The sequence below is a fragment of the Thiohalobacter sp. genome (assembly GCF_027000115.1).
Classification (GTDB): domain Bacteria; phylum Pseudomonadota; class Gammaproteobacteria; order Thiohalobacterales; family Thiohalobacteraceae; genus JALTON01.
On record NZ_JALTON010000061.1, the window covers coordinates 1 to 57,671 of the forward strand.

Annotated in this window: 46 protein-coding genes (1 of these 46 running past the window's edge); 27 read left to right on the forward strand and 19 right to left on the reverse strand. The window is 65.3% G+C overall.

Annotated features, from left to right (window positions below; genetic code table 11):
- Positions 1–6: 6 nt before the first annotated feature.
- From tviB to pepA, 8 genes are all read left to right on the forward strand, one after another.
- Positions 7–1,284, forward strand: a complete 1,278-nt coding sequence (gene tviB, locus MVF76_RS12495) for a Vi polysaccharide biosynthesis UDP-N-acetylglucosamine C-6 dehydrogenase TviB (RefSeq protein WP_297529799.1) — start codon at positions 7–9, stop codon at positions 1,282–1,284.
- A 26-nt stretch (positions 1,285–1,310) separates the two neighbouring features.
- Positions 1,311–2,318 (forward strand): NAD-dependent epimerase, encoded by a 1,008-nt coding sequence (locus tag MVF76_RS12500; RefSeq protein ID WP_297529635.1) that lies wholly within the window; start codon positions 1,311–1,313, stop codon positions 2,316–2,318.
- A gap of 6 nt (positions 2,319–2,324) precedes the next feature.
- The gene (locus tag MVF76_RS12505; protein WP_297529637.1) at positions 2,325–2,819 is read left to right on the forward strand and encodes a cyclic nucleotide-binding domain-containing protein; all 495 of its coding nucleotides are present in this window, start codon (positions 2,325–2,327) and stop codon (positions 2,817–2,819) included.
- Between the two features lie 280 nt (positions 2,820–3,099).
- Entirely contained in the window at positions 3,100–4,500 is a 1,401-nt protein-coding gene (locus tag MVF76_RS12510) for a TIGR03013 family XrtA/PEP-CTERM system glycosyltransferase (RefSeq protein ID WP_297529640.1), read from the forward strand.
- A gap of 47 nt (positions 4,501–4,547) precedes the next feature.
- Complete coding sequence (gene prsK, locus MVF76_RS12515) at positions 4,548–6,644, forward strand: XrtA/PEP-CTERM system histidine kinase PrsK (RefSeq protein ID WP_297529642.1); 2,097 nt, start codon at positions 4,548–4,550, stop codon at positions 6,642–6,644.
- A 5-nt stretch (positions 6,645–6,649) separates the two neighbouring features.
- Positions 6,650–8,017 (forward strand): PEP-CTERM-box response regulator transcription factor, encoded by a 1,368-nt coding sequence (prsR, locus tag MVF76_RS12520; protein ID WP_297529644.1) that lies wholly within the window; start codon positions 6,650–6,652, stop codon positions 8,015–8,017.
- Positions 8,018–8,075: 58 nt separating this feature from the next.
- Positions 8,076–10,856, forward strand: coding sequence for an XrtA/PEP-CTERM system TPR-repeat protein PrsT (gene prsT / locus MVF76_RS12525; RefSeq protein WP_297529646.1), 2,781 nt, complete (start codon positions 8,076–8,078; stop codon positions 10,854–10,856).
- 343 nt (positions 10,857–11,199) lie between these two features.
- Positions 11,200–12,024, forward strand: coding sequence for a flocculation-associated PEP-CTERM protein PepA (gene pepA / locus MVF76_RS12530; protein ID WP_297529648.1), 825 nt, complete (start codon positions 11,200–11,202; stop codon positions 12,022–12,024).
- A gap of 117 nt (positions 12,025–12,141) precedes the next feature.
- On the opposite strand, the gene MVF76_RS12535 is transcribed toward pepA, so the two are convergent.
- Together MVF76_RS12535 and MVF76_RS12540 are read right to left on the reverse strand one after the other, a co-directional pair.
- On the reverse strand, positions 12,142–13,218 hold the full coding sequence (locus MVF76_RS12535) for a molybdopterin biosynthesis protein MoeY (protein ID WP_317622967.1): 1,077 nt from the start codon (positions 13,216–13,218) through the stop codon (positions 12,142–12,144).
- A gap of 5 nt (positions 13,219–13,223) precedes the next feature.
- Complete coding sequence (locus tag MVF76_RS12540) at positions 13,224–14,090, reverse strand: ThiF family adenylyltransferase (protein WP_297529652.1); 867 nt, start codon at positions 14,088–14,090, stop codon at positions 13,224–13,226.
- 289 nt (positions 14,091–14,379) lie between these two features.
- Between MVF76_RS12540 and MVF76_RS12545 the strand changes: the two genes are divergently transcribed.
- The 16 genes from MVF76_RS12545 to MVF76_RS12620 all read left to right on the forward strand — a co-directional run bounded on the left by MVF76_RS12545 (position 14,380) and on the right by MVF76_RS12620 (position 34,391).
- Entirely contained in the window at positions 14,380–15,612 is a 1,233-nt protein-coding gene (locus tag MVF76_RS12545) for an N-acyl amino acid synthase FeeM domain-containing protein (protein ID WP_297529654.1), read from the forward strand.
- 274 nt (positions 15,613–15,886) lie between these two features.
- Positions 15,887–16,465, forward strand: coding sequence for an XrtA/PEP-CTERM system exopolysaccharide export protein (locus MVF76_RS12550; RefSeq protein WP_297529801.1), 579 nt, complete (start codon positions 15,887–15,889; stop codon positions 16,463–16,465).
- A 47-nt stretch (positions 16,466–16,512) separates the two neighbouring features.
- Positions 16,513–18,069: an XrtA system polysaccharide chain length determinant gene (locus MVF76_RS12555; RefSeq protein ID WP_297529656.1), complete on the forward strand. Its 1,557-nt coding sequence runs from the start codon at positions 16,513–16,515 to the stop codon at positions 18,067–18,069.
- 19 nt (positions 18,070–18,088) lie between these two features.
- Entirely contained in the window at positions 18,089–18,985 is an 897-nt protein-coding gene (locus MVF76_RS12560; protein ID WP_297529658.1) for an XrtA-associated tyrosine autokinase, read from the forward strand.
- Complete coding sequence (locus MVF76_RS12565) at positions 18,963–20,513, forward strand: TIGR03016 family PEP-CTERM system-associated outer membrane protein (RefSeq protein WP_297529659.1); 1,551 nt, start codon at positions 18,963–18,965, stop codon at positions 20,511–20,513. Before MVF76_RS12560 ends, MVF76_RS12565 begins: the two co-directional genes overlap by 23 nt.
- Before the next feature lies 1 nt (position 20,514).
- A complete protein-coding gene (locus MVF76_RS12570; protein ID WP_297529661.1) occupies positions 20,515–21,576 on the forward strand; it encodes an XrtA/PEP-CTERM system-associated ATPase in 1,062 nt (353 codons plus the stop codon).
- A 37-nt stretch (positions 21,577–21,613) separates the two neighbouring features.
- On the forward strand, positions 21,614–22,777 hold the full coding sequence (gene wecB / locus MVF76_RS12575; protein WP_297529663.1) for a non-hydrolyzing UDP-N-acetylglucosamine 2-epimerase: 1,164 nt from the start codon (positions 21,614–21,616) through the stop codon (positions 22,775–22,777).
- Positions 22,778–22,782: 5 nt separating this feature from the next.
- Positions 22,783–23,649, forward strand: coding sequence for an XrtA system polysaccharide deacetylase (locus MVF76_RS12580; protein WP_297529665.1), 867 nt, complete (start codon positions 22,783–22,785; stop codon positions 23,647–23,649).
- Positions 23,649–24,701, forward strand: a complete 1,053-nt coding sequence (locus MVF76_RS12585; protein ID WP_297529667.1) for a FemAB family XrtA/PEP-CTERM system-associated protein — start codon at positions 23,649–23,651, stop codon at positions 24,699–24,701. The genes MVF76_RS12580 and MVF76_RS12585 overlap by 1 nt, the downstream gene beginning before the upstream one ends.
- Positions 24,701–25,951: a TIGR03087 family PEP-CTERM/XrtA system glycosyltransferase gene (locus MVF76_RS12590; RefSeq protein WP_297529669.1), complete on the forward strand. Its 1,251-nt coding sequence runs from the start codon at positions 24,701–24,703 to the stop codon at positions 25,949–25,951. The genes MVF76_RS12585 and MVF76_RS12590 overlap by 1 nt, the downstream gene beginning before the upstream one ends.
- Complete coding sequence (xrtA, locus tag MVF76_RS12595; RefSeq protein WP_297529671.1) at positions 25,948–27,504, forward strand: exosortase A; 1,557 nt, start codon at positions 25,948–25,950, stop codon at positions 27,502–27,504. Before MVF76_RS12590 ends, xrtA begins: the two co-directional genes overlap by 4 nt.
- A 35-nt stretch (positions 27,505–27,539) precedes the next feature.
- Positions 27,540–28,670, forward strand: a complete 1,131-nt coding sequence (locus MVF76_RS12600) for a TIGR03088 family PEP-CTERM/XrtA system glycosyltransferase (protein ID WP_297529803.1) — start codon at positions 27,540–27,542, stop codon at positions 28,668–28,670.
- A gap of 3 nt (positions 28,671–28,673) precedes the next feature.
- Complete coding sequence (locus MVF76_RS12605) at positions 28,674–30,575, forward strand: XrtA/PEP-CTERM system amidotransferase (protein WP_297529672.1); 1,902 nt, start codon at positions 28,674–28,676, stop codon at positions 30,573–30,575.
- Positions 30,572–31,798 carry a TIGR04063 family PEP-CTERM/XrtA system glycosyltransferase gene (locus MVF76_RS12610; protein WP_297529674.1) on the forward strand — a complete coding sequence of 409 codons (1,227 nt, stop codon included), beginning with the start codon at positions 30,572–30,574 and terminating at the stop codon, positions 31,796–31,798. The genes MVF76_RS12605 and MVF76_RS12610 overlap by 4 nt, the downstream gene beginning before the upstream one ends.
- Entirely contained in the window at positions 31,795–33,042 is a 1,248-nt protein-coding gene (locus tag MVF76_RS12615) for a glycosyltransferase (protein ID WP_297529675.1), read from the forward strand. The genes MVF76_RS12610 and MVF76_RS12615 overlap by 4 nt, the downstream gene beginning before the upstream one ends.
- The gene (locus tag MVF76_RS12620) at positions 33,039–34,391 is read left to right on the forward strand and encodes a phenylacetate--CoA ligase family protein (protein ID WP_297529677.1); all 1,353 of its coding nucleotides are present in this window, start codon (positions 33,039–33,041) and stop codon (positions 34,389–34,391) included. The genes MVF76_RS12615 and MVF76_RS12620 overlap by 4 nt, the downstream gene beginning before the upstream one ends.
- Positions 34,392–34,406: 15 nt before the next feature.
- Here the strand turns inward: MVF76_RS12620 and MVF76_RS12625 are convergent, their stop codons facing one another.
- From MVF76_RS12625 to MVF76_RS12635, 3 genes are read right to left on the reverse strand one after another with little or no spacing between them, the layout of a single operon-like run.
- Positions 34,407–35,231, reverse strand: coding sequence for a sulfotransferase domain-containing protein (locus tag MVF76_RS12625; protein ID WP_297529679.1), 825 nt, complete (start codon positions 35,229–35,231; stop codon positions 34,407–34,409).
- Between the two features lie 21 nt (positions 35,232–35,252).
- The gene (locus MVF76_RS12630) at positions 35,253–37,064 is read right to left on the reverse strand and encodes an asparagine synthetase B family protein (RefSeq protein WP_297529681.1); all 1,812 of its coding nucleotides are present in this window, start codon (positions 37,062–37,064) and stop codon (positions 35,253–35,255) included.
- A gap of 13 nt (positions 37,065–37,077) precedes the next feature.
- Positions 37,078–38,361, reverse strand: coding sequence for a putative O-glycosylation ligase, exosortase A system-associated (locus MVF76_RS12635; RefSeq protein WP_297529683.1), 1,284 nt, complete (start codon positions 38,359–38,361; stop codon positions 37,078–37,080).
- Between the two features lie 266 nt (positions 38,362–38,627).
- Between MVF76_RS12635 and MVF76_RS12640 the strand changes: the two genes are divergently transcribed.
- Both MVF76_RS12640 and MVF76_RS12645 read left to right on the forward strand, forming a co-directional pair.
- A complete protein-coding gene (locus tag MVF76_RS12640) occupies positions 38,628–39,227 on the forward strand; it encodes a tetratricopeptide repeat protein (RefSeq protein ID WP_297529685.1) in 600 nt (199 codons plus the stop codon).
- An 8-nt stretch (positions 39,228–39,235) separates the two neighbouring features.
- Positions 39,236–40,225: a hypothetical protein gene (locus tag MVF76_RS12645; RefSeq protein WP_297529687.1), complete on the forward strand. Its 990-nt coding sequence runs from the start codon at positions 39,236–39,238 to the stop codon at positions 40,223–40,225.
- Here MVF76_RS12645 and MVF76_RS12650 read toward each other — a convergent pair.
- From MVF76_RS12650 to MVF76_RS12700, 11 genes are read right to left on the reverse strand one after another with little or no spacing between them, the layout of a single operon-like run.
- A complete protein-coding gene (locus MVF76_RS12650) occupies positions 40,183–40,911 on the reverse strand; it encodes a hypothetical protein (RefSeq protein WP_297529689.1) in 729 nt (242 codons plus the stop codon). The genes MVF76_RS12645 and MVF76_RS12650 overlap by 43 nt on opposite strands.
- 3 nt (positions 40,912–40,914) lie before the next feature.
- Positions 40,915–41,838 (reverse strand): sulfotransferase family protein, encoded by a 924-nt coding sequence (locus tag MVF76_RS12655; protein ID WP_297529691.1) that lies wholly within the window; start codon positions 41,836–41,838, stop codon positions 40,915–40,917.
- On the reverse strand, positions 41,808–43,913 hold the full coding sequence (locus MVF76_RS12660) for a sulfatase family protein (RefSeq protein ID WP_297529693.1): 2,106 nt from the start codon (positions 43,911–43,913) through the stop codon (positions 41,808–41,810). The genes MVF76_RS12655 and MVF76_RS12660 overlap by 31 nt, the downstream gene beginning before the upstream one ends.
- Complete coding sequence (locus MVF76_RS12665) at positions 43,910–44,836, reverse strand: glycosyltransferase family 2 protein (protein ID WP_297529695.1); 927 nt, start codon at positions 44,834–44,836, stop codon at positions 43,910–43,912. Before MVF76_RS12665 ends, MVF76_RS12660 begins: the two co-directional genes overlap by 4 nt.
- On the reverse strand, positions 44,833–45,768 hold the full coding sequence (locus tag MVF76_RS12670; RefSeq protein WP_297529697.1) for a glycosyltransferase: 936 nt from the start codon (positions 45,766–45,768) through the stop codon (positions 44,833–44,835). Before MVF76_RS12670 ends, MVF76_RS12665 begins: the two co-directional genes overlap by 4 nt.
- Positions 45,765–46,709 (reverse strand): glycosyltransferase, encoded by a 945-nt coding sequence (locus MVF76_RS12675; RefSeq protein WP_297529699.1) that lies wholly within the window; start codon positions 46,707–46,709, stop codon positions 45,765–45,767. Before MVF76_RS12675 ends, MVF76_RS12670 begins: the two co-directional genes overlap by 4 nt.
- The gene (locus MVF76_RS12680) at positions 46,706–47,479 is read right to left on the reverse strand and encodes a polysaccharide deacetylase family protein (protein ID WP_297529701.1); all 774 of its coding nucleotides are present in this window, start codon (positions 47,477–47,479) and stop codon (positions 46,706–46,708) included. The genes MVF76_RS12675 and MVF76_RS12680 overlap by 4 nt, the downstream gene beginning before the upstream one ends.
- 6 nt (positions 47,480–47,485) lie before the next feature.
- Positions 47,486–48,292, reverse strand: coding sequence for a sulfotransferase family protein (locus tag MVF76_RS12685; RefSeq protein WP_297529703.1), 807 nt, complete (start codon positions 48,290–48,292; stop codon positions 47,486–47,488).
- Positions 48,289–49,605: a sulfotransferase family protein gene (locus tag MVF76_RS12690; protein ID WP_297529705.1), complete on the reverse strand. Its 1,317-nt coding sequence runs from the start codon at positions 49,603–49,605 to the stop codon at positions 48,289–48,291. The genes MVF76_RS12685 and MVF76_RS12690 overlap by 4 nt, the downstream gene beginning before the upstream one ends.
- Positions 49,602–51,116, reverse strand: coding sequence for a lipopolysaccharide biosynthesis protein (locus MVF76_RS12695; protein WP_297529707.1), 1,515 nt, complete (start codon positions 51,114–51,116; stop codon positions 49,602–49,604). Before MVF76_RS12695 ends, MVF76_RS12690 begins: the two co-directional genes overlap by 4 nt.
- Positions 51,117–51,135: 19 nt before the next feature.
- On the reverse strand, positions 51,136–52,107 hold the full coding sequence (locus MVF76_RS12700; RefSeq protein WP_297529709.1) for a sulfotransferase: 972 nt from the start codon (positions 52,105–52,107) through the stop codon (positions 51,136–51,138).
- A gap of 221 nt (positions 52,108–52,328) precedes the next feature.
- On the opposite strand from MVF76_RS12700, the gene MVF76_RS12705 reads away from it, so the two are divergent.
- Positions 52,329–53,309 (forward strand): sulfotransferase family protein, encoded by a 981-nt coding sequence (locus MVF76_RS12705; RefSeq protein ID WP_297529711.1) that lies wholly within the window; start codon positions 52,329–52,331, stop codon positions 53,307–53,309.
- Here the strand turns inward: MVF76_RS12705 and MVF76_RS12710 are convergent.
- The 3 genes in view from MVF76_RS12710 to MVF76_RS12720 are tightly spaced (at most 20 nt apart) and all read right to left on the reverse strand, a layout consistent with a single transcriptional unit that may run on beyond the window.
- Positions 53,299–54,543 (reverse strand): glycosyltransferase family 4 protein, encoded by a 1,245-nt coding sequence (locus MVF76_RS12710; RefSeq protein WP_297529713.1) that lies wholly within the window; start codon positions 54,541–54,543, stop codon positions 53,299–53,301. The two genes, MVF76_RS12705 and MVF76_RS12710, sit on opposite strands and share 11 nt — an antisense overlap.
- Complete coding sequence (locus MVF76_RS12715) at positions 54,540–55,505, reverse strand: glycosyltransferase (protein WP_297529715.1); 966 nt, start codon at positions 55,503–55,505, stop codon at positions 54,540–54,542. The genes MVF76_RS12710 and MVF76_RS12715 overlap by 4 nt, the downstream gene beginning before the upstream one ends.
- A gap of 20 nt (positions 55,506–55,525) precedes the next feature.
- Positions 55,526–57,671, reverse strand: partial view of a hypothetical protein gene (locus MVF76_RS12720; protein WP_297529717.1) — the 3' portion only. The gene runs 1,094 nt beyond the window's last position; the window shows 2,146 of its 3,240 coding nt (coding positions 1,095–3,240); its start codon lies beyond the right edge, outside the window; the stop codon is at positions 55,526–55,528.

The following is a 57,671-nucleotide window of genomic DNA, read 5'->3' on the forward strand; positions in this document are numbered from 1 at the left end:
GGGAGCATGCTGAAAACGGAAGATGCCCGCATCGCAGTGATCGGGCTGGGTTATGTGGGATTGCCGCTGGCAGTGGCGTTCGGCCGGTACTATCCGACGGTCGGCTTCGACGTCAACAGCAGACGCATTGCCGAGCTGAAGGCGGGCCAGGACGAGACGTTGGAGGTGTCGGAAGAGGAGCTCAAGGCGGCCACGCAGCTCAGCTATACGGACCAGGCTGCGGAAGCTGCGGACTGCAATGTGTACATCGCCACCGTGCCCACGCCCATCGACCAGGCGCGCCGCCCGGACCTGCGCCCGCTGGAATCGGCCAGCCGCACCATCGGCCGGCTGATCTCGCCCGGTGATGTCGCCATTTTCGAGTCGACTGTCTATCCGGGCGCAACCGAGGAGGTGTGCGTGCCCATCATCGAGCGCGAATCGGGCCTCCGCTTCAACGAGGACTTCTTCGTCGGTTACAGCCCCGAGCGCATCAACCCCGGCGACAAGGAACACAGGGTAGAGAATATCCTCAAGGTGACCTCCGGTTCCACGCCCGAGGCAGCCGAGTTCGTCGATGCGCTTTATCGCAGCATCATCACCGCGGGTACCCACAAGGCCGGCAGTATCCGGGTCGCCGAGGCGGCCAAGGTCATCGAGAACACCCAGCGTGACGTCAACATCGCCCTGGTCAACGAGCTGGCGCTGATCTTCGAGCGCCTCGGCATCGATACCGAGGCGGTGCTCAAGGCCGCCGGCACCAAGTGGAACTTCCTGCCCTTCCGGCCAGGCCTGGTGGGCGGGCACTGCATCGGTGTCGATCCCTATTACCTGACCCACAAGGCCCAGGAGATCGGCTACCATCCGGAGGTGATTCTCGCCGGACGACGCATCAACGACGGCATGGGCGCGCATGTGGCGGGGCGGGTGGTCAAGCTGATGACCCAGCGCCGGGTGCACGTCGTCAATGCCAACATCCTGGTGCTCGGTCTCACCTTCAAGGAAAACTGTCCGGATCTGCGCAACACCCGGGTGATCGACGTGATCCGGGAATTCGAGGACTATCATGCCCGGGTCGATGTGTTCGATCCCTGGGTGGATCCCGACGAGGCCGAGGCCGAATACGGCATTCGCCCGATCGACGAGCCGGCGCCCGGTACCTATGACGCCATCATTCTTGCCGTCGCCCACCGCCAGTTCAGCGACATGGGCGTCGAGCAGGTGCGGGCGCTGGGCCGGCCGCATGCCGTGCTGTTCGACGTGAAATACCTGTTCCCGGCCGATCAGGTCGATGGCCGCCTCTGACGGGCGGTGCAAATCAAGGAGTCAACATGAAGATACTCATCACGGGCGCTGCCGGCTTCATCGGCTCGGCGCTGGCGCTGCGGTTGCTGGAGCGCGGCGACGAGGTCGTTGGTATCGACAACCTGAACGACTACTACGATGTCAGCCTGAAGCAGGCGCGGCTGGCCCGCACTGCCGAGCACCCGCGCTTCACCGATCTGCGTATCGATCTCGAGGACCGCGCCGCAGTGGCCGAGGCCTTCGCCAGCCACCGGCCCGACCGGGTAGTCAATCTGGCGGCGCAGGCCGGTGTGCGCTACTCGCTGGAGAATCCCCACGCCTACGTCGACACCAACGTGGTCGGCTTCGTCAACGTACTGGAGGGCTGTCGACACAATGGTGTGGAGCACCTGGTCTATGCCTCCAGCAGCTCGGTCTACGGCGCCAACACCCGGATGCCGTTCTCGGTGCACGACAATGTCGATCACCCTGTCAGTCTGTACGCGGCGACCAAGAAGGCCAACGAGCTGATGGCACACACCTACAGCCATCTCTACCGGCTGCCGGTGACCGGACTGCGCTTCTTCACCGTCTATGGTCCCTGGGGCCGGCCGGACATGGCGCTGTTCAAGTTCACCCGCAACATTCTCGAGGGCAAGCCCATCGACGTGTTCAACTACGGCAGGCATCGCCGTGACTTCACCTACATCGACGACATCGTCGAAGGCGTGATCCGGACGCTGGACCGCATCCCCGAACCCAACCCCGAATGGAACGGCGATGCCCCGGATCCGGGCAGCAGCAATGCACCCTACCGGCTCTACAACATCGGCAACAACCAGCCGGTGGAGCTGATGCACTACATCGAGGTGCTGGAGGACTGCCTGGGCCGCAAGGCGGAGAAGAACCTGTTGCCGCTGCAGCCCGGAGACGTGCCGGATACCTATGCCAACGTCGAGGATCTGGTGCGCGACGTCGGCTACAAGCCGGCCACCCCGGTGGAGGAGGGGGTGCGCAACTTCGTCGACTGGTATCGGGACTTCTACAAGGTCTGATGGCAAATGGCAACGGCGGCAGAGCGGCTGAGGGATGATCTGTCGGCCCTGCTGCATGATCCGGAATTCGTCGAGGGCCGCGACTGGCGCGAGCGTCGTCTGGTGGCGGGGGAGACCCTGTTCTCGGAAGGCAGTCCCGGGGACAGCCTCTACCTGCTGGAGGAAGGCGCGGTGCGGGTGACGGGCGGCGTGGAACTGGACCGGGGCAGGCGCATCCAGCCAGGGGTGTGCGACCTCGGGTCCGGCGCCGTTTTCGGTGAGGTCGTGCTGTTCGACGAGGGGCCGCGATCGGCCACGGTGATGGCGGTCCGCGACAGTCGGTTGATCGAGATCGACGGGGCGGCGCTGCTACGGTTTCTTGACATGCACCCCGAGCGTGGCTACCGCATTCTGCGAGGTCTGATTGCGGTCATGGTGGGGCGACTGCGGGCCACCAACCGCAAACTGCTCAGTCTGCTGGCCTGGGGTCTGAAGGCGCATGACATCGACAGCCAGTTGTAGAGCGTCATCTGGCGGGCCGTTCAAGGTCGCGGATTTCCAGACGATACAGTCCCCTGAACAGGGAAGTCTGGGGACAAGGCGCCGTCCCTGTAAGAAAAAGCTTACAAACACTGTAGGCCGGGCACGATAGCCTTTGTCTCTGCCTTCCCTTCCCGGGTTTCCGCCATAAAATCGTCATTCGCTGCGCGGAAACCTCCGCGGGTCCGAATCGGCCCACCGATCACAATGAAGGGGAGATCCGCGTCGTACTTCAGGCAGGTTGGAAGTACCGCACACCATCATGGCCACCATCAGACTGTTTCGGCACTACATCCCCATGGCCTACGTCCTGCTGGGGATGCTGGAGGCGCTTGCCTTCGTCCTGGCATTTCATGCTGGCGTCGAGATCCGCTTCTGGAACGCGGACCCGGCGACCGTCGAGAAGGTTCTGCCCATCTTCCCCAAGGCCATGGTTTTCGCCGCGGCCCTGATTCTCAGCATGGGGGCGATGGGCCTCTATCAGCGACACACCCGCGACGGCTTCGAAGGCCTGCTGCTGCGGACACTGGCCGCGTTTGCGCTCAGCCTGTTGCCGCTGGCACTGATATTCTACTTTGCGCCCGGCCTGTACCTGGGCCGCGGCGCGCTGGCGCTGGCCTATCTGCTGTCTCTGCTCGCCGTGGCGTTGCTGCGGGCCATCTTTCTCCGCGTCAGCGACCAGTCCCTGCTCAAGCGCCGGGTGCTGGTGCTGGGTACCGGGAAGAAGGCGGCCATGATCCGCGGCTACCGCCGCGCCAGCGACATGCCCGGGCTCAACATCCTGGGTTACGTGCGCATGGGTGACAAGGACGAGAACATCGAGCGCGAGGCCATCATCGAGCTGGACCGGCCCCTGCCCGAATTCGTGCGCGAGCACGACATCGACGAGCTGGTCGTGGCCGTGGATGATCGCCGGCGGCGGCTGCCGGTGCAGGCGCTGCTCGACTGCAAGATGAGCGGCATCGAGGTGGTCGACCTGCTCAGCTTCTTCGAGCGCGAGATGGGCGAGGTCAAGCTGGATATTCTTGATCCTTCCTGGCTGTTTCTGTCCGACGGCTTTCAGCGCGGCGCCCTGCGGGCCTACGGCAAGCGCCTGTTCGACGTGACCGCAACCCTGTTGATGATGCCCTTCATGCTGCCACTGATGGGGCTGGTGGCGCTGGCCGTGTATCTGGAGAGCGGCTGCCGTGGCCCCGTCCTCTACTACCAGACCCGCGTGGGCGAGAATGGCAAGCCCTTCCGCATCGTCAAGTTCCGCTCCATGAGCGTGGATGCCGAGAAAAACGGTGCCCAATGGGCCAGCGAGGGCGACAGCCGCATCACGCGGGTCGGGCATGTCATCCGCAAGGTAAGGCTCGATGAGCTGCCGCAGTTGTTCAACATCCTCAAGGGCGACATGAGCTTCGTCGGACCCAGGCCCGAGCGGCCCGAATTCGTCGAGAAGCTGGAGAAGAAGATTCCCTACTACGGCGAACGGCATCGCGTGAAACCCGGTCTCACCGGCTGGGCGCAGATCAGCTACCAGTACGGGGCATCGGATGAGGACGCCTTTCGCAAGCACCAGTATGACCTCTATTATGTGAAGAACTACAGCCTGCTGCTGGACCTGCTGATCCTGGTGCAGACGGCCGAGGTCGTGCTCATGGGCAAGGGTGCGCACTGAGGGCCGTGAGCGAGTCGCCCCCGAGTCTTGCCGAGGAAGCCTGAATCTTGGCCGGAAACGCCACCCAACCGGATGTGATCAGCCTGGGCTACCTGCTCTGCGCAGTGGCATTCCTTGTCCTGAGCCTGCTGCTGGCAACCAGCTGGAAGGGACGGATGCGCGGCGGGCTGATGCTCACGGCCACCGGGATGAGCACGCTCTGGGCAGGGGCGTTGGCGGCACTGGCCTTCCGGCCCGCTCTGCAACCACTGGCCGCGCTCGCCGAGGCCGGCCGCTACGCGGCCTGGGGGGCCTTCCTGCTCGCGCTGCTGCGAACCCAGGCGGCAGCCCGCGAGCGGCTGGCGCTGTCGAGCCCCAGGGTTGTCGGTGCCTTTGTCCTGTGCGCGCTGCTGGGGGTGATTCCGCTGTTGCCCGAGAGCTGGCTGGCGAAGGTGCCCCGCCAGGGCTTTTTCGCCGGTTACCTGCTGTTGTCCATAGGCGGCCTGTGGCTGGTGGAAATGCTGTTTCGCAATACCCGTCCCGATCAGCGCTGGGGCATCAAGTTCCTGTGCTTCGGTCTGGGTGCACTGTTTGCATACGACTTTTTTCTCTATTCCCATGCCGTGCTGTTCGGTTTCCTCGAGACCGACCTGTGGGCGGCACGCGGACTGGTCAACGCCCTGGTGGTGCCGCTGCTCGCGGTGACCGCGGCCCGCAATCCGGACTGGTCACTGGACATCTTCGTGTCCCGCCGCATGGTGGTGCATACGGCAACGCTGGTGGTCACCGGCCTGTACCTGATCGGCATGGCCGCGGCCGGCTACTACATCCGCAATTTCGGCGGTGCCTGGGGCGCCGTGCTGCAGGTCACCTTCCTGTTCGCGGCCCTGCTGGGCCTGCTGGTGCTGCTGTTCTCCGGTCACGCCCGTGCCCGCATCCGGGTATTCCTCAACAAGCATTTCTTCAACTACCGCTACGACTACCGCGAGGAATGGCTGCGCTTCACCCGCACGCTGGGTACCTGTCGCAGCGAGCCGGACGCACGGGAATGCCTGGTCCGCGCGCTGGCCACGCTGGTGGACAGCGCCGGCGGCGTGCTCTTTGCCCGCCAGGGCGGCTCCGACTACCGGCCGGTGGCGCACTGGAACCTTCCGGAGCCGGTCCGGGCCGAGGTGAGTGGCGATGCGCCACTGGTGCGGTTCCTGAGCGAGCGTGGCTGGGTCATCGACCGCGATGAGTGGCAGGCCAACCCCGAACTCTACGAGGGCCTCGATCTGCCGGACTGGTTTGCCGAGGGTGCGCAGGCCTGGCTGCTGGTGCCTCTGTTCGATGCCGATGACCTGCTCGGTTTCGTGGTGCTGGCGCGCCCGCTGGCCCCGGTGAAAGTGAACTGGGAGGTGCACGATCTGCTCAAGACGGCGGCTGGACAGGCAGCCACCTATCTGGGCCAGCTCGAGGCACTGGAGGCCCTCTCCGAAGCACGGCAGTTCGAGGGCTTCCACCGTCTATCCGCCTTCATCCTGCACGATCTCAAGAACATCATCGCGCAGCAGTCCCTGATCACCCGCAGCGCGGCCCGCCACCGCGACAATCCGGCCTTTGTCGACGATGCCCTGGGGGTGATGGAACATTCGGTCAACAAGATGCAACGTCTGCTCGATCTGCTCAAGGGCGGCATGGTCAACCGACGTCCGGTCCAGTTCGACCTGGCCCGAGTGATCGAGGAGGTGGTCGGTGAAGCCGCTGGCTCGGTACCCGTGCCCCGCTTCGACAACCGGGCGGGCGAGGCACCCCTGGTGGCTGATCTCGACCGGGTGCGGGCCGCCATCCGCAACCTGGTGCAGAATGCGCAACAGGCCACCGATGCCGGCGGGCGGGTCGATGTCCGCCTGTGGCGCGAGCATGGTAAGCTGGTAGTCGAGGTTGCCGATACCGGCTGCGGCATGGATGCGGCCTTCATTCGCGAACGCCTGTTCCGGCCCTTCGATACCACCAAGGGCGATACCGGGATGGGTATTGGTGCCTACGAGACCCGGGAATGGGCACGATCCATGGGGGGCGATCTGGCCGTGGACAGCACGCCGGGCGAAGGGTCCCGCTTCCGGCTGTGGGTGCCGGACCCGGCGCTGGAAGGCGAAACGGAAGCGGGCATGGAGACGGGGTAGGGAAGGTGACTGGGGAACGGAAGACACTGCTGGTCGTGGAGGACGACCCGGGGTTGCAGAGTGCCCTGAAGTGGGCCTTCGAGGGCTTCGAGGTGGTCACCGCCGAGGATCGGGCGAGCGCCATGGCCCAATTGCGCCGTCACGAGCCCGCAGTTGTCACCCTGGATCTCGGCCTGCCGCCCGATGCGGGCGGGGCCAGCGAGGGCCTGGCCACGCTGAACGAGATCCTGGCCGCGCGGCCGCACACCAAGGTCATTGTCGTCACCGGCAACAACGACAACGAGAATGCCCTCAAGGCCACCGCCTCCGGCGCCTTCCTGTTCTGCCAGAAGCCGGTCGACCCCGAACTGCTCGGCTTCATCGTCGATCGTGCCTGGCAGCTGCACGAGCTGGAACGGGAGAACCGCAGCCTGGCCGGTGCCGGGAGCGCGCCGCTCAAGGGCATCATCGCCACCAGTCCACAGATGCTCAGTGTCTGCCGCACGGTGGAGAAGGTGGCACCGACCGACGCGACCGTGCTGCTGCTTGGCGAGAGCGGCACCGGCAAGGAACTGCTGGCCCGCGCCCTGCACGATCTCAGCCCGCGCCGGGACGGACCCTGGATGGCCATCAACTGTGCCGCCATTCCCGAAAATCTGCTCGAAAGCGAGCTGTTCGGCTATGAAAAGGGGGCCTTTACCGGTGCTGCCAAGACCACGCCCGGTACTGTCGAGTGTGCCGACGGCGGCACCTTGTTCCTGGACGAGGTCGGTGATCTGCCGCAGCCGCTGCAGGCCAAGCTGCTGCGCTTCCTGCAGGAGCGAGTCATCACCCGCGTGGGTGGTCGCAAGGAGATTCCTGTCGATGTGCGGGTGGTCTGCGCCACGCACCAGAACCTCCCCGACCGTATCGCCCAGGGCGAATTCCGCGAAGACCTCTATTACCGCATCAGCGAGATCAGTATCGCCATTCCCGGCCTGCGCGACCGCGAAGGTGAAGTCGTGGTGCTCGCCAGCCATTTTCTCAACCAGTTCGCCCAGGATATGAAAAAGGGCACACTGAGTTTCAGCGACGATGCGCTGGCTGCGCTCGAACAGCATCCCTGGCCCGGTAACGTGCGTGAGCTCGAGAATCGCGTGAAGCGGGCCGTGATCATGGCCGAGGGCAAGCAGGTGACCGCGGCGGACCTGGAACTTGCACCGGCCGAGCAGGATCCCATGCCCTTCAATCTGCGGCAGGTGCGGGAGGAGGCCGAGTCACGGGCCCTGATCCGGGCCTACCGCCACACCGGCGGCAATGTATCCCAGGCAGCCGAGTTGCTGGGCATCACGCGGCCGACGTTCTACGCGCTGATCAAGAAGTACAACCTGGATATCCAGGCAGGCAACGGCTGAACTTCGTGCCGCACAGGCAGCCGGTCCCGGGAACTTGACGAAGGAGAGGTTCTACAGCATGGCCCATGCAGTGAGCGAGACGAGATGGGGGGCGATTCTGGCCCTTTGCGGGGTGCTGTTCCTGGGGGGGTGTGGTACGGAGCTCTCCAGCGTCGAGTATCTCGATCAGGCGCGCGATCATCTGGAGGCGGGGGACGCCCGTGCCGCTGTCATTGCACTCAAGAATGCCCTGTCCAGGGACCCCGATCTGGCAGAAGCCCGGTGGATGCTGGGGAGGATCTATCTCCAGCATGACGATCCGGTGGCGGCGGAAAAGGAATTGCGGCAGGCGGCAGCGCTGGGCGTGGCCGGCGATGATTTTCTCGATGACCTGGTTTCAGCGCTGCTGGGGCAGAAGAAAACGGACGGGGCCTTGCAAGTGCTTCAGGCGGCGGGGGCGACTGATGGCTGTATCGGGCCGGCACTGCTGGGACGAGTCCGACTGGCGCGGGATGAGATTGACGACGCCGTGAAGTCTTTCGAGACGGCGTTGCAACAGGATGCGCGTTGTGGCCAGGCATTTCTCGGTCTGGCGCGCGTCGCGTTGTTGCGCGGCAACCTGGAGGAAGCACGGCGGTATCTTGGCGCTGCGCGCGAAATCCTGGGTGACGCTTTTGATCTGCGTTTGCTGGAAGGGGAGATTGCTCTGGCGGAGAAGAACCCGGACGCGGCCATGTCGGCCTATCGTGCGGCAATTTCCGCCATGCCGAACAACCCGCGGCCCCGGGTCGCGCTCGCCTGGGTGATGGTGCACCAGCAGCAGTTTGACGAAGCGCTGGAAGAACTGCATGCGATTCCTGCCCAGCAGCGGAAACGCTATCCCGCCGCACAGTTTCTGGAAGGGACCATTCAGTTTCGCAAGGAGGCTTTTGCCAAGGCGAGGGAGCGGCTGATGGCGGCAGAGCGCGCCATGCCCAACTATCCGCCATTGATGCTCATGCTGGGCAGCACCTTTGCGGCACTTGGCGAGAACGAACAGGCCATCGGCTATCTGCGCAAATACCTGGACCGCATGCCGACCGACAAGGCTGCCTTGCGGTTGCTGCTGAAGCTTCAGGTGGCGGCCGGCCGCCCCGACAAGGCCATGGCATTGCTGCAAGACAGGGCCGAATCGGGAGAGATGACGGCCGACGAGCTTCAGGCACTGGCCGAACTTGCCTTCATGGCCGGTCGTTACGATGTGACTACCGGTTATCTGCGGGCCTTGCAGGCGGCCGGCTCCCAGCCGCACCAGGCAGAACTGTCGGGCATGATGGGGCGCGCCTTTCTCTACCAGGGGCAGACCGAAAGCGCCATCGCCGCCTTTCGTAACATGATGGAGCTCGGTGATGACAAGACGAAACCCGGGCTCCAGTTGCTGGCGATATATCTTCGGGAGAGAGACCATGAACGCGCCCTGGCGCTGGTTGGCGAACTTGAAACGCTGGCGCCGGATGATCCTGCGGTGGTGAACGCGCGCGGCGTGGTGCTGGTGGCGTTGGACGAACGGGCAGCGGCGCGCAAGGCGTTCGAGCGGGCGCTGGTGCTGGACGATGCCTATCACCCGGCACGCCTGAATCTTGCACGGCTGGATCTGCTCGAGGGCAACCGGAAGTCCGCCCGCGAGCGTTACATGGAAGTGCTGGAGCGTGATCCCGCCCATGTTGGCGCGCGTCTGTGGTTGGCGCGTCTCGCGGCGGCCACGGGAGATGCGGCGTCGGAAGGCCGCTGGCTCGAGGAGGCCCACGGCCGTGCACCTGACAATCCGCTCGTGCTTCAACTGCTTCTGGATCACAAACTGGCTTCCGGGGATCTCGATCGCGTTCGAACGCTGCTGGCGGACGGCCGCGAGCAGTTTGGTGATGCCGCGTTTCTCGATCTGGCGGAGATGCGGCTCATGGTCGCCGAGGGACGCACCGAGAGCGCGGTGCAACTGGGCGAGAAAAGCATCAAGACGCATCCGGCCGCCCTCGATATCCGTCGGCTGCTGGGGCATCTCCATCTGCGACTGGGTGACGCGAAAAGGGCCGAATCGCAGTTTGCGGTTCTGCTCAAGGCATATCCTGGAGACAGCCGGGTCCGGGCGGTGATGGGCGGGCTTGCGCTGGCGCGGGGTGACCGGGCGTCGGCACGTGAGCACCTGGAGGCGCTCGACGCGCAGGGTGCAAGGGAGCTGGCGGCCTTGCTCAGGGCCGATTTGGCACGCTCGGAGGGGGATGCGGCAGCGGAACTCGAGGCCTATCGCGCTGCCTGGGCGGAGCGTCCCCGTCAGAAGACGCTGCTGAGGATGATGGCAGCGGCGCGGTCGGCGGGCGCGCCCTTCCCGGTGGACGCGGTCGAGCAGTGGCTCTCGTCCCACCCCGACGATCGCCTGGTGCAACATCGGATGGCGCGGCACCTGGAGCAATCCGGGCAACTTGACAGGGCTGCCCAGGTGTACCGTTCGCTCCTCGAGCTGGACTCGGGCGACGTGGTGGCGCTGAACAACCTGGCGCTGATCGAGCTTGAGCAGGGGCGGCCGGAGACCGCACGTGAGCTGGCGCGCAGAGCGGTGGGGCTCTCGCCGGGACAGGTCATTCTCAAGGATACCCTCGGCTGGATAGAGGCCCGCTCGGGACGGCCCGAGGCCGCACTCCCGTTGCTGGACGAGGTGCTGGCCGCCTATCCCGACAACCCGGAGGTACTGCTTCACAAGGCGTGGGTGCTCGATCGTTTGGGCAGGGAGAAAGAGGCGGGGCGTTCGCTGCACCGGGCAGTGGCGGCGCTTCCCGAGGGCCGCGTGCCGCCGGACTTCTCTGAACTATATGAAAAATATAAATAAACGTGATGTTCAGGACGTGGTGATCCAGATTTTTTACAGCTTCGCCACAAGGTAACTAGTTGAAAACACAAGGATCCAGCCGTTCCGACCGGGAAGAGCCATCAATCCACTGTCAAAAGCTTTTACACCCTCTTTGCGGCGCCCTTGGTGTGCACCCTCAGGGATTCACAAGGCACTGAATATACAAATAAAAAAGCCAGCTTCCAGAGTTGGCATGACGATTGCTTTGAACTGGGCAAGCGGTGAACCGGAAAACCGGGTTCGCTGAGATTACGGGAAGGTGAGGCGACCTGGGCCGCCGGACCTGACAAACGAAAGCGCAAGCACTCTGAGGAGTTCGACAATGAAAACGGCATTCAACAAGACGCTGATGGCATCGGCATTCGGTCTGGCCCTGCTCGGCGGGTCGCAGGCCAACGCAGCCAATCTGGACTTCACCTTCGACACCACGGCCATTCCGGGATCGACCGTGGCCTACACCTTCAATGCGGACGAGATGACCTGGACCTCCCAGGGCCTGTCCACGGTAAGCGTGACCGACGCCTCCGGTGATGGAACGCTGGATGGCATCGACTCCTTCATCGAGGTTGGTGTGGTCGACATCGTGTCCTTCCAGGACAACAACACGACCCTGCCGGGTTTCACCACCGGTGCCAACTTCTTCTACCAGTTGATGGTGGATTTCAGCCTCAGCGGATACACCACGCTGACCCCGCTGGGCCAGCTCAAGGCCGTCTTCACTGGCGGCAGCGGCACCTTCTGGTATGACGAGGCGCTGGACAGCGCGTTGAACGGCACCGAGACCGCCATCGCCGGCATTACCTCTCCCGGCGGCGACTGCCTCCTCAACGGTCCTACCAGCTTTGCGCAGGGTTCGTGCAAGATCGCCTTCGACTTCGATCTGGGCGTGATGGCACCCGGCGTCTTCACCAGCACCAAGACGGGGCTCGATCTGGGTCTGATCCCGACGACCATGGTGGTCGACGTCAACGTCAACAACCTCTCCCCCGCACTGGAGTTCGTGTACCCGGGTGGCCCCGGCTCCGTTCAGACGGTGGGGCTGGACCATGACGGCAGCGCCGTGTTCGTCCCCGAGCCGGGCATCCTGGCCCTGCTGGGTATCGGCGCCTTCGGACTGGCCGGCTTTACCTGCAAGAAGCGCGCCTGAGTCGCGAGGACCCGGCGAAAAAACGCCAGCCTTCGGGCTGGCGTTTTTTATTTGGCCGCCATTTGACTGGGACTTGACGGGAGAGCGGAGGACGGGAACCGCGGACGGCGAAGCCGTTCACTCCAGCAGCTTGTCCAGTGGCCTGCGCAGCGACCGTGCCCGGGCGGCCTGTCCGAACCCCAGCCGGCCGAAGAAGAAGGCAGATTCGTCTGATTCCGGATGCAGCACGCGTTTCAGATGCCGATGGCAGCGCTGGGCCCGACGGCGGATGGCCGGATCCTCGCAAAAGCGGATATCGTCGCGCAGGTAGGAGGCGAAGATGAGCGGTGTCGTCTCCGGCTGGAGCTGCAGGCCGCAGCGGGTTGCCGTCAGCCAGAACCGTTGCAGGATGCGGCCCGCAGCAATGTAGTCATCACTGGAACGGGGCGGTGTGTCCGCATGCAGCACGAAATGTGCGCCTGAACGGATGGCGGGGATCAGATCCATTTCGATGCGTGCCAGCCAGGTGCCGGCCGCATAGCGGTTCAGGAATCGGACCCGTTCCCAGCGCTGCATGGCCCACTTCATGATCCGCCGCAGTAAGGGGTCGATGGCGAGCGCCTGGTCCGGTATCCGATCCTCGCTGAAGCGGCTGTCCCAGGCGATGACCTTGCGATGTTCCTCGTAGGCCTCGGGCATGACCAGTCGCACCCCCGCATTCCGGAACATCAGCAGTGCGATATCCAGTCGCTCGCACCAGCCCTCGAACCATTGCGCCTGATAGCCTTCAGGCAAGGCGGCTTCGAGTCGTTCACGGATTTCAGCCGGGATCGATTGCGTGCTGTAACTCCGCCGCTGCACGCTCCGTTTTTCGATGACATCGACGAGAGGGTCAGGCGTCGTCCCGGCATCGGCTTCCAGTCGGACCCGGAAAGTTGGCTGCCGGGCATTTGCCGGCAGTCGCTCTATTCGCGCCCGGCAACCCTCGCGCGTGGCCGCCAATGCGATGTTTTCGAGCAGGGCTCCGATGGCCAACTCGCTCGAGTGGCCCTCCAGGTCGTAGACACAGTGATCACTGATCCAGCGTCCATGCACGATACAGCAGTCGGGCGCCTGGATCTCGAAACGCCAGACCTGGGTATTGTCGCCGCTGGGCGCCCAGCGGGCCAGATCGAGTACCCGGGTGATGGGGCTGTCATCGAGCCGGGCGCGCATGGTGCTCACGAGAACTTGCCGAAGCGCCGACGGGCGATGGCCAGTGCCAGCCGCTGCAAGGGGTTGCGGTTGCCCCCGGGGCGGCGCACATGTACCGCCTTGTTGAGATAGGCGTCGAAGTGAAAGCTGTCGGGCGCGCTGATGACCTTGCCGCGTCCGAGCAGGATCTTCAGCGCCGCCGTACCCGCCACACCGGCGCAGAGTTCGCAGGCCATCGGCGTTGATGGTCCCTTCTTCTCCTTGAACCGCACCGCGGAAGTGTCGGCCAGATAGCGTGCCTGGAGTACGGCCGGCGAGAGTCCGACCAGGAAACGAATGGCGAGTTCGGTCTCGGACAGGCCGTCGCGGAAATCGAAATAGCGGTTGAGCGGCATGCCGCCGGGCAGGTAGTTGATATTGGACACGCCCATTCCCAGCGGTGCCGCTACCACGACCGGAATGCCGCGCTCGGCACAGGCCTGGTACACCGCGCGACGGGCATCGAGCACGAAGAAGTCGAGCCCGTCCACGTAGAGGTCGACATCATGCAGGAATTCATCGACATTGTCCGCGGAAATACCCGATGGAAATTGTCGGATATTCAGGGTCGGATTGATGTCGAGGGCTGACTCGGCCATGACTTCCAGCTTCGGGCGCCCGAGCGTGGAGAGAGCCGCTCCGGCCTGTCGGTTGAAGTTCCCCAGTTCGAAAGTGTCGAAATCTGACAGATTGAAGTTGCCAATGCCCAGGCGGGTGAGGGTCAGCAGGTACACGCCCCCGACCCCGCCCATGCCGGCAATGGCAATTCTTTGATTACGCAGTTTTTCCTGTTCATCCCGGGTGACCCAGCCGATATTCCGGGAAAAGGCCGTCTGGTAGTCGAACGAAGCCATTGCGGGGTGTCTTCCCTGCCGTTGCGGGCCAGCATGGTCCTCAAGTTTACGGCTTTTCGGACGAATTCACAGGGCAGGGACAGGGAATCGGGTCAGCCCGGAATCGAGGGCTCGCTGGCTGGCGAACATCGCTGGGATGTCGGCCCATCCCGACAAGTTTGTCAGAGCCGTTCGAGTGCCCTCCCGAGCGCGGCAGGATCGGCGTATGATCCGGTCCGGATGGCTGGAACGACGCGGTCCCCGCCGGCAAGCACCGGGAGCCGCCCCTCTGACGGTTTGAGGTGGAAACATGTCCGTAAGGATAAAGGTCGCTAGGACGGCCCACGAACTCGAGGACGTCTATCGTCTTCGCCATGCGGTGTACGTGGGCGAGGAGGGCTACTTCGAGGACTCCGAGGCGGCCAGGGGCGGGATGATCGTCGATCGCTTCGACAGTTTCCCCAAGACTGCCAACATCATTGCCTATGACGGCAGCGAGCCCGTCGGTACCCTTCGCATCAATCTGGACACGGGGACGGGCCTGCCGCCGGACGAGGTGTTCGATTTCAGTGGTTATCGCGACGAGGTCCGCCGGAGCGCTTCCGGCCAGGGCGAACCCCGTTTCGTCAGCGCGGGCATGCTGGCGATCGCGAAGAACTGGCGCAATCGGCGCGACGTGTTCCGGTCACTGTTCAAGATGGCCGCCGGGGTCGCGCATAGCTGGGGCGTTACCAATATCATCGCCACGGTCAACGCCAAGACGGTTTCCATCTATCGTCGGCTCGGTTTCGAGGCGGTCGGTAACCAGTTGTGGGTCGACGAAATCGGTGAGCATGTGATTCCGATGACCAGCCCGTTTGCCAGTTTTTACCAGTGGGCCTTCGGTCATCTGGGCGGGCGGGATCTTGCCCTCGATGCCTTCTCGCAGAGCTTCCAGCGCCTGGTCCTCGGCGCGGAGGAGACCCTGTTCCGGGAGGGTGACCCGGCGCACGAGGCGTACATGGTCGATGAGGGCACGGTACGCATTTCCCGTTCCGTCGGAGCGGACCGGCATGGCCTGACCCTGGTCACGTTGCGCAAGGGTGATCTCTTCGGCGAACTTTCGCTTATCGATGACAAGCCGCGATCAGCGGATGCCGTCGCCGGCACCAACGCGGAACTGATCGTGCTGTCCCGGGAGGATTTTCTGGCCGCCATTGCCGAGGATCCGGGGCGCAGCCGTGCCTTGCTGGGAATTCTCGCGGAACGCTTGCGGCGGATGGACGACCTGGCCATGATCCTGGCCTATGGTTCGGAGGAAGAGCGTCTCGAGTTCGTGGTTCGGGGTCTCATGGACAAGGCGCAGGCGGACCCCAAGCGGCCGGGTTGGCTCACCATCAGGGTGGGCATATCCGAGATTGCCAAGATGGCGGGCGTCTCTGAAGGGGAGGCACACAGTTTTCTGGAACAACTGGCCCGGGACGGCAAGATCGAATTTTCGAACGCCAGCATCCGCTTCCGGAATTCCTTCGAGGTCATTCCCTTTCATTCGAGCGCGGGCTGATGGGTGGGGGGCGGCCGTCGCAGGAAACTGGCCGAGAGGATGGCGTCAGAATGCCGGCACCGGCTTGCAGCCTTGTAAGCATTTTCGTACATACAACCCCTGGACCGGGGTTTATAGTTCCCTTTCACTATAACGCGGTGTGCCGAAACCGCTTTCGGGATTCCAGGGCGTTAGGGCCCGGAGTTTCAGTCCTTACTCAGCTACGGGGGAAACACCAGTGAAACGACGCCTCTCATACTCGCCGGTTGCAGCGCTGTGGGCGCTGGTGGGTTCCATGCTTTTGCTGGCCGGTTGCGCGCCGACCAACTTCCCGCCCGCCGAATCGGTCAGCGTGGGTCCGGCCGGGTCTCCGGAATACGTTATTGGCCCGGGTGACAGCGTGCAGATCTTTGTCTGGCGCAACGAGGAGCTCTCGAGTGCGGTCCCGGTACGCCCGGATGGCCGTATCACCACGCCGTTGGTCGAGGATCTGCCGGCTGCGGGCAAGACACCCTCGCAGCTTGCTCGGGACATGGAAGAGGCGCTGGCCAAGTATGTCAAGAATCCGGTGGTTACCGTCATCGTGACCGGTTTCCAGGGGCCCTATGACCAGCAGATCCGTGTCGTGGGCCAGGCTGCCGAACCGCGTGCCCTGCCCTATCGGGATCAGATGTCGCTGCTGGACGTCATGATCGCAGTCGGTGGCATCACCGAATTCGCCGCCGGCAACCGGGCAGTGATCGTGCGCCGCATCGAAGGCAAGCCCACCCAGCTCCAGGTGCGTATCGACGACCTGCTCAACGGGGGCGACATCTCTGCCAACGTGGCCATGATGCCGGGTGACATCCTCATCATTCCCGAGGCCTGGTTCTAGTCTAGAAGTGTTGCTGAATCCGGTCGTCGGAGAGGGGGGCGTTCCGCATGTATGACCTGCTCGAGCAGCTGCTGCGCCATGCGCGGGGTATCTGGCGCTTCCGCTGGTCCCTGATGCTGGTGGCCTGGGTGGTATTCCTGGCTGGTGTGCTGTTTGTGGAGCGCATGCCGGACGAGTATCGCGCCTCTGCGACCGTCCATGTGGACACGCAAACGGTGCTGCGGCCCCTGTTGCGGGGGCTGGCGGTCAGCAGCAATGCCGCCCAGCGGGTGAGCATGATGACGCGAACGCTGGTTACCCGGCCCAACCTGGAAAAGCTCGCGCGGATGACGGATCTGGACCTGCGCGCCGGCACGCCGGAAGAAATGGAGGCACTGCTGGATTCTCTCGCCAAGCGGATCAAGATCACCAGCAGTCGCCGGGGTGAAAACCTCTATACCATTTCCTTCACCGATTCGGACCGCGCCCTGGCGAAGCGGGTGGTGCAATCCCTGCTGACCATTTTCGTCGAGAGCAGCCTCGGTCAGACCCGCGAGGATACCGACAGCGCGCAGCAGTTCCTCAACCAGCAGATTGCCGAGTACGAGAAGAAGCTCAACGAGGCCGAGGCGCGGCTCGCGGACTTCAAGCGCAGGCATGTCGGCATGATGCCCGGCGAGGGGCGTGACTACTACGCCCGGCTGCAGTCGGCACAGGCCGATCTCGAGGCGGCGCGCCTGCAACTGCGTGAACTTCAGAATCGCCGTGCAGCGCAGATGCAACAGTTGCAGGATCTGGAGGACGACGAGATGTCGCTCGGTATCTATAACGATACTTCCGGCGCAACCTCGGCCATCGATGCCCGGATCCAGACGCTGCAGGCACGCCTCGATGAACTGCTGCTGCGTTTTACCGAGCAGCATCCGGATGTCATCGAGACACGGCGTCTGATCGAGAACCTGGAGAAGAAGCGCGATGCGGAAGCCATGGAAATGGCCGAGACGGCGCCGCCCACCAATCCCCTGTATCAGCAGATGCAGATGGTGTTGACCGAAACCGAGGCCCAGATCGCCTCCATGCGTGCCCGTGTCAGCGAGTACGAGGAACGGGTACGCAAGCTGCAGGAGATGGTCGACACCGTGCCGAAGGTCGAGGCAGAGTTGCAGCGCCTGAACCGCGACTATGCAGTGCACAAGAAGAACTACGAGCAGTTGCTGGCCCGCCGCGAACAGGCCTCCATCTCGGAACAGGCGGAGATCTCGGCGGACGATGTCAAGTTCCGTGTGGTCGAGCCGCCCCGGGTGCCGCTTGCACCCTCCGGGCCGAATCGCATTCTGCTGATGAGCTTTGCGCTGCTGGGGGCGCTCGGTGCCGGTCTTGCTGTGGCCTTCGTGCTCTACCAGATCCGGCCGACCTTCGACGATTCGCGCCAGCTAAAGGAAATCACGGGCCTGCCGGTATTCGGTACAGTGTCGATGGTCTATACGGACCAGATCCGTCGCAAGCGCAAGCTCGCGCTGGCCAGTTTCGGCGTGGCAGTGGCGGGACTGTTCGTGCTCTACGGTGTCTTCATGGCCGTCGAATTTCTGGATCTGGATCTGCTGCGGCAGCTTCGGGCGCTTTGATACTCCTGAGTGAGAACCGATGGATACCATTGAAAAGGCGGTAAAGAAGATCGGCGACGGGCCCGTGGCGCCGGACGGCGACGGCGCGTCCCTGGAGCCGCCGCTGTCCGGAGCGGATTCCGTCATTGGCGTTGAAGCCCCGGATGGCGAGGCGCCAGGTCAGCGGTACATCGATATCGATCTGGGAAGCCTCCAGGCGGGGGGTATCGTCGATCCGCACTCTACCCAGAGGGATCAGCTCGCCGAGGAGTTCCGTCGTATAAAACGGCCGCTGCTCAAGCATGTGCGTGGCGAGTCGGCCAGCAGTACGGCGATCACTCACCCGAATCTGGTCATGGTTACCAGCTCGCTGGCTGGCGAGGGCAAGACCTTCACCTCCATCAATCTCGCGCTCAGCATCGCCATGGAAAAGGACATGACGGTGCTGCTGGTGGATGCGGATGTCGCCAAACCGGAGGTGACCAAGCGTCTGGGCATCCAGGCGGAGAAGGGGCTTACCGATGTGCTGCTGGATGATGATGTCTGGCTGGGTGATGTCCTGATCAGGACCAGCGTGCCCAAGTTGTCGATCCTCCCGGCGGGACGCCCCCACCCGCATGCCACCGAGCTGCTCGCCAGCTCTGCCATGAGGGAACTGGCCGACGAGATGTCCATGCGCTATCCCGATCGCGTGATCATCTTTGACAGTCCCCCCTTGCTGTTGACCAGCGAGGCACGGGTACTGGCCGGGCTTATGGGACAGATCCTGGTGGTGGTCGAGGAGAGCAAGACACCGCAACCGGTAGTCCAGGAGGCGCTCAACACCATTGACGGGACCGAAGTGGTAGGGCTGGTGTTGAACAAGGCCCATCATCATGTGGGTGTGGATCTGTACGGAGCCTATGGATACGGGTATGGGTATGGGCACAAGCGCTGACCTCGGGATGCGTTTTCGTTTGTCACCGCTCGTCGCAGTTCTGGCGGCACTGGCTGTGCCTGCGCTGGCGCTCGCGGATGCCACATGGCAGCTCGAGCCCCGGGTCACTGTATCCGAGACCTGGACCGACAATGTGGGGCTGGACCAGCCCGGGCAGGAAGAGAGTGATTTCATCACCCAGATCATGCCCGGCATCGCGGCACGCAAGGAAGGCGGAAGATTGCGCCTGGTCGCCGATTACCAGCTTCAGTCCCTGGTATTCGCCCGCGATGGGAGCCGGAACGACGTCTATCACCGCTTGTTTGCCAAGGGGGATGCGGACCTCGTCGAGGACTGGCTGTTCGTGGACTTCGGCGCTTCCAGATCGCAGAGCATTGTTGATGCGGAGGAGCGCCTGACCCTCGATAATTTCAACCGCACGGCCAACCGGGCCGATGTCGTCTCCTATTACGTCAGTCCTTACCTGAGGCACGACTTCGGTGGCCGGTTCAGGACCGAGATCGGGTATCACGCCGAACAGCGCGATTATGAGCGGGGTGCAGCGGACACCTATCGGCAGCGGGTGACGGCACGGTTCTCGAACGGCTTCCGCTTCACTCGTCTGAGCTGGCAACTCGATTACCGGGATGAAATCCTGCGTCGGCAAAGGTTGAGAAACCCGGAATTTCGCAGCCTTGCCGGGGTGGTGGGTTACCGTCTCTGGCGGGGACTGAGCCTGGTGGCGCGCGCGGGCAAGGAGGACAACAGCTTCAGCAGTGTCAGGCGCGTGACCAATGGTTCGTACTGGTCCGGCGGCGCGCGCTGGGCAAGCCGTCATTTTTCGGTGGAAGCACTCAAGGGCAATAATGATCAGGGCGTTTCCGTCAAGCTCACGCCCTCGGCTCGCACCACCCTGGATGTGCGCTTCCGTGACCGGAGCGTCGGCCTCAATCCCGGCGTGACCTGGTCGGGCGACTTTACACATCGTACCCGTCGCAGCCGCTGGAATCTGCGATATTTCGAAGACACCATCACGGTGCAGCAGCTGCAGCCCTATGGTGGCAATCAGGTGCAGCTCGTGTTCGGTGGCGGGACGGTCGAATTCCGGGACCCGGTGACCGGCGATCCGGTGTTTCTGACCGAGGAAGGGCTGTTTTCCCTCACTGATTCCGTGATCGAGCGGCAGCGGGCCACCGCCACCTTTGGCTATCGCTTTCCGAGGCACCGGCTCCGGCTCACCCTGTTCGACGAACAGCGCGATTTGCTTCTGAACGGAGGGGAGCAGGACGCCCGAGGTGGCACCCTGTCCTGGCGCTGGGATGTCGGGGTGCGCACTTATTCCAATCTTCGCTACGGACGCCAGAACAGCACCTTCACGGCGAGCAACAGGAAACGGGATTTTCGTTACTGGAGTCTCGAACTGTCACGAACCTTGCGGCCCGATGCCACCGGCAGCCTTCGCTATCGCTATGCGGAGCAGGATTCCGGAACCGGAGGCAGGGACCGCCAGGAAAACAGGCTAACGCTTCAGCTACAGGTGGCATTCTGAGATGTATGAGCGATTCTACAATCTGAAGACCAAGCCTTTCCGCCTGAGTCCCGATCCGCGTTTTCTCTACCAGAGCAAGGGTCATTCCAAGGCGCTGGCTTATCTGCGCTACGGTCTTCAGCTGGGCGAGGGCTTCATTGTCATCACTGGCGAGATCGGTGCCGGCAAGACCACGCTGGCCCGTGCGCTGCTCAATTCGCTGCAGACGGAAAACATTGTTGCGGCACAATTGGTGACCACCCAGCTCGAATCAGACGAGCTGTTGCGCGCCGTGTGCAGTGCCTTCGGCTTGCAGGCACAAGGCGTGGCCAAGGCGCAGCTTCTCAAGAATCTCGAGACCTTCCTCATGGCGCGTGCCCGGGAAGGCAAGCGTGTGCTGCTGCTGGTGGACGAGGCCCAGAATCTGCCGGCATCCGCGCTGGAAGAACTGCGCATGCTGTCCAACTACCAGGTCGGTGAACGCGCCCTGATGCAGAGTTTCCTGCTCGGGCAGGGTGAGTTCCAGGCAATCGTGCAGGCAGAGGGTATGGAGCAGTTCCGGCAGCGGGTGATTGCCTCCTACCACCTCGGTCCGCTCGATGAGCCGGAAACGCGCGCTTACATCGAACATCGCCTGGGTCTGGTGGAGTGGGAGGGCGATCCGAGCATATCCGACGATGCGTACCACATCATTCATGAGCATTCCGAAGGTATTCCTCGTCGTATCAACACCCTCTGTGATCGCCTGTTTCTCTATGGCTGCCTGGAGGAGCTGCACGAGTTTACCGCCGACACCGTGCGTTTCGTGATCGACGAACAGAAGCAGGAAACGCCAAAGATCCGCAAGCTGGCAACGGCACCCGAGCCACAGATTCATCTCGCGGCGGACAATAGCGCAAGCACAGCGACCACTGTCAGCGACTCCGAGCGACGGCTGATCGCCCTGGAAAAGCGGGTGGAGGCACTGGAAGCGCGGGTACGCAAGGATCGCGACCGCATCCAGAAGTTGATCATGATGGCGGTCCTGTCGGGAGACGACGTCGATCTGCCCGAAGCGCTCGAGGCACTCCGCAAGGCGGATTAGGCGCCCGCGTGGACGCCACCCCGACTCAGGTGAAGCCATGACGCGATCCACGTGTCCCAGTATCCTTTCCGTGGTCGGCGCCCGGCCGAACTTCATGAAAATCGCGCCCCTGATGCGTGCCTTCGATGCCAGCGAGGCGCCGCTGGAGTCCTGCCTGGTACATACCGGGCAACACTACGACGCAGCCATGAAGGCGGCATTCTTCGATCAGCTCGGGATTCCCGAGCCGGACATCGACTTGGGTGTCGGTTCTGCCAGTCATGCGGTGCAGACGGCGGAAATCATGAAGCGCTTCGAGCCGGTGCTGGATGAGCGTCGACCGGATGCCGTCCTGGTGGTGGGTGACGTCAATTCCACCATTGCCTGTGCGCTGGTGGCCGTCAAGAAGGGGGTGCCGGTGGTGCATGTCGAGGCAGGCCTGAGAAGCCGTGATCGCAGCATGCCCGAGGAGATCAACCGGGTGCTGACCGACCAGCTTTCCGAGTTGTTGTTCACCACCGAGCGCAGTGCCGAGGCCAACCTGGTCGCAGAAGGCATTGCCCGCGAGCGTATCCACTTCGTCGGCAATGTCATGATCGATACCCTGCGCATGCACCTGGAGCGGGCCATCCCGCCGGAGCAGACATTGTCCGGTATCGGGCAGGCCGATCGTTGGCTGGATGCAGCCGCGGGTTTCGGAGTGCTCACCCTGCATCGGCCTTCCAATGTGGACGATGCCAATGTGCTGCGGCGGCTGGTGGATACCCTGATCGGTGTGGCGGACCGGGTGCCGCTGGTTTTCCCCATGCACCCGCGCACCCGGGGTCGGCTGGCAGAGACAGGGCTCGACACGCGGCTGGCACAGGGTCGCATCCTGGTCACGGAGCCTCTGGGTTACCTGGAGCTGCTGGGCATGATGTCACGTGCGCGCCTTGTGCTGACCGACTCCGGCGGGTTGCAGGAGGAGACCACGGCGCTGGGCGTTCCCTGCATCACGCTGCGCGAAAACACCGAACGGCCGATCACGGTGGAGCAGGGCACCAACACCATCGTCGGTACGGACCCGGCGCGCATTCTCGGCGCCGTGGACGAGGTGCTGACCACCGGCGGCAAGCAGGGCCGGGTACCGGAGCTGTGGGATGGCCGGGCCGCGGTGCGTATCCGCGACCGGTTGCTGGCCTGGGCCGGCGTACTGTCCGAGCCGGATCAGGCGACGGGATGAGGCTCATGGGTGCCCTGTGCAATGCGATGACGGTGGATGTCGAGGACTATTTCCAGGTCTCGGCCTTCGAACCTTACATCGCCCGTGACGAGTGGGACCGCCACGGCGCGCGCGTGGAGCGCAATACCGGACGCATTCTCGATCTTTTCGCCGAGGCGGGTATCAAGGGCACTTTTTTCACCCTGGGCTGGGTCGCAGAACGATTTCCCGGCCTGGTGCGACGCATCGTTGACGAGGGTCACGAGCTGGCGAGTCATGGTTACTCGCATGTACGGGTGACCCAGCAGACGCCGGAGCAGTTTCGCGAGGACGTCCGGCGGACCAAGGATCTGCTGGAATCCATCGCCGGACAGCCGGTCAACGGCTATCGAGCGGCCAGCTATTCCATCGGCCGCGACAATCTCTGGGCGCTGGAGGAACTGGAGGCAGCAGGCTATCGTTATAGTTCCAGCATCTATCCCATACGGCATGACCTCTATGGTATGCCTGAGGCGCCGCGCTTTGCGTTTCGGCCTTCCGGGTGCGCTCTGGTGGAAATTCCGGTGACCACACTGCAACTCGGAGAACGCAAGTGGCCGTGCGGGGGAGGAGGCTGGTTCCGGCTGTTTCCCTATGCCCTATCGCGCTGGGCGCTCAGGCAGGTCAACGAACGCGACGGCCAGGCCTCAGTCTTCTATTTCCATCCCTGGGAGATCGATCCAGGGCAGCCGCGCCAGACCGGCATCAGCCTCAGGACCCGGGTGCGCCACTATCTGAATCTCGATCGCATGGAGACCCGTCTGCGGCAGCTGCTGCGGGATTTCCGCTGGGGTCGCATGGACGAGGTGTTTCCTCCGGAAGGGGAGTATCCGTCATGGCATCCGCAGTGCTGATGTCTGAACCGGAAACCTCGGCGGGCAATCTCGAGATCGCGCCGCTCTCGGCCGCAGATCGTGCGGCCTGGGATGCCTATGTGGAGGCGCACCCGGAAGGGACCTTCTTCCATCGCAGCGGCTGGATGGACGCCATCGAGCAGGGTTTCGGGCATCGCTGCCACCATCTGCTGGCTCGGCGGGACGGGCGCATCGTCGGTGTGCTGCCGCTGGGCGAGATTCGCAGTCGGCTGTTTGGGCACAGCCTGATCAGTACGCCCTTCTGTGTCTATGGCGGCCCGGTTGCCGATGACCGCACCGTCGAGGATGCACTCATCGAGTCCGCCTGCGACCTGGCCGAACGGCTGGGCGTGGATTATCTCGAATTGCGCAATCGCCGGCCGATGCGCCCTGACTGGCCGCGCAAGGACCTCTATGTGACCTTCCGGCGCCGGATCGAGGCCGACGACGAGGCCAACATGAAAGCCATCCCCAGAAAGCAGCGGGCGATGGTGCGCAAGGGCATCAAGGCCGGTTTGCGCTCCGAAGTGGACGCGGACACGGATCGTCTGTTCGAGGCCTATTCGGAGAGCGTACGCAATCTGGGCACGCCGGTCTTTCCGAAACGCTGGTTCGAAACCCTGCGACAGGTGTTCGGAGACGACTGCGAGATCCTTACCGTGACCCGAGAGGGACGGACCCTGGCCAGCGTGATGAGTTTCCGCTTCCGCGATGAAATCCTGCCCTACTATGGCGGCGGCACGGCGGAGGCCCGGGATTGCAAGGGCAACGACTTCATGTACTGGGAGGTCATGCGCCGCGCGGCGGCCCAGGGGCTGAGATGGTTCGACTACGGTCGCAGCAAGCGCGACACCGGTTCCTTTTCCTTCAAGAAGAACTGGGGTTTCGACCCTGAGCCGCTGTATTACGAGTACTACCTGGTGAAGGCCGGCGCCTTGCCGGACGTCAGCCCGAAGAATCCGAAGTATCGCTATTTCATTGCGCTCTGGCAGCGGCTGCCGCTGTGGCTGAGTCGCCGGCTGGGGCCCTTGCTGGCGCGGAGCCTGGGCTGATGGTCAGGCCGCCACTGCTGTTTCTGTCGCACCGGATTCCCTACCCGCCCAACAAGGGCGACAAGATCCGCTCCTGGCACGTGCTGCGCCATCTGGCCGAACGTTACCGGGTGCATCTGGGCTGCTTCGTCGACGATCCCCGGGACTGGCGCTACGCCGAGGTCATCGAGCGCGAGGTTGCCGGCGCCTGTCTCAGGCCGCTGGATCCGCGACGTGCCCGCCTGCGCAGCCTGCGCGGCCTGTTTACCGGCGAGGCATTGAGCCTGCCCTACTATCGCGACAGCGATCTCCAGGACTGGGTCATCGAGACCATCGATCGTCATGCCATTGACCGTATCTTCGTGTTCTCTTCCGCCATGGCCCAGTATCTCGATCGCGCGCCCGTGGCGGGCCGCCGTCTGGTCATCGACTTCGTGGACGTGGATTCCGACAAATGGCGCCAGTATGCGCGCTCGCGACCCTGGCCCATGTCCTGGGTCTACCGGCGCGAGGGTGAACGCCTCCTCGAATACGACCGCCGCGTCGCTGCGCGCGCTAGCGCGAGCCTGTTCGTGTCCCGTGCCGAGGCCGACCTCTTCCGCTCGCTGGCGCCCGAGGCCACCAACGTCGGCCATTTCGACAATGGTGTCGACTGGCGCTATTTCAGCCCCAGCCCTGCGCGCGACAATCCCTTTCCCGACGGGGCGCGTGCATTGGTATTCACCGGCGCCATGGATTACTGGGCCAATGTCGAAGCGGTAAGCTGGTTCGCGCGAGAGGTCTTTCCCGCCATTCTGGCCGCACAGCCCGAGGCGCGCTTCTACATCGTCGGGGCGCGTCCCACCGAAGCCGTACGCCGTCTCGAGGCCCTGCCGGGCGTGGTGGTAACCGGGGCCGTCGAGGACATCCGGCCCTGGCTGGAACACGCCCATGCCGCAGTGGCGCCACTGCGCATCGCGCGGGGCGTACAGAACAAGGTGCTGGAGGCCATGGCCATGGCAACCCCCGTGGTGGCGACGCCGCCGGCTCTGGATGGCATCGAATTCCCCACCGGTCATGATCTCAACCGGGGCGAAACCGCCGACGAGCTGGTGCGACTGTGTCTGGAACTGCTGGCAGCGCGCCGCTCGGCCCCGGCAGCGCGCGACTGGGTGCGTCGGCGCTATGACTGGGATCGCAATCTCGCTGCGCTCGACGACCTGTTCGAGGACGCCATGGCACCCGCAGCACCGCTGGAAGCGCGCAATAACCCTGGAGCCGTGCAACGATGAGCAGTACCGCTGCCAACCTGCCCGGAACCGCCACCGGCCATCAACGGATCTCGACCCCGGGCGCGCTGGCGGTGTCCGGGTTCGCCGTTATGGCCCTGCTGCTGGCTTATGGTGATACCGTGCTCGACATCGTCGGGATCTGGTCTCGCTCGGAAACCTTTGCCCACGGCTTCCTGGTGGTGCCGGTCAGCCTGTATCTGATCTGGCGTGCGCGTCATGACTGGCTGGGCATTCCGGCACGTCCCGCCTGGTGGGCCGCACCCTTGCTGCTCGGCCTGGGCTTCGCCTGGGTGGTGGCCAGTGTTACCGGCATTGCCGTCGGCCAGCATCTGAGCCTGGTGCTGATGCTGCCGACGACCGTGCTGCTGGTCATGGGCGCCCGCTTCGCCTGGGCCATCGCCTTCCCGCTGGCCTTCCTGATTTTCGCGGCGCCCATGGGTGAGGAGCTGATGCCGCTGCTCATGGATTTTACGGCGCGTTTCACCGTGACCATGTTGCGTCTCAGTGGTATCCCGGTCTATGTCGAGGGTACTTTCTTCAGCATTCCCAGCGGCGACTGGTCGGTGGTCGAGGGCTGCAGCGGAATCCGCTACCTGATTGCCTCGGTGACCATGGGCTCGCTGTTCGCCTATGTCAGTTATCGCGCCTACTGGAAGCGGGCATTGTTCATCGCCTTCTCGGTGGTGCTGCCCATCATTGCCAATGGCCTTCGCGCCTACATGATTGTCATGATCGCGCATCTCAGCGACATGAAGCTGGCCCTGGGCGTCGATCACTTCATCTATGGCTGGGTGTTCTTCGGGCTGGTGATGCTGCTGATGTTCTGGATCGGCAGCTTCTTCGCGGACCCCGATGTACCCCGTCCGGCTCGGGTGGCAGCAGGACATTCTCCCGTCGCACCGGTGGTAGGTGCGGCCCTGCTCGCGATCGCGGTCGCGGCACCCTGGCCCGCGATCGGCCAGTGGATGGCAAGCGGGCCGTCCGGTGGCGCGACCCTGCGGTTCGAATGGCCTGCGCCACCGGCCGGCTGGCGCGAGGCCGAAGCCTTCACCGACTGGCGCCCGCACTACCAGAAACCTCTGGCTACCCGCACCCTGTTCCTGGAGGATGGCAAGGGCCCGGTCGCGGTGCACCTGGTGTTCTATGCCGGTGGCGGCGAAGGTGAGCTCGTCAACTCGCGCAACGTCATGATTCCGCAGAAGCACGCAATCTGGCAGAAGGTGGGTGGCGGCAACCGCCAGCGTACCGGCGTGCCCGCCGAGGTGGTGGAGGCGAGGCTGCGCTCCCATGGCCAGCGGCTGCTGATCGCGCGTTGGTACTGGCTCGACGGTGCTGAGACCGCCAACGACTATGTCGCCAAGTTGATCGAGGCACGGGCGCGACTGGCGGGACGCGATCCCCTGTCGGCCGCGGTCGTGGTGTTTGCCCCCTACCAGGAACGCGGTGAGGAGGCGCCGCTGCGCGCCCGTCTGGACGCGTTCATCGATGCCTGGGGGGCGGGTCTGCGGCAGGCGCTGGCAGCGGCCGTCATCGAGAGGGTGCCCGCCGAGTGACGGAAGCAGTCGCGCGGGCCGCGGAGGCACCGCTGATCGTGCATGTCATTTACCGCCTGCAGGTTGGCGGACTGGAGAACGGCCTGGTCAACCTTGTCAACCAGATGCCGCGGGACCGCTACCGGCATGCCATCGTCAGCCTCACCGATGTCACCGAGTTTCGCCAGCGCATCCGCCGCGACGACGTGGATGTCATCGCGTTGCACAAGGTGCCCGGCCAGGACTGGGGGCTTTATCCGCGGCTGTGGCGGCTGTTCCGCCGATTGCGCCCGCGGATCGTGCACAGCCGCAACCTGGCCGCGCTGGAGGCCCAGGTACCGGCCTGGCTCGCCGGGGTGCCCTGTCGCATCCATGGCGAGCACGGCTGGGACGTGACCGATCTCGACGGCAGCCGCTACCGTCGCCTGAAGCGCCTGCTGCGGCCCTTCGTCGGGCACTACATCGCGCTGTCCGGACAGATCGAGGGCTATCTCAGGGAGCAGATCGGCGTGCCCCCGCATCGCCTGACCCGCATCATCAACGGCGTCGACACCGGGCGCTTCCGGCCCGATGGCCCGGCAGCGGCACTGCCAGAGGCCTTTGCCGGCAGCGATCTGGTGCGCATCGGCACCGTGGGGCGGCTGGAGGCGGTCAAGGACCAGGGCACGCTGCTGGCAGCCTTCATCCGTCTGCGTGACCTGGAGCCGGGGGCCTTCCGGCGGCTGCGGCTGATCCTGGTGGGCGAGGGCAGCCTCCGTCCGGCGCTGGAGGCCCGGGCAGAGGCAGCGGGGGTGGCGGATCAGGTCTGGTTCGCCGGCGCGCGCGACGACATCCCGCAACTGCTGCGGACACTGGATCTGTTCGTGTTGCCATCACGGGCCGAGGGCATCTCCAACACCATCATGGAGGCCATGGCCAGCGCCCTCCCGGTGGTTGCCACCCATGTCGGCGGCAATGGCGAGCTGGTTCGGGACGGCGAGACCGGCCGGCTGGTTCCCGCCCAGGACCCCGAGGCGATGGCACGCGCCCTGCACGCATTCAGGGATGCGACGGTTCGCCGGCGCATGGGGGCTGCCGGTCGCGCGCGGGCCGAGGCAGCGTTCAGCCTGGCGGTGATGGTGAATCGCTACCTGGAAGTCTACGACCGGCAATGCGGGGCCAGTGCCGCCGCAAACGGAGGGAACTGAAACGTGTGCGGCATCGCTGGTATCTTCGACCTGCGCGACAAGCGTGACATCGATCGCGCCTGTGTCGAGCGCATGAACCAGGTGCAGTTCCATCGCGGACCCGATCAGGGGGGGACCCATTTCGAGCCGGGCGTGGGCCTGGCCCACCGGCGCCTGTCCATCATCGATCTGTCGAACGGCCGCCAGCCCCTGTTCAACGAGGACGAAACCGTGGTCGTCGTCTACAACGGCGAGATCTACAATTTCCCCGCGCTGATGGATGAACTCAAGGCGCTGGGCCACAGGTTCCGTACCCACTGCGACACCGAGGTCATCGTCCATGCCTGGGAAAGCTGGGGCGAGACCTGCGTGGACCGTTTTCGCGGCATGTTTGCCTTCGCGCTCTGGGACCGCAACCGCGAGACCCTGTTCCTGGCCCGCGACCGTCTCGGCATCAAGCCGCTGCACTATGCCGAACTCGATGACGGCCGGCTGCTGTTTGCTTCCGAGATCAAGTCGCTGCTGGCGGTGCCCGAGCTGTCGCGGACCCTCGATCCACAGGCGGTGGAGGACTACTTCGCGCTGGGCTATGTGCCCGACCCGCGCAGCATTTTCCGCGCTGTGCACAAGCTGGAGCCGGGTCATACGCTGACCCTCAGGCGTGGGCAGACGCTGGCACGCCCCCGGCGCTACTGGGATGTGCAGTTCCGCGACAACGGCGTACAGCGCCTGGAGGATGCCGAGCATGAGCTGCGCGACCGCCTGCGCGAGGCCGTGGACATTCGCCTGATTTCGGAGGTGCCGCTGGGCGCCTTCCTGTCCGGCGGCGTAGATTCCTCCGCCGTGGTGGCCATGATGGCCGGATTGTCCAGCGAACCCGTCAATACCTGTTCCATTTCCTTTGGCGATCCGGCCTTCAACGAGTCCGCCCATGCCGAGGCCGTGGCGCGGCGCTTCGGCACCAACCACCAGGTCGAGCAGGTGGATCCCGACGACTTCGACCTCATCGACCGCCTTGCCGAACTCTACGATGAACCCTATGCCGACAGCTCGGCCATGCCGACCTATCGCGTCTGCCAACTGGCGCGCAAGCGGGTGACCGTGGCCCTGTCCGGGGATGGCGGCGACGAGAACTTTGCCGGTTACCGGCGCTACCGCTGGCACATGGACGAGGAACGGTTGCGCCGGCTGCTGCCGCTCGGGCTGCGTCGCCTGCTGTTCGGAACCCTGGGATCGCTCTATCCCAAGCTGGATTGGGCGCCCCGGTTCCTGCGCGCGAAGTCCACCTTCCAGGCGCTGGCGCGCGACTCGCTGGAGGGTTACTTCCACAATTTCTCGCTGTTGCCCGAGGCACAGCGCCAGCGGCTCTATGGCCCGGCGTTTCGGCGTGAGCTTGCCGGCTATCGCGCCATCGAGTCCTTCCGCCGGCATCTGGGCAGTGCCCCGGATCATCCGCTGTCCCGGGTGCAGTATCTCGACATCAAGACCTATCTCGCCGGCGACATTCTCACCAAGGTGGACCGTGCCAGCATGGCCCATGCCCTCGAGGTCCGCGTGCCCATCCTCGACCATCAGTTCGTGGAATGGGTCGCCGGTCTGCCGCCGCATCTCAAGCTGCACGGACACCAGGGCAAGTACGTGTTCAAGAAGGCATTGGAACCGCTGCTGCCGGATGACATCCTGTACCGGCGCAAGATGGGCTTCTCGGTGCCGCTGGCCAGATGGTTCCGCGGGCCGCTGCGCCAGCGCCTGCGGGACGCCCTGCTCGGCGAGCGCATGCTGGACAGCGGCTATTTCGACCCCGGAACCCTGCGTGCGCTGGTCGACCAGCACCAGTCCGGGCGCCGCGACCACAGCGCCATTCTCTGGTCGCTGCTGATGTTCGAGGCCTTCGAGCGGCGGGTGTTGGAAGGGAGGGCGGCATGAGAATCCTGCACGTGCTGGACCATTCCATCCCGCTGCACAGCGGTTATACCTTCCGTACCCGCGCCATCCTGCGCGAGCAGCGCGCGCGTGGCTGGGAGACCTGTCATGTGACCGGTCCCAAGCACAATCAGGTCGCAGGTGTCGATGGCGGCAGCGAGACGATCGAGGGCCTGGAGTTCCATCGCAGCCGCACGCCGCGGCAGTGGCACGCGCGCCTGCCAATGGCAAACCAGTGGGCCGTGGTGCAAGCCTTGCAGGCGCGACTGGAGGAACTGATCCCGATCCTGGGGCCGGACATCCTGCACGCCCATTCGCCGGCGCTGGACGGTTTGGCGGCGGTGCGTGCGGCTGCCCGCTTCGGTCTGCCGGTCGTCTACGAGATCCGTGCCTTCTGGGAGGACGCGGCCGTCGATCATGGCACCAGCCGCGCCTGGGGACCGCGCTATCGCCTCACCCGTGCCCTGGAGACCCATGTGGTCCGGCGCGCCGATGCCGTGACCACCATCTGCGAGGGCCTGCGCGGTGACCTGCTGGCCCGTGGCCTGCCCGAGGACAAGGTGACCGTCATCCCCAATGCCGTGGATCTCGACCAGTTCCAGCAGCATCCGCCACGTGACGAAGCGCTGGCCGAGTCGCTGGGCTGCCGGGGGCGTACGGTGCTCGGATTCCTCGGCTCCTTCTATGCCTACGAGGGCCTGTCGCTGCTGCTGGAAGCGCTGCCCTGCATCCGCGAACGGCGAGCGGAGGTCTGTGTGCTGCTGGTCGGCGGCGGGCCGGAGGAGGATCGCTTGCGGAAACTGGCCGAGGACCTGGGCATCCAGCACGTGGTGCACTTCGTCGGCCGAGTACCCCACGAACAGGTGCCTGCCTACTATGGCCTGGTCGATCTGCTGGTCTACCCGCGCCTGCCCATGCGGCTGACCGATCTGGTCACGCCGCTCAAGCCGCTGGAAGCCATGGCCCAGGAACGACTGCTGGTGGCGTCGGACGTGGGTGGCCACCGCGAGCTGATTCGGGATGGCGTGACCGGGCGATTGTTCCGCGCGGGTGATGCCGACAGCCTGTGCCGCACGGTACTGGAGATGCTCGAGCGCCGGGACGACTGGCCGGACATGCGCGCGGCCGGCCGCCGCTTCGTGGAGAGCGAACGCAACTGGCGCAACAGCGTGGCGCGTTACGAGCCGGTTTACCGAGGTCTGCTGGCCGGGAGGGGTTCTCGATGAACGCAGCCACGGAGCGGCCCAGGCTGGTTGTTTTTTCCAGCCTGTTTCCCTCGCCGGCGCAGCCCAGTGCCGGCGTCTTCGTACGGGAGCGGATGTTCCGCGTTGGCCGGGTGCTGCCGGTGACGGTGGTTTCGCCGCAGCCCTGGTTCCCGTTGCAGTCACTGATCCGTGCCTTCGTGCCGCGCTACCGTCCGCCCGCGCCGGGTTTCGAGATCATGGACGGCGTCGAAGTCTACCGGCCGCGCTTTCTGGCTCTGCCCGGGGTGCTGCGGCGACTGGATGGACTGTCGATGGCTCTGTCCAGCCTGCGCTGCGTGCGCCGATTGAAACAGACCGGGCGAGCGGACCTGATCGATGCCCACTTCAGCTTTCCCGATGGCCGTGCTGCCACCCTGATCGGTCGCTGGCTGGGTCTGCCGGTCACCATCACCCTGCGGGGCACCGAGGTGCCGCACCTGCGGACCACGCGGCGACCGCAGTTGCTGGCAGCCTGGCGCGATGCCCGCCACCTGTTCAGCGTGTCCGAATCGCTGCGCCGGGTCGCCATCGAACGTGGGGTGCCGGCGGAGAAGATCGAGGTGGTGGGGAATGGTGTGGACGTGGAGCGCTTTCACCCCGTACCACGTCACCAGGCGCGCGAGGCGTTGGGCTTGCCGGATGATGCCGAAGTGCTGGTTACCGTCGGCGGTCTGGTCGAGCGCAAGGGTTTCCATCGTGTCATCGAGGTATTGCCGCGGTTGCTGAAGAATCATACGCGCCTGCACTACCTGATCGTGGGCGGTGCAACGGCCGAAGGGGACTGGCGTGACCGCCTGCAGGCGCAGGTCCGGGACCTGGGCATCGAACAGCGGGTGCATTTCCTCGGCGCCCTGCCGCCCGATCAGCTCAAGAACCCGCTCTCGGCGGCGGACCTGTTTGTGCTCTCCACCCGCAACGAGGGCTGGGCCAACGTGCTGCTGGAGGCCATGGCCTGCGGCCTGCCGGTGATCACGACCGATGTCGGCGGCAATGCCGAAGTGGTATGCCGTCCCGAACTGGGTCGCATCGTGCCCTTCGGAGACGCCGATGCCCTGGCGCGGGTCCTGGATGAAGCGCTGGCGCAGCGCTGGGACCGGGCCGCGATCCGTGCCCACGCCTGTGCCAACGGCTGGGACGAGCGGGTCAAACGGCTGGTCAGCCGCTTCTGCAGCCTTGCCCGGCCGCCCGGGACCACGGCCGGTACGGCGGAGCATGTGCAGTCGTGAGCGGTCTGTACACCCGCCTGGTCAGCGGCCTGCTGTTTCCGTTGCACGAGCGGCTAAAGCGCCACGACTCGGTCGCGGTGCGCCGGGCGCTGGAGCAGAGCCAGTGGTGGTCGCCCGAGCGCATCCGGGGGTTGCAGGTCGAGCGCCTGCGTACGCTGCTCATGCGCGCTGGCGCCGAAGTTCCCTACTACCGCAGCTTGTTCCGGGAGCAGGGCTTCGATCCCGCAATGGTGGACTCGCTCGAGGACCTGCGGAAGCTGCCTTTTCTTGACAAGCCGGCCATTCGCGCCCATCTCGACGCGCTGCGCTCGGTGCGTGCGAGAGGGCTGGCCCGCTTCAATACCGGCGGCTCCAGCGGCGAGCCGCTGATCTTCTACATCGGGCGCGAGCGTATCAGCCACGATGTCGCCGCCAAGTGGCGCGCCACCCGCTGGTGGGGCGTGGACATTGGCGACCGGGAAATCGTGGTCTGGGGTTCGCCCATCGAGCTCGGCAGCCAGGATCGTATTCGTGCCATCCGCGACCGCCTGTTACGTACCCGTTTGCTGCCGGCCTTCGAGATGTCCGAGCAGCGGCTGGACGAGTTCATCGGCGAGATTCGCCGCTTCCGGCCGGTCATGCTCTTTGGCTATCCCTCGTCACTGGCCCACATCGCCGGACATGCCGAGGGCCGCGGCCAGCGCATGGATGACCTCGGCATCCGGGTCGCCTTCGTGACCTCCGAGCGCCTGTACGACCACCAGCGCGAGCGCATCGAGCGCGTGTTCGGCTGCCCGGTTGCCAATGGATACGGGGGCAGGGATGCCGGCTTCATTGCCCACCAGTGCCCCGAAGGCGGCATGCACCTGACCGCCGAGGATATCATTGTCGAGATCGTCGACCCCGAAGGCTGCGTACTCGGCCCCGGAGAATCCGGCGAGATCGTCGTCACCCATCTCGCCACTGCCGACTTTCCCTTCATCCGTTACCGCACCGGCGACGTCGGTATTCTCGACGACCGCCCCTGTGCCTGCGGCCGCGGTCTGCCCCTGTTGCGCGAGATCCAGGGCCGCACCACCGACTTCATCGTCGCCCGCGACGGCACCGTCATGCACGGACTGGCACTGATCTACGTCCTTCGCGACCTGCCGGGGATTGCCAACTTCCGTATCGAGCAGCACTCGCTGGATCGCACCGAGGTGCAGATCGTCACTGATGACGGCTTCGATCCCGCCTGCATCCCCGGTATACAGGACGCGTTCCGTCAGCGCCTGGGGGAAAGCGTGACCATCGAGGTGCGGCAGGTGGACGAGATCGCCCGCGAGGCTTCAGGAAAGTTCCGCTATGTGGTGAGCCGGGTCGAGCTGTGAAGCCGCGGCTGTTCCTCAGGCCTTGCGAAACCGCGCGAGCATTTCCTCGCACAGCGCGGCAACCTCGGCGTTGATCGGCGGGCCTTGACGCTTGCGGATCGAGCTGGAGAACACATCCCGCGCAATGGCGGGTCGGTAGGGCAGTCCGAAGAAGTCGAACAGCCGATGGAGCTGGATATCGGGGGCAGTGACCAGCTCTTCATAGAACATGACGGACACCCGCGGATCCCGGTCCAGTGCCTGCTCGAAGAACAGGATGTTCCGAAAGTACCAGATGAAGGCTGCGGCGCTCGGGTCGTCGAGACCCTGTTCCCAGAGCCGGCGCAGAAGCTGATGGGTTTCCATGCTCATGCCCTTGCCCATCCACCGGTTGCCGTTCGGATCATCGACCAGCAGTTCTATTTCCCGCTTCTGGCTGGGGAAGGAGCGCAGCATGGAGTTGACCACATCCCGATAGTCGCGGACGACCCAGACCGCTCTGGCCGGTGCAAAGCGGTCGAGCATGTTCGGAAGATCCTGCAGCTCACAGAGCGCCTTGATGACAAAGGCCGGTGCCCGGGATCGATCATGCAGATCCTGGATCACTTCCAGGTCTCGCATTTCGTAGCGGTCGTATGCGCGCGGATCGGTCTCGTGGTAGACGTCGGTGTGCATGCTGCGGTCGAGCAGGTCCATGACCATGTTGGTGCCGGATCGCTGAACGCCGGCAACGATCAGGGTGCGGGCCTGGTCACGCGGAGTGGGAGAGAGCCCATGGCGCGCGTTCTTGATCATGCGGCGCAGGCGGCGCCGCCAACGCAGCGGAATCCGGTCGGTGAAGGAGGACATGCCTGACTTCATGCGCGCTCCTGTGGGGACGCTTCAGCGCCCGGCCTGCTGCAGCCACTGTTCCAGCATCATCAGCACCCAGATCATCACGCCGTAGTAGGCCGCATGCTCCTCCCGGTGCAGACGCTGCAGTTCGTCGATATAGGCGGGCTTGATCCAGCCGCGATTGCGCAGGCTGGCGAGACTGTCCCCGGCGAGTTGCTGCAGTGCGGGGTCATCGCGCAACCAGACGCCGAAGGGCAGGCCGAAGCCCTGCTTGGGCTTGCGCAGGATTTCCCGGGGCAGAAAGTCCTTCAGGGATTCCTTGAAGAACCAGCGTAACCGGAAGCCCTTGAGCTTGAGGCTGGGCGGGACGCGGGCCGCAAACTCGACCAGACGCTGGTCGAGCATGGGGTAGCGCACGCGCACGCCGGCCAGCTCGCAGGTGCGGGAAACCTTGCGCAGGTCGTTGTCCGCCAGCGTCATCTTGAGTTCGAGGTGCAGCATGCGGTTCAGGTAGTGGCCGCTGTGCGCCCGTCCATAGGCGTCCTGAATGATGGCCAACGGTTCGTCAGGCTCGACGCTGGCGAGGAATTCCGGCGTGAACAGGGTTGCGGCCGGGCTACGATGCAGGAAGTTGTAGGCCTCCATGCGATCCGGTAGCGGCGTTCGGGTCTGCTCGATGTAGCTCCGGAGCTTGCGCACCGGTGGCAGGCCCTGAAGCCCATCGGCGAATGCCAGCGGTTCGACCAGGCCACGGCGCAGGATGTCCGGCACCTGTCTGTAGAGTTCCAGCAGCTTCTGGTGCACGTAACGGGCATTGCCGGCAAAGATCTCGTCGCCGCCGTCGCCGGCCAGCATGTGTCGGCTGCCGTTCTCCGCAGCCATGCGAGCACAGTAGAAGGCGGGAATCGCGGAGGCGTTGCCGAAGGGTTCGTCGTAGGCGGCGGCAATGCGCGGAACGGCTGCAACCACATCTGCGGGAGAGACGTAGTACTCGTGCGGGCAGGCGCCGAAATGGCGCGCCGCGATGCGCGCATATTCCATTTCGTCGTAGCCCTCGGCTTCGAAGCCGATGGAATAGGTGTGCGGGGCTCCGTCCAGCACCCGCGCGAGGAAACCGGTCACGGTCGAGGAATCGGTGCCGCCGCTGAGGAAGGCGCCGGTCTCGGGTGCGTCGACGGCTTCGCGCACCACGGTTTCCTGCAAGGCGAGGAACGCCTCTCGTAACGGCGCAAATCGCGCAGGTTCGTCCCGGTACTCGACGGCCCAGTAGAAGTCCTTGCGGGCATGACCGTCGTGCCACGCCAGATACTGGGCCGGCAGCAGCTTGTGCTGGCCCTGGAAAATGGTGCGCGGGCTGGGGACGCAGTGGAAGTACAGATAGTCGTAGAGCGACTGCGGATCCAGGTCACTGGATGTTGCGGGGTGAGCGGCAACACTGTCGGCACGCGAGGCAAAGGCGAGTCCGCCGGGCAAGTCGGCCACGGCCAGCGGTTCGATGCCGATACGGTCCACGGCCAGCAGCGCATCGTTACTCCGGAGATCGATGAGTGCGAGGGCAAAGCTGCCGTGCAGGGCGTCCAGCAGCCCGGGACCCTGCGTGCGGAAGGCATGCGCAAGCGTCTCGGCATGTTCCGGACGGAGCGGTTCGCCCTGCCAGCGGGCGCGGCCGGCGATGGCGAAACGCAGGTCGCCGTGTTCGAGCAGCAGGGTTTCGTCGCCAACCACGCCGAGGCCACCGCGGGTGTCGCCGGAAATCTTCAGGCTGGCATCGTTGCCAAAGGGGCCGGCCATGGCCCTTGCCACGGCATCGGGTTCCGGGGTGCCCAGCTGCGGGCTGATCCAGCCAAAGAGTCCGCGCATCCTTTCCTCTTGTTCAGCCAGTGCTGCCGATGCGCCCGGTGTTGGCGGGCCGAGCGACCTCGACGGGTACAGCGACGGGTTCCGGAGTTTCCAGTTCCTCCATCACGAATTTTTTGAACAGCACCGAGATGAAGACCAGATGGTAGAAGATGTCCCAGTAGGACAGCCCCAGGAACAGGGTGCCGACCGCGTAGGCGACCAGTGAGGCACGCAGCATCTGTGCCCAGTTATGTGCCCAGGCCATCCGCTCAAGACCGCGTACGCGACGCAGGATGCGCGTGAGACTGATGATGGTTCCGAACAGCAGGGAGAACCAGAGAGCGAAGGCGATGACGCCATGTTCGGCAAGGATTTCGACATAGCTGCTGTGCCAGTCACGACGGGTGACCCAGCGCCAGCCCTCGAAGCCGGCACCCGTGAGGGGGTGGCGCAGGGCATAGTTGATGCCGTCCCGCCAGGCCTCCAGGCGGCCTTGGGCAGAGGCGTCCTCCTGATAGGTCTCCAGGGTTTCCATGCGCTGAAACCAGTGCTCCGGCAGGTAATCGATGCCGAACCAGACGCCAATCGCCAGAACGGGAATGGCGAGATACTTGCGCTTGCTGTGCCACAGCAGCAGGGGTACCAGAACGCCCATGGTCAGCAGCGCGCCGCGACTGTGAGAGGAAATGGCAGCGGCAAAGGCCAGCGGTACTGCTGCCATCAGGGCCAACTTGAGCTTGCGGTTGGTGGTTTCCCTCAACCACAGGATCAGCAGCGGGATGGTCATCAGGGTGGCAATGGCGAAGGCATTGTTTTCGTAGAACTGGGTGCCGGGCGGGCCGTAGACGCGGTGGGAAAAGCCCGTGCCGACCGCCCAGATGCCGCCCTTGACGGCGAGTATGCCGATGGACGCGGCGATGGTGAGAATGAGGTAGTAGAGCTTCTGTCGGGTATTGATGAGCCACAGGGTGAAGATGAAGGGCAGGTAGATCTTGCTGACCTCGATCAGCTTCAGCCAGGCGAACTTGGGTACCAGCGCGTTGAGCGTGGTGATGAGGAAGTAGGCCCAGAGGATGAAGAAGGCGGGGATGCGCCAGTCCCTGGGCAGTGGCTGACGATCCCTGCCATTGACCAGGAAGGCCGCCACCACGGCGATGAACAGGGTCTGGTAGGCGGGGAACTGGCGCATGAAGCCCCAGGTATAGCTGTGGGGATTCATGTAACTGAATACCGCCAGCCCGAGAACGCCCAGCCAGGGGCGCCGGAATGCGGCAATGATGCACCCCACCAGAAACAGCAGAACTGCAACGTCACGCATGGATCGTCAGGTCCGGTTCCATGGCAAGGGTTTCCCTCGGGGGCTCGGTAAGAGTCGAGTCAGGCATCCTGCCAATAAATTCATTTATTACAATACCTTATTGTACATTCTTAAGGCAAGAAGTCATGTCGGATACAGCAGTTGTACTGCTGTTTCTCCAGTTGATCGGCCGGCCCGCGTCAAGCTGAAACGTGGGGCAGCGACCGCCAGCGGCCATGCTACCATGGCAGGCAGGGATTCGAATCATTATCGAAAACGGAAGGGCGATGTCGAGGATACTGAAACAGGGCAAGACGACCATGAGGGCGATGATCGCGGGGCTTGGGTTGTTGCTGCTCGCGCCCTCGGCGCAGGCCGAGTTTCCAAAGACGGATGCGGACTTCGCGCTGTTGCCGCCCTACTGCAAGGCCAAGATGCGAACCGAGCGCAAGTCGCCCCAGTGGTCCATGTGGAACCGGCGGCTGGCGGGGGGGTTCACCCATATCCACCACTACTGCGCCGCGCTGCACACGCTGAACCAGGCCAACCGGATCTCCAATCCGCAGCGCAAGAAGGAGTTGATGCGCTCGGCTTTGAAGAACTTCGAATACGTGGAGACGCACGCTGACGAGGATTTCATTCTTCGTCCGGAAATTTCGGTCAAAAAGGGCAAGCTTCTGATCCGCATGGGACGTGCAAACGAGGCACTGAACGCCTTCCAGGATGCCATTCGGCGCAAGCCGAACTACAGCCCGGCCTACATGGCCCTGGCGGATTTCTACGAGTCGGTCGGCGATAAGGACAAGGCGCTGGCGGTCGTCAGGGAGGGGCTGGCCAAGGCGCCCAACTCACGGGGCCTGCGACGGCGCCTCAGGGAACTGCAGTAGCAGACGCCATGCGGGCATGGCATTCCCGGTTGCGCAAGGCAGGCCGTCAGTTGCTTGCGCACGGGCTGCCCGCGCCGAGGCCAGGGCACAGGGTGGCCGTGGTCGGCCTTCCGCGCAGTGGTACCTCCTGGTTGGCCAAGGCCCTGTCGCTCGGCCCGGGTGTCAGTTACTACTTCGAACCGGACGTGCTGCTGCCGGCCAATCCCCTTTATCGCTATCTGCCGCCCGAGGCGGACGAACCCGTGCTGGAACGGGCCCTTGCCGATCACCTCGACGGTCGCGCGGTGGACGAGTACGTGATCGCGGAACAGGGGCTGCGAGAGCTGCTGGCCCGTCCGCGAGCCCGGATCGTGCTGGTCAAGTGGGTGCGGACAGGGTTGATGCTGGAGTGGATCGGCGCCTGCTTTCCGGGCCTGTCCCTGGTACAGATTGTCCGCCATCCGGTACCGCTGTTCCTGAGCTGGCGCCAGCGAGGGTGGGACCCCGAGTTCAATCTGCGGCAACTCTTGTCCCAGCGGGCACTGATGGCGGGTCCCCTGGCCCCCTTTGCCGATACCATGTGCCACGCGGTGGGTTTCTGGGAGCAGGCAGCCGCGTTCTGGGGGGCGATGACCTGGATGCAGTATCGCGCCCATCGTCCTCCCTGGCTGCTGGTCGAACACGAATGGATCTGCCTCGATGCGGAGCCACGTATCAGGCTGCTGGCCGGGCTGCTTGGCCTGCCGGTGGGAGATGGCCTGGCGCAATTTCTCTCGCCGCGGCGCAACAGGGTGAGCGGGCCGGGTTACGGGCGTGCCCGCGACCCGGCCGCCGAGGTCTACAAGTGGCAGGATGCGGTTACGGCGGTCGAGCTGGACTCGGTGGCAGGCGTTCTGGAGGTCTTCGGACTGCCCTTCTACCCGGGGCTGGAACCGGACCGCTTCGAGGTGCCGGGCAGCCTGTCGGCCCGGGGAAGTCAGGGTTCGCGCACCAGTACCTCATCGAACATGGGTTCATAGGGGGTGTCGGCGTAGTTGGCCTTCAGTGCCTCCAGGTTGGTGACCGACTCGCGCAGGTCATCGCTGGTATTTTTGAACGTCTGGGCGCGGGTATCGCGATGGGGGACACCAAGAAACTCGAGCACGCGCTGCTTGAGGGCGACTTCGTCGATCAGGATGTCTTCGTAGAAGATATCCAGGCGCGGGAGATCGAGCTGTTCCACGAAGGACTCCAGTTCGGCATCCAACCGCTCCCGTTCCCGCAACAGCCGATCGAACAGCGCCGTCGGGATTGCCACTGGTGGCAGTCGGTCCTGCTGGCGATAGGCGTTGTAGTGATTGGTGCGTTCCTTGAGCATGCGTGACCGGATCTGGGAAACCACGCACTTGATCCTGTTGCGGCGGCGCATGAACAGCACCCGTGGCCCTTCTGACTGCAACAGTCTGGAGAAGGCCTCGGGATCAGCAATATCACGCAGCTTGGTCTTGAATCCCCTGCAGCCGATCCTGGACACGGGCGGTGCGTGAAACACCTCGCGCACCCAGCGGGCCTGGACATCGTGGCCCCGTGTCCTGAACTGGCGCAGTCCCTCTTTCATGGCGTGGATGCGGGGATGGGCATCGAGCAGGGTGGTCAGGTAGCTGCTGCCGGTGCGCCCCTCGAACAGCAATACGTAGCGGGTACAGCGGGAGGATGTATAGAACATCGTTCAGTCTCCACTGCCGGCACGTCGCGGCGAGGCGGGTTGACCCAGGCTGGTGGCCCATTCCGGGAATTCCCGCCCCAGGAGAGACTCCAGTTCACGGATCCAGGGCTGGACGCGGGGGCGCAGATGCTCGATCACGGGCTCGATCGGCTCCCGGCCGCGATCGAACTCGCGCACTGCGAGACGGCGGCCCAGCGCGCGCACCGGTGCCGGCACCACCCGTGAAGCGACATCCCAGAAGCGGCTGAAGCGCAGCCGGTTCAGCCAGCCTTCTCCGCGTGGTTTCACGAACCGTGCGGCGCCGGCATTGTAGCTCCGGCCGCAATTCTCGGGCGTGAAGTCCGGGTCGACGCCCAGCCAGGAAAAGATCTCGCGCAGCCGGGTATCGGGATCGGCGACCAGGGCCTCGAAGGTCATGGTCAGGATCCGGTCCCGCGGGAAGCGGGCGAACCAGGGTTCGAGTTGCATGGGGTAATTGGAGACGTGGAGGTACTGGGGATTCCGCTGCACGGCCTCCAGCATGGGCCGGTCCTCGTCATGGGACATGACCATGTGCCAGTAATGGCTGATGATCCGCTCGATGGGGTCACGCATCAGATAGATCAGGCGCGCGTCCGGGCAATGCTCCGCCAGCCGTTCCGCCGCGCCCTGGAAACGGGGCAGCTTGGTGTAGTGCGTGCTGGACTCGCCCCGATAGCGGCAGGATTCGCCGCCGCCGAACAGCGACAGGTACCAGTCCTCGCCCCGGCCCCAGGTGAACTCTTTCAGAAAGTACCCCGGTTCCTTCTGCCGGCTCATAAAGATCTCGGGATGGGCATCCAGATAGGCATGCAGCGAGCTGGTGCCCGATTTCATGGCGCCGATGATGAACAGGTTGGGTCTTCTGGGATCGTCCTTCATGTCGAGTGCCGTCCCCCTTTGCGCCATGATAACAGTTCCGCGCGCAGGGACTCGACGAGTTCGGGGTGTTCGGGGGCGATATCCCTTCGGCAGTGCGGATCCGTCTCCAGGTCGTACAGCCGGAAACAGTCCCCTGAGGCCAGCGGCAGGCAAACCAGCTTCCACCGCCCTCGGCGAATCATGGTGTCCTTGGCCCGCATCACCCGTTCACGGTACTCGGCCTTGATGGACAGGGTGCCGGTCCGGGGATCGGGCACGTCCAGCAGTTCGAGCAGGTTGGGATAGTCGAGGTGGTCGGGATGGCGGCCGGGCACCTGCCCCAGCCAGATGCCCGTTTCCTGGAAGGCAGGCAAGTCGGGCAGCGGGCCACCGCGCCATGCCGGCAACAGGCTGACACCCTCCAGTCCCGGTGGCGCCGGGATCTCGAGCAGTTCCAGCAGGGTGGGCAGCAGGTCGACGCTGCGGGTGATGCCTTCTATGACCTTGCCCTCGGGGTGGCGCGGATCGTGGATGATGAGCGGAACGCGCGCACCCGGATCGTCGCCGAGGATGGTGTTGCCCTGTCCCCAGGTCTCGTTCTCGAAGAAGTCCACGCCATGATCGCTGTAGATGACCACCAGGGTGTTGTCGGCCAGACCGGTGTTGCGCAGGTGGCGCAGGATGGCGTTGACCTCGTCGTCGAAGGCGCGCACACAGCCGTCGTAGAGATTGAGAATCTGCTCGACGTCGAAACAGGATTCGGGCGCCTCCTGCTTGGCGATGATCTCGTTGGGGTCGCGCAGCGTGGTCATGACGAACTTGGACTCGCCGGCGTAGTCGGGGTCGGCATAGCGCTGGTACCAGGGATACTCGGATCCGAAGGGCACATGGGTGGTGCCCATGAACAGGTTGAGCATGAAGGGCTGTCCCGACCGCGCCAGCCGGCTGAGCGTCTCCCGTGTCCGGTGGCCCAGATGCCGGGTGAGCGGCACGCCGGCCAGGAAATAGAGTTCAGGCAGAAATCTGCGCCCGTAGCGGTTGTGGGTGAACAGGCTCAGGAACAGGCGCAGGTCCATGGGGCCCTGACGGATGTAGTACCTGATGTTCCACTGGTCCTCGGGGGTATCCGTCACGTCAAAGCCGAAATCCAGCTTGCCGAGGTCGGCCCCGGACCAGTCGGCGATGGCCAGGCTGCGGTAGCCATGCTGGCCGAGCAGGCGGGGCAGGGCGGTGTCGGGCAGGCCGGTTTCGTCGTCGGCGACGAAATTGTCGCGGATGCCGTGGGTCACGGGCCAGGTGCCGGTGAACAGGCTGGCCAGGCTGGCGGCGGTGCGTCCCAGGGGCACGTAGCAGTTGCTCAGCCTCAGGCTGCGGGCGGCGAGCCGGTCCAGGGTCGGCGTTAGCGCGCGGCGGTAGCCTTCCCCGCCCAGCCGGTCTGCGCGCAGGGTGTCGGCGCCGATCAGCAGCAGATTGGGCCGGTCAGGGGCCGGGTCGGCGTCGGTCGCGGGCGGCAGGGGCGCGGCGCCAGGACGACGGCCACCGGCCCAGGCCATCGTCGCCGGCAGCGCGGCCGCCGCGAACAGGAGCAGGGCCTCGGCGAGCCGCCCGCTCCGGATCATCCCGCCCAGTGCGGCCAGGAAGGGCACCAGCCAGGCCAGTGCGACAAGGACTGCAAGCAGCCGCAGGCGCACCGGCGAGAGCAGGTGCCAGAGGCCGTAGAGGCGCTGGTAGCGGTACTGCCAGGACATGAGCAGGCTGCTGGGGAGGTAGAGCAGGTGGCGCAGGAACTGCAGGCCGGCGAGCGTGCCAAGGCTCAGCAGGGCGGCGAGTACCGTCATCGGCAGCGATGGAGGCAGCAGGCCCCCGGAGACCAGGGCGGCATGGAGCAGGGCGCCGGGCCAGGCCAGCAGGGACGCGAGCAGCAAGGCATGCAGGGCCAGCCGCAGCACCGAACGCAGGGTATAGCCGAAATAGTGCGCCAGGATTTCCTCGCGCAGGCGCGGCCCGCCACGGGTGTAGTGCAGGGTGGACTTGAGCAGCAACAGCAGGGTGAACGCCGCCGACACGCCCAGTGTTGCCAGCAGGGCGTCCGTCAGGGCGGTCGTCGCGGCAAGGCCGTTCATGTTGCCTGCCTCCGGGCACGATCGGACGCGCCGCGCATCTCGCCCAGGGCCGCTGCCAGCCGGACCAGATAAAAGCGCCGGCGGCTTGCCGACAGACTGGCCAGGGCCTGCAGACCGTAGATGGCGACCTTCTTCCACATGTAACGCTGGATGCCGGTCGGTCCCCGGCGGGCGATGCGTACCGAGGAGCGGCTGCGCTGGAAGGCCTTGGCGACGAGTTCGCGCAGTCGCAGGCGCTCGGCCTCCACGGCGTGGTACTGGAGGATGCGCGGCTCGTACCGGAGCCTGATCCCCAGCGCGAGCGCCCGCCGCAGGTAGTCGATGTCCTCGCCGCCGAGCAGGTCATGGCCGTGAGGCCCCAGCTCCACGGCAAACTCACCGACCCGTTCCAGCACCTCCCGGCGCGCGATGATGTCGCCCCCGGGCGGCAACACGTCGTCGGGATCCAGGTCACGGGCGGCGTCGCCGGCATCGAAGCTGGCCACGGGCGGGGGATAGATGCGCCATGGCCCGGTGTCGTGCACCCACGCCGGTTCGCTGCCATCCCAGTCGGGCAAAAGCCGCCCGCACAGGATGCCGGCGTCGGCATGTCGTTCGAGCGCGGCGCAGGTCTCGACCAGGAAGTCGGGCGCGACGCGCTGGTCGTCGTCGACGAAGGCTGCGGCGTCTTTCTGGAGCAGGGCCAGGGCGCGATTGAGGGCCCGGGACTTGCCGGGCAGCGGCTCCTCGATCCAGTGCAGGGGGAAGGGAGTGCCCGCACCGGCGCGGGCGCGCAGACGCTCGGCGGTGTCGTCGCCACAGGCATTGGCCACCACCAGGATGTCGACCGGCGCGGCCGGAGGCTCGGCCTGCATGAGTGCGTCGAGGGTGCGGTCGAGCGATTCGGCCCGGTCGTGGGTACAAATGACGACTGTGAGTCTCATGCCCCTTGCCCCCGCGCGCGCTGCCAGTGGCCCGCAATCAGGCCGGCGGCATGGGTCAGGTTCATGGCCTGGCGCAGGCAGCCCGCGCGGCGGCTGAACAGGCAACCGAGCGTACGCCCGGCCTGGCGCAGCAGTTGCGGAAACAGGAAGCGCGGCACGCCCAGCCAGCGGACCGCGGGGGAGTCCGGCCCGTACAGGCCCTGCTTGCGGCCCGATTCATAGTGCAGCGCGAGAAAGTAGCGCCTCCGGAGCCGCCAGGGCTCTACAGCGTGATCCACCACCATGCCGGGACAATAGCCCAGCCGCAGTCCGCGTTCGAGCATGGCCTCGAACATGCGGATGTCCTCGCCGCCGCCGACGGCCTTGCCGGCACGGTTGTAGCGCAGGTCGAAGCGCAGATCCGGATGTTCGCGGAAGAGCCGCATGCGATAGGCGATGTTGGCGGTCCAGACCGGATGATCGGCGTCCTCGATGCGGAAGGGCGTATCGCCGTAGTCCACCTCGGCGAGAAAGCCCAGCAGCTCGTCGCCGAGCCAGCCCGGCCGGGACAGCCCGGAAAAATCCACATGAACGCGGCCGCCGACGCAGTCGAGTTGTTCCTCGTCGAGGCACGCCAGCGCCGCCGACAGCAGCCCGGGGCGGGGCAGTTCGTCGTCGTCGATGAACACCAGAAAGTCGCGCTCGGCCGCTTCGTCCAGCGCCCGGTTGCGGGCGTGGCTGATGCCCTGGCGTGTCTCGCGTACCACGCGCAGTGGGGGGCCCGGCTGCGCGGCGAGTGTTTCCAGTACCCGCGGGGTGTTGTCGCTGCTGTTGTTGTCGATGACGAGGATCTCGAAGGGCAAGGGGCATGCCTGCGCGCGCATGGCGGCGATCAGCGCGGGCAGGCGCGCGGCCCGATTGTAGGTGCAGACGGCATAGCTCAGCCGGATCATGCCGGCCTCCGGTCCCGGCCCGCCAGCAGGCGGGCATGCAGCGGGCGCGGCAGCAGCGCGGGCAGGGCGTGGCGCAGATCGGCCGGTCGCAGGCAGCCCCGCGCCAGCGCGAACCGGAACAGGTCGCGCGCCGCGTCCAGGTCGCGTTCCCAGTAGGCCTCGTAGGTACGGCGCCGCAGCCCGGCGCAGATGATGCCCCGCGCCCGGCGCCGGCCCAGCCGCTCGGCCACCTCGGGGTGGCGTGCCAGGAAGGCGGTCTGGACCCGGTACTGGTCCCGGGCCAGTCGGGTGCGGTCCGCGGTGGCCTGGCCGCCGCCGTGATGACGGTAGAAGGCCAGCACCTCGGGTACCCGCACCAGTCTCCCGCGCGCGGCGACCTCCAGCCACAGCGCATAGTCCTCCGAAGTCGCCAGGGTCTCGTCGAAGCCGCCGGCCTCGCGTACGGCCCGGGTTTTAACCAGCACGGCATGGATGGGCCAGGGGCAGGCCGTGAGCAGGTGCGCGTCGCGATCATCGGTTTCATAATCGGGTGGCACGTAGGGCTCGCCCGCCTTGCCCGGCAGGCCGACATTCTGCCAGCCGCAGTAGGCTATCAACGCGCCCGGTGCCGCATCCAGCGCCGCCGAGAGGCGTTCCAGCAGGGTCGGCGCCCACCAGTCGTCGGCGTCCAGAAAGGCCAGTCGTGCGCCCCGTGCGGCGGCAATGGCGCGGTTGCGCGCGGCGGACACCCCGGCATTGTCCTGGCGCAGCAGCCGTATCCGCGGATCCTCGCAGGCGGCGATCCGCGCCGCGGAATCGTCCCGGCTGCCGTCATCCACCACGACGAGTTCCCAGTCATCGAAGGTCTGGGCGAGGACCGACTGCAGGGCCTCCGCCACGTGCGCCCCACAGTTGTAGCAGGGCATCAGCACACTGATGGCCGGTGCGGACGTGCCGTTCATGAGGCCAAACCCGTTCGCTGCAGGGCATAGCGCAACAGCCGGCGCCAGCTGCCGTCGTTGCCGGCCAGCGCGATCTTGCGCGCAAAGCGGCCGAGGTCGTCCGTGCCCTCGATGGTGATGCGACGGATGCGCAGGGGATCGGCTGCGGCATTGGCCGTGCCGGCCGCTGTGGTAAAGCCAAGCCGATAACCGGCCCGACCGGCTGCGGCCACCACCCGGTCATCGAAGCGGCCATAGGGGTAGGCGATGGCCTCGACGTTTCGATCCAGGCATTCGCCCAGATGCCGTCTGGACCGCTCGAGTTCCCGTGCCAGGCTGGCCTCGTCCAGGTCCGTCAATCGCGGATGGGTGGCGCTGTGCGAGCCGAATTCCATGCCGGCCTCGGCCATCGCCCGCAGCTCGTCAAGGCCGAGCAGGGCGGCGCCCTGTCCAGGCTCGTCCCAGTCCGCCTGCCCGCCGACGCGGTCGCTGACCAGGAACCAGGCGGCGCTGAAGCCGAGGTCCGCAAGCAGGCGCGCCGCGTCGAAGGTGTCGCGATAGCCGTCGTCGAAGGTAATGCAGACTCCGCCGGGGGCAGGAGGCCGTTCGAGCTCCGACAGGCGCAGCGTGTAGTGACCGCTGTCGCGCAGCAGCCGTATCTGCTCGGCGAAGGCCTGTCGCGATACCCGCCAGCGGCTCACCTGTTCCCCGGCATCGGCGATGCCGTGGTACATCAGCACCAGGGGTTCGCTGCGGGGGCGGGACAGCAGGCGGCGGGTGAGGGGGTCCATCGGCGATCAGCGCGGACGGTAGCCGTGCGCCCGCATTTCGCGGGCCAGAATGCGCAGTGCCAGGCGCCGTTCCCAGAAACTGAGCTCGGCATCGTTGGCCGGGGACCAGTCGGCACGGCTGGATGCAAGAAAGTCCGCCGGCGGCAATGGCATGTCCAGATAATCGCACAGGATCTGCAACGCATCCGAATCCTGGCGCAGGTCCTCGTAGCGCACCAGGTGGCCGAAGTCGGCTGCGCGGAACTCACGGGCCAGCCGGACCCAGTGCTCGGCAAAGAACCGCGGCCGGTTGCGGCTCTCGGGCAGGGACATCCAGTTGCGGCGCTTGATCGACAGCAGGCAGTCGAGCGGATTGCGAACCAGGAAGAGGAAGCGTGCATCCGGCCACAGCCGACGCAGGAAGCGTGCGGTTTCGAGGCCGCTGACGACCTCCTTGACACCCCAGCGTTCGAAACCCAGTGCCCGGGCCGGTGCCCCGTAGCAGGTATCGAAAAAGACGCGAAAGGCTGCATCGATCTGCGTGGCGGGAGGGTTCAGTGAGGCTACCCATCGATGTGCGCCCTGTACCGGATCCTGCCGGAATGTCTCGAACTGCTTTTCGCCATTGCCGCCGGCGCCGTGGCGGAACTGCTGATGACCGGGGCCGAGCATCTGTGCATAGCGTTGCGCGGCATCTTCCAGGCTGTTCAGGGCGCCACCAGCCTCGCCCCAGACCAGAATCCGCCCCGAGGCGGTGATCAGTCGCTGCAGGAAGGTGCTGCCGGAGCGCCAGCCGGCGGAAAACACGAATACGGGGCTGTCCTTGTCACTCATTTGCAGTTCGATTCCGGGGTGGCGATCTGCTCGACGCTATCCTTGGGCACACCGAGCTGTCCGGCACACGCGTCCACGTCGGTGCCGGGCGGAACCAGGACGCGTCTGGCGTGGCGTGCCAGGCGTCGGCTGAGGATTCTTTCGACCAGGCCGGCATCCTTTCTTTCATTGGCGGCCATCGCGGAAAAATAGTGAATGGCCACACCGCGCCAGCGTGCCGGCCGTGACCAGAGGCGCCAAAGCCGGCGCAGCCGCGCCATCAGGCCGCTGCCGTCGCGCAGGGGCAGGGGCTCGCCAGTCAGCCACGCATCCGGCAGCTTATCAGGCGCCTGTTCCTGGAGACAACGCAGTTCGACGATCCGGTGGCCGGCATCGCACAGGCCGATTGCGCCCCGGCTCAGGGCATCGCGGTGCTGGCGACGGGGCAAGGGCCAGGCCAGGATCAGGGTCCGGTCGCCGGCAGTGTCCGTGCCCAGGGGATAGCCCCAGTTGACCAGTTCATGCCCGATCAGCCGCTCCGCGCGCAGCAGCTGGTCTTGCGTATAGGTTTCCCGCCAGCGCGCCAGTCGGGCTCGGGTGATGGGCTGGCGGACGAGTTCCTTGTGGTCCTGGCCGGTTTCGATCAGGCCCGTTTCCGACCCATCGGGCAACAGCATGGCCGGCCGATAGTCGAGCCCGAGGAACTGGCAGAGGTGACCGACCGTTTCCTCGGGCGCTTCGACCAGATCCTCGTAGCGTACACTGACCGCTCCGGAATCCCCTGCAAGCTGTCGCCGGGCGCGACCGACCCGCCAGGCCCAGCGCAGCAGATGGGCGTCACGGTCGAGTCTGCTCCATGCCATCCGACTGAGCGAATCGGCAACGTCACGACCATCACGGACCAGGTGGATGATGGGGGCGTTCGGGAAATGCGTCCGCAGCCAGGGGATGAAGCGGACATGGGGTGGCGTCTTTTCAATCCACTCGAACTTGCCGTGCGCTTGGGCGAATTCGTCGCCGATGAGCAGGAACAGGCGTGCATGTCCGGGATAACGGCGTCGCCCATCGCCGGGGAGCGCCGCGAGCCAGCGCTGTGCATCCGGTTGCCACTCGGGGGTGGGCTCCATGCGCGCCGTCATCCATTCCAGCGATGCAGGCCAGTCTCGGGCAAACGTGCGGGGTCCTCCGGGATAGGCGTGCAGCAGTCGAAAGAAGTGCGTTTCCGGCGTCACGCATAGCCGGGGATGCCGGTTCAGTATCGAGGACAACAGCGTGGTGCCGCTGCGGCCTTCACCCACCAGAAAGCCGGGCCGGATGGGGGGGCGCGCCGTCATGTCGCGCGTGTCCGCTTGAGGAGGCGAGCGAGCAGCCGCTGCACCAGTTCGAGGTTGGCCGCAACGACCGGGTCACCGGCCCGCCGCCGGGCCAGCAGATACCAGCTGGCCGAATATCCAGCGCCTATGAGCAGCGACATGGCGAGGAAGTGCGCCGCCCCGGTGGGCGACCAGCCCAGCGCGTCGAAGTGGAGGGCTGCGGCAGCGGTCGGCACCAAGGTGAACAGGGTTGCCAGCAGGGCAGGAGCAATGGCCGAGAGGATGGATTGCCAACCCATCTCCAGATGAGAGCGCTGCATCATGCGTACCAGCAGCACATTGGTTACCAGGATCTTCGCTGAAATGCCGGCGGCCACGCCGATCAGACCCCAGCGAATGCCGACGATCACGGCGACGATGGTCAAAACCAGATTCAGCGCAATGATGGGCGTCTGGCGGGCGATTAGGTTCTGGGCAGCGGCAAGGCTGCTGAGGGTGATCGAGATGACCAGGACAAAGGAACCCAGCGCCAGCAGGCGGAAGGGTTCGGCTGCCGGCAGCCACTTGTCGCCATAGAGGAAATGAATGAAGGCCTCGGCATTGAAGATCAGCCACAGCAGCAGCGGGAATACGGCCGAGGTGACGGCACAGAGTACCTTCTGGAACATCAGCTTCGAATGCGCATGGTCATCCTGTATTCGCGACAGTGCGCCGAATACGAGCTGGTACAGGGGCGTGCAGATGTTGTCCACCGGCAGGCGGGCGATGGCGAAGGCCCGGTTGTAGATGCCCAGAAGATCCAGACCCGCCAGGCGGCCGAGCAGCATGTTGTCCACGCGGTTGGCCGCAAGGCTGAGACTGTTGTTCAGATGCATCCGCCAGCCGAACGAGAACAGCGGACGCAGGGAGCCGGGCGCGAATATCGCTCGGGCATGCCAGCCTGTGATCCGGCCGAGCATGACCGTGGAGAGCGCTGCAGCGAAGATTCCGCCGGCGACGAGGCTGTAGGGACCCAGACCCGCAAATGCGGCAGCGATGCCCACCGCCGTTCCGGAAAACTTGGCAATGATCCGGGTGCGACTGATGACCGGATACTCCATGTCCCTGCGCAGCCGGGTCTCGCTGGTCACCATGAAGGGCGCGAGGAAGAAGGTGATGCACATCAGCTGCATCAGGTCGGCATAACGGGCATCGCGGTAGAAGGCGCTCAGCCAGTCGCTGGCAGCAAACACCGCCAGCGTGCACAGCAGCGCGATTCCCTGCATGACCCAGAAGGCCGACTGCCATTGCTGTTCGTTCACCTCGCGGGCCTGCAACAGTGCCGATGGCAGCCCGAAACGGACCTGGGCAGCGAGCAGGGCCACGTAGGCGCTCACCGCGAAGAAGACACCGAAGTCCGAAGGATCGAGCAGTCGCGCCATGACGATGCCGGCGCCAAACTGGATCAGCGCGCCCAGTCCACCCTGCAGATAGGTCCATGCGGCGCCCTGGCGCAGCTTGTGCCCCAACGGCTGTTGTGGTGGCTGGCTCATTCGGCGTTCCCGGCCTGCATCAGTGCCCTTCTTCCCAGTCACTGTCGGCCGCATACCAGGGGAGGTTGAATGCGGCGAAGGTTCGGCGTAAGCGGCGTGCCTGATCCGGGCTTACCCGGCTGCGCCAGGCGTCGCGCATGGCCAGACTGTCACGGTGGGTGTCATAGGCATCGTTCCGTTCCGGATTCGCCCGGCTCCGCGCCTGCAGCCGTTCCTCCAGCTCTGGTGTCCACTCCAGCCCGGCCCACTCGGCCAGTTCGCGGAAACGGGATGCCGGCTCCGTGCACAGTGCCTCGTAGTGCACCAGCCGGACGTTCTCGTGGCTCTGGACGATCCGGGCGAGCGCGGCCATCGCGGCACCCTGGATCAGGCCCTGCATCGACCAGAAATCCTGCTCGTCGACGGCAGGTCCTGCGATACCGGCCGTCTCCAGGAACCGTCGAGCTTCCCTTGCGTCCTGCTGGCCGGACCAGCCCAGCCGCCGGAAGCTGTCCGCTGTTGCTGCCGGATGGCGTAGCAGAATCAGGCAGCGGGCCCGAAAGGCCTTCAGCAGCCAGTCGGCCGCAAAGGGATTGACCTCCTTGATGACGACTCTTTTGCCACGGCGACATGAGAGCGCCCACTGGGCGGGCATGCGGACAACGCCGGAGATGAAGTCGGGGATGCCGTGGAAGGCCAGCCGGGCGCGAAACGCCTCCCTGGCCGAGACGTTGTCGGCAGTCAGGAAGCGCAATGCGCCCTGCGCCCCGTCGAACTGCAGGGCATGCTGGGTCAGGGGCTCGCGGAGATAGAGGGCATTGCCCGCATGACCCAGAATGTCACCGGCCCAGCTCGAGCCGCTGCGTGGGAGCGAAAGAATCAGCAGCGGCGGAGCCTGTGGTGGCACCAGGCGACCGATCCAGCGGCTCGCCACGCCGAGGCCAGCCCAGTCCACCGGGCTCGGGGAAGCCGGCAGCAGCCGGCCCAGCAGGGGCAGGGTGCGCAAGGCCATGGTCAGAAGCATCCGGCCCGATGGGCCCGGCTGGGGGGGCAATAGGCTGGGCGGAAAGGGTGCGCGGGCATGGACAATGATATGGGCAGCATCGGCTCGCCAGTATACTCAGAGGTGGCATGGCAAGGCGACCTTCCGATCGGGGATCTCGCCGGGACCATGCCCCGTATGGACCGACTGCTTTCCGGCGTGGTTCGCACGAAGCCCAGGCGGCTGGTAGCATGCCATGCTCGCAGGCTTCGGGGAGGTCGTCAGTGTCGTACAGGCAAGCGCCAGGACCGGTGTTCATTGTGGGCGCACCCCGCTCGGGAACGACCCTGTTGCAGTTCATGCTCAGATCGCATCCCGATCTGTCGTTGCCCACGGCCGAGAGCCATTTCATCATTCCGCTGTGGCGGCGACGGGCCGAGTTCGGCGACCTCTCTACCCGTGACGGGGTCAGGAGGGTCCTGGCAGAGATGCAGCGGTTGCGGCCGCGCTTTCTGGCCGAGGATCTGCACGGCGTGCGCTTCGATGTCGAGGCGCTGGCTGCGCGATTTCACCAGGAGGGCCGTGACAGCATACCGGCCCTGATCGACGGGCTGTTCGCGGCCAATGCGGCGGGCGAGGGCAAGTCACGCTGGGGGGACAAGACCCCCTATTATGTCCTCCACCTGCCACTGCTGGCCGAGTTGTTTCCGGATGCCCGCTTTGTTCACATCATCCGCGACGGCCGGGATGCCGCCCTGTCCATGCGGGCTCGGGCCAGGGACCTCAATGTGTACAACCTTTATCACGCCGCCAAGATCTGGGAACAGTACGTCGAGGCGGGCCAGACCGAGGGTGCCCGGCTCGGCCCGCAACGTTACTTCGAGCTTCGCTACGAAGATCTACTGAGCGACCAGGAGGGCAGCGTACGGCGTATCTGCGAATTTCTCGACCTCCCTTTCAGTTCGGCGGTGATCGAGTTCCGCAAAGCGCGCGCCGAGGGGGGCAAGACTCCCCTGCTGGCGCGTGACATCGATGCCGGCAACGCGGAGAAGTGGCGGCAGCGGATGACACCCCGGCAGCTGGCACTGTTCGAGGGTGCGGCAAAGGATACCCTGCTGCGCAATGGTTATCCGCTGGCCACCCCGGCACGGCGGCCGCCATTGCCGGTCCGGGCCGCCCTGCGGGCGCACAACCGCCTGCTGCGCTGGATCAATATCCGCGTCAACGGCTGACGCCGTCTCCTCCCTTTCCCAGCAGCCGGTCGTAGACGGCCTGTACCCGATCGGCGTGGGTCTCCACCGCGAAGGTGGCGAGGGCATGCTCGCGTGCTGCAGCGCCCAGCCGGTGACCCAGTCCGGGGTCGTCGTGCAGGCGGCGGATGCACCGGGCCAGGTCCTCGGCATCACCCGGCCGGAACAGCAGGGCCGTGCGTTCGTGCTCGGCCATTTCCCTGGCGCCGCCATGGGCAGGAGCCACCAGCGGCCGGCCCAGAGCCAGTGATTCGATGACCACCGTCCCGAGCGGTTCGGGCGAGGTGGAGGCAGACACGACCACGTCCAGGCTGTTGTAGACCTCGGGCATGTTCGACTCGTGTCCGGTGAACAGGACCTGCCCCCCGAGTCCCTCCTCGCGTACCCGCTGGTGCAGTTTCTGTTCGTATTCCCGGCAGTCATCCGGGGTGCCGCCGATGATGGCCATGCGCAGTTCCGGCGCGAGGTCTGCCAGCCGCTTCGCTGCGTCGAGAAACAGTTCCTGCCCCTTCCAGGGGATCAGCAGCCCGACCAGTCCCACCACGAAATCGTCCTCGCCGAGGCCGTGTCGGCGGCGGAAGGCCATGCGATCCGTGTCCAGCGGCAGGGCATCCAGTTCGATGCCGTCGTAGATCACGGTGCGCCGTTCCTCGGGCACGCCCAGCCGGCCGATGCCTTCCGAGATCCAGTGCGATACCGGGATGAAGTGGTCCGGCAGGCGGTAGCTCCAGCCCATCATCCGGGAGCCGCTCTGGTCGCCGCGCACATGCTGAACGGCGGGAATGCGCAATATCCGCGCCACCAGCAGCGCAGCACGATTGCACAGGGGCTCGTTGTTGGCGTGAATCAGCGCGGCGCGGGCACGCCAGGATGTCCACAGCAGGCCGAGGAAGAAGGGCAGGAAGTTGGCGACATCATCGAGCCGGGCCAGCAGCTGGTTGAGCACCGCGCCTGCCAGCGGCCGGTCCAGCCAGCCGGATTCGGCCAGCCGGCGCCGCATGCCCACCACGTCGAGGTGGCGATCGGGGATGTGGCGCCAGTCAGCCTCGGCACTGATGCCCTCGTACTCGGGTCCGGTGCGGCCGGTGACCACCAGCGGCCGGTAGCGGGCCGGGTCCAGGTTGCGCACCAGGTGGCGCATGCAGATGGCGGCGCCGCCGTAGCCGATGCCGTTTTCGACATAGACCACGGTGCGCGGTGTCGGGCTCTGGCTCATGAGTCTCCCTTGAGTGTTCGGCGGGCGCGGCGCAGACCTTCGGTCAGCGGCGGGGGCAGGGCGGCCAGCAGCCAGAAGACCGCAGCGCGCGGCGAGGGCCGGCTGCGGAAACTGGCGGCGAAGGCGCGACGCGCCTCGTCACGCTCGTCGTGATTCAGGCGATGGTAGCCCAGAACCCAGCAGGCGCGCGCGATACCGGCCTCGATGTCGATGCCCTGTTCCTCCAGCGCGGGCTGCTCGAAATCGCGCAGCGACTGCATCACCCGCACCAGATCGCGCAGCATGGGTGCCTCGTCGCGGGTGGCATTGGCACCGTGCTGCCGGCGCAGCATCATGACCTCGGGCAGCATGACGATCGGGTGCTGCAGCGCGATGCGTACCCAGAGTTCCAGATCCTCGCCATAGCGGATGTCCGTGCGAAAGCCACCAAGCGCCCTCAGGATGTCGCGCCGGGCCAGTACCGTGCCGGTGGGAATGAAGTTCTTTTCCAGCAGCCGGGCGGCGGCGCGGGGCACCGGGTGCTCGTCGAAGGCCTCGCGCAGGCCGTGCCGGGCGAGGACGGAGTCGCATATGACGGCATCGTGGGCGTCGATTTCACGCATGTCGCCGGCGACGAGCGCTACGTCGGGATGTCGGGCCAGCACCGCGAACTGGCGTTCGAGGCGGTCCGGAAGCCACTGGTCGTCGGCATCCAGGAAGGCAATCCAGTCGCCGCCGGCTGCCTCGATGCCGCGGTTGCGGGCGGCGGAAGGCCCCTGGTTGGACTGTTCGATCAGGCGGATGCCCTCGCCGAGCGCGCGCACCCGCTCCGCGGTGTGGTCGCGGGAGCCATCATCGACCACGATGATTTCGCTGACCGGCACCGTCTGGGCACGGATGCTGGCGATGGCATCGGCGATGAAACCGGCGCTGTTGTACGCGGGGATGACGGCGCTGATGCGCGGTGGCGGGGATTCAGGCAAGGGGTGACCTCGGGCAGTGCTCAGCGCCACTCGAACTCGACGACATTGGACAGTGCACTCAGGTTACGGTCCGAATCCCAGCTGCACAAGGCGATGTACCAGGTTCCGGGCGGCAACTCGGCCAGCGGCTGGTCCCGGTCCAGCCCGAACCAGGTGTGCGGCCGGATGTGGGTGAGGCGAAAGCGTTCGCGGGTCCCGGCCGGACCGGGCAGGGGTTCGCCGGCGACATGCTCCGCCATCCAGAAGGCGTTCACCCGATGCCAGTCGGGATGGGCGCGGGGCTGGTCCGGGTCCTCGCCCTGCACGCTCTTCGGGTCGATCTCGTAGCGGTCCTTGCGGCGCCGGCGTTTTTTCTGGTCACCCAGAACCTGGTTTTCTACCTCGGCCACGATGCGGGCCTTGGCAGCGGCACGATCCGGATGATCGGTGGGTGCCCAGGCCACGATGGGCTTGCGGCTGATCTTCACGAAATAACGGCTGGCGCGACCGCTCGGGCCATCATCCGCGGGACTGGTCCAGGTCAGGGTAACGCCGTTGTCGGTCACGGCCTCGACAGCGAGATCGGTGACGTGTTCGGGTGGCCGATGGCTGCGTTTCGGCCGCACCTTCTGTTCCCAGGCCAGCGTCTGTGTGAACCAGCTCGGACTTTGGTTGCGAAACTGCTCGAAGGCGCGGTAGCGATCCAGCAGTGCCTGCCAGCCGCTGTAGTGGAACAGCACCGGCCACATCTGTACGTGGCGGTCGTGACGCTGAGGGTTCAGGGCGCGCGGCCCGATGCCGAGCAGGGCATTGGGCATGTGAGTGATCTGGTTGACCATGGCAAGGCGGGGATAGAAGATCACGTGATGGGCGAAATAGTCGCCCTGACCCCAGAGCCCGTCGAGGATGCGCTCGTCGTCGTAATGCTTGTAGGCCTCGTGCAGGGCCAGCGTGCCCTGCGCCTCCATCCAGGTCTTGGCCCAGGAGGTGTAAATCTCCTCGTCAGCTCGCAACAGATCCAGGTCGACATGGTTGCTGACCCGCCGGGCGAGCGAATCCGGCAGAATGCGGAGCAGTGCCCCGGGCGCCACATCCCAGCGGGTCAACTGACCGTGCCGGTGGCGCAGCAGCGCCAGCATGCGCCGCAGTTGCCAGCGGGCATAGAGATCCATGACCGGGCTGCCGGTGGCCTGCAGTCCGGCGAGATTCGTATAGAGCATCCAGCTGTAGACACGGGCATAGTGCCCCCGGCGCATGGCCTCGGGATCCCGCTCGAACAGGGTCACATCGTCGAGCGGCCGCGTCTCGCCGCGGAACAGGTGGCGGTGCTGAAAATTCAGATCCCAGTTGACGAAGCCATGGATGCTGTCCAGCGCGCGCCGGTCGCCGGTGAGATAGTAGTACTCGAAGATCTGGAACAGCGCATAGTGTTCATGGTCGGGCAGCCACTTGTAGCGATTGAAGTAGCTGGTCCCGCCGAGCCGTGGCCCCTGTTCCGGCTGCGCCTTCGGACCGAGGCCCCAGAGGCGGAAGTCCTTGGGTCCGAAGGCGGTGAGCCGGTTCCAGGCGGCGAGTTGCCGATCCAGAGCCTTCAGTCGTTCCGCGCCCTCGCCGAAGCGCAGCCGATTGTCGCGGTAATGCCAGCCGGGGTTGTGCGAGATCAACCAGCGGCTGGTCGCCAGATCGTGCTCGAACTCGATCGGGTCACCGCTCGCGAGCGCGTCCAGCCAGGCCGAGTTGAGGCTCTCGTGATGGCCGCCGGAATTGTAGCCGCGCGCATTGCCGAAGCGGCGATAACCCGCCAGTTCCGGGACCCAGTGGCCATCCTGTGCGCGACGTTTGCGCAGGCGGACATCGCTGGCTTCGGGGCTGAACTCGAAGTACCAGACCTCGCTGTCCGCGTACCAGGCATTGGGTGCGCGCGCGAACAGCGGATATTCGAACGCCAGCGCATAACGATGCGCGGCCTCCGGATCCATGGGGCCGTCGGAGAGGAACAAGAGCAGGTCGTTCAGGGTGCGTTCGCCAAAATCCAGGTCATAGGGTTCCGGCGCCGCGGGATCACGGGCATGGAAGGCGGCCGCCAGGCGGCCATTGCGCAGACGCAGTGCACGCGGTCCCTCCTGCCAGATATAGCGCAGGGTCACGCCTACGCTGCCCCGGGCAGAGCGGGCAAGCAGATACCGC

Coding starts and splice junctions, on each gene's coding strand:
- MVF76_RS12700 (WP_297529709.1), bottom strand. CDS start 52,107: ATGGCCTTGCGCACCCTGCCCCTGCTGGGCCGGCTGCTGCCGGCTTCC.
- MVF76_RS12610 (WP_297529674.1), top strand. CDS start 30,572: ATGAGAATCCTGCACGTGCTGGACCATTCCATCCCGCTGCACAGCGGT.
- MVF76_RS12710 (WP_297529713.1), bottom strand. CDS start 54,543: ATGAGCCAGAGCCCGACACCGCGCACCGTGGTCTATGTCGAAAACGGC.
- MVF76_RS12655 (WP_297529691.1), bottom strand. CDS start 41,838: ATGGCGCAAAGGGGGACGGCACTCGACATGAAGGACGATCCCAGAAGA.
- MVF76_RS12580 (WP_297529665.1), top strand. CDS start 22,783: ATGGGTGCCCTGTGCAATGCGATGACGGTGGATGTCGAGGACTATTTC.
- MVF76_RS12585 (WP_297529667.1), top strand. CDS start 23,649: ATGTCTGAACCGGAAACCTCGGCGGGCAATCTCGAGATCGCGCCGCTC.
- tviB (WP_297529799.1), top strand. CDS start 7: ATGCTGAAAACGGAAGATGCCCGCATCGCAGTGATCGGGCTGGGTTAT.
- MVF76_RS12635 (WP_297529683.1), bottom strand. CDS start 38,361: ATGCGTGACGTTGCAGTTCTGCTGTTTCTGGTGGGGTGCATCATTGCC.
- prsT (WP_297529646.1), top strand. CDS start 8,076: ATGGCCCATGCAGTGAGCGAGACGAGATGGGGGGCGATTCTGGCCCTT.
- MVF76_RS12685 (WP_297529703.1), bottom strand. CDS start 48,292: ATGAGTGACAAGGACAGCCCCGTATTCGTGTTTTCCGCCGGCTGGCGC.
- MVF76_RS12670 (WP_297529697.1), bottom strand. CDS start 45,768: ATGATCCGGCTGAGCTATGCCGTCTGCACCTACAATCGGGCCGCGCGC.
- MVF76_RS12565 (WP_297529659.1), top strand. CDS start 18,963: ATGGGTATGGGCACAAGCGCTGACCTCGGGATGCGTTTTCGTTTGTCA.
- MVF76_RS12650 (WP_297529689.1), bottom strand. CDS start 40,911: ATGTTCTATACATCCTCCCGCTGTACCCGCTACGTATTGCTGTTCGAG.
- MVF76_RS12690 (WP_297529705.1), bottom strand. CDS start 49,605: ATGACGGCGCGCCCCCCCATCCGGCCCGGCTTTCTGGTGGGTGAAGGC.
- pepA (WP_297529648.1), top strand. CDS start 11,200: ATGAAAACGGCATTCAACAAGACGCTGATGGCATCGGCATTCGGTCTG.
- MVF76_RS12640 (WP_297529685.1), top strand. CDS start 38,628: ATGTCGAGGATACTGAAACAGGGCAAGACGACCATGAGGGCGATGATC.
- MVF76_RS12615 (WP_297529675.1), top strand. CDS start 31,795: ATGAACGCAGCCACGGAGCGGCCCAGGCTGGTTGTTTTTTCCAGCCTG.
- MVF76_RS12550 (WP_297529801.1), top strand. CDS start 15,887: ATGCTTTTGCTGGCCGGTTGCGCGCCGACCAACTTCCCGCCCGCCGAA.
- MVF76_RS12555 (WP_297529656.1), top strand. CDS start 16,513: ATGTATGACCTGCTCGAGCAGCTGCTGCGCCATGCGCGGGGTATCTGG.
- MVF76_RS12665 (WP_297529695.1), bottom strand. CDS start 44,836: ATGAGACTCACAGTCGTCATTTGTACCCACGACCGGGCCGAATCGCTC.
- MVF76_RS12535 (WP_317622967.1), bottom strand. CDS start 13,218: ATGCGCGCCCGGCTCGATGACAGCCCCATCACCCGGGTACTCGATCTG.
- MVF76_RS12560 (WP_297529658.1), top strand. CDS start 18,089: ATGGATACCATTGAAAAGGCGGTAAAGAAGATCGGCGACGGGCCCGTG.
- MVF76_RS12630 (WP_297529681.1), bottom strand. CDS start 37,064: ATGCGCGGACTCTTTGGCTGGATCAGCCCGCAGCTGGGCACCCCGGAA.
- MVF76_RS12695 (WP_297529707.1), bottom strand. CDS start 51,116: ATGAGCCAGCCACCACAACAGCCGTTGGGGCACAAGCTGCGCCAGGGC.
- MVF76_RS12590 (WP_297529669.1), top strand. CDS start 24,701: ATGGTCAGGCCGCCACTGCTGTTTCTGTCGCACCGGATTCCCTACCCG.
- MVF76_RS12510 (WP_297529640.1), top strand. CDS start 3,100: ATGGCCACCATCAGACTGTTTCGGCACTACATCCCCATGGCCTACGTC.
- MVF76_RS12540 (WP_297529652.1), bottom strand. CDS start 14,090: ATGGCTTCGTTCGACTACCAGACGGCCTTTTCCCGGAATATCGGCTGG.
- MVF76_RS12625 (WP_297529679.1), bottom strand. CDS start 35,231: ATGAAGTCAGGCATGTCCTCCTTCACCGACCGGATTCCGCTGCGTTGG.
- MVF76_RS12660 (WP_297529693.1), bottom strand. CDS start 43,913: ATGAACGGCCTTGCCGCGACGACCGCCCTGACGGACGCCCTGCTGGCA.
- MVF76_RS12505 (WP_297529637.1), top strand. CDS start 2,325: ATGGCAACGGCGGCAGAGCGGCTGAGGGATGATCTGTCGGCCCTGCTG.
- MVF76_RS12675 (WP_297529699.1), bottom strand. CDS start 46,709: ATGAACGGCACGTCCGCACCGGCCATCAGTGTGCTGATGCCCTGCTAC.
- MVF76_RS12570 (WP_297529661.1), top strand. CDS start 20,515: ATGTATGAGCGATTCTACAATCTGAAGACCAAGCCTTTCCGCCTGAGT.
- MVF76_RS12545 (WP_297529654.1), top strand. CDS start 14,380: ATGTCCGTAAGGATAAAGGTCGCTAGGACGGCCCACGAACTCGAGGAC.
- MVF76_RS12645 (WP_297529687.1), top strand. CDS start 39,236: ATGCGGGCATGGCATTCCCGGTTGCGCAAGGCAGGCCGTCAGTTGCTT.
- MVF76_RS12680 (WP_297529701.1), bottom strand. CDS start 47,479: ATGGACCCCCTCACCCGCCGCCTGCTGTCCCGCCCCCGCAGCGAACCC.
- xrtA (WP_297529671.1), top strand. CDS start 25,948: ATGAGCAGTACCGCTGCCAACCTGCCCGGAACCGCCACCGGCCATCAA.
- MVF76_RS12500 (WP_297529635.1), top strand. CDS start 1,311: ATGAAGATACTCATCACGGGCGCTGCCGGCTTCATCGGCTCGGCGCTG.
- wecB (WP_297529663.1), top strand. CDS start 21,614: ATGACGCGATCCACGTGTCCCAGTATCCTTTCCGTGGTCGGCGCCCGG.
- MVF76_RS12705 (WP_297529711.1), top strand. CDS start 52,329: ATGCCATGCTCGCAGGCTTCGGGGAGGTCGTCAGTGTCGTACAGGCAA.